Here is a 57,671-nt window from a genome sequence, read left to right on the forward strand (position 1 = left end):
TAGGTCCGTGCTTCATCTCTGCGGCAGGATAGCCTTCGGCATGGATATAGCTGATTTCCTTTAGTTTCAGGGCGCCTTCCAGTGCCGACGGATAATTGTAGCCTCTTCCGAGATAGAGGAAGTTATGAGCATAGGTGAATATCTGTGACAGTCGCTCTATCTCGTCATTAAGCGACAGGGTCTCTTTGATAAGGTCGGGCAGATTCTGGAGCGATTGCGCTACTTCGGCAAGCTCCTGTACTCTTGAATGCTTGTACTAACTCTTGCGAAAATTACCGTCTTTATCATAATTGTTTGATATATCATTTATTACACTACAAATATACATAAGCAGGAATTGTCCTGCAAATCAGGATTGATTAAAATATAAACGATTGATAAAATATTTGATAATTAAAACAAAATCATTAGCTTTGTATCAAAGAATGGATTTATGGAGAAAGTATTAGCCGAAAACGTAAAGAGACTATGTAAGGAGCAAAAGAAGCAACTGAAAGACCTTGCTTCTGAAATGGGTGTTGACCCTGCTTCATTGAACAGAGCAATGTATGGTAATGCCCGACTTGATACCATTGAAAAAATGGCTACCGCTTTAGGGGTATCCATCAAAAGCCTGTTCGACCCGATAGATTATGATACGGTAGAAGGTTACATCAAGATTAAAGGAAAAATCTATCAGTTTAATAGTAAAGAAGAATTAAATAGGATATTAACTGAATAAAAATAAAAAATTTCATTGATATGAAAAAGAAAATTATTTTTACAGTACTATTAGCTTTAACTACAATGTTAGCACAAGCACAACAAATCAAAGTTGAGTATGAAAATAAAATTAGTTCATTACCTGAACTTATGCAACAATACTTTGATATGCAAAATGTAAAACATTCTCGTTTGACCATAAAAGGAGATTTTAATGGAAAACGAGCCAAAATAAAAAAAGTTATCTGCGACAAAGGAACGTTTGTAGAACGTGAATTGCTTGCAGACTTTGTTCATTTTATACTTGTTGATAGTGTTGAAACTTTAGATTTTATGGCAGTCCCTTATGGAAAAGACAGCCTTCGTATTTCTTGTTTCTATCCTGCCAATTTTAACCATATTATATTTAATGACACGGTACGTATAGACAATATGAAAATTTTATTGGAAACATTTACTCCTGGAGATAGTCCTGACATTCCTATTATGGCTTATTCTACTGGTATTCCATTTCAAGGAGGTACTTGGTTTTGCGGTTTGCGAGATTCTGGTGTTGAACCACGAAAATGGTTTGAAAAATATGGGATAGACGGTTATGTCTTTTATACAATAAGACTTGAAGAAGATACGCCCCATGATAATAATATGCCTATTTACATCAAAATAGCAAAACAAGATGCTCATGCGGTACATCAACAATAATAATTTAGTATAATCTTTTAGATTAAACTGAAACAAAATAATGTATCATTATAGTCTTTTTATTTGATTATAATGATACATTTTAATTTTGATACAAACATCATAGTTTCTAACGACTTATGAAGAAAACATCATATCTCATAGAGGTGGTTGTTATAACTCTACGAAACCGAAAATGACTATCGGATGAGGCTGTGTCATTACGACACAGCCTCTTTTTTGTGCCATATTATATAAAGGTATATAAAAATGTAGAGACAACCGCGGGCGGCTGTCTCTACACTATGATTGGATTGTAGTCTTATTCTACAGTTACTGACTTGGCGAGGTTACGCGGCATGTCCACGTTGCATCCTTTCATTACTGCGATATGATAGGCAAGGAGCTGCAGCGGGATTGAGACGATGATGGGTGACAGACATTCCGGCACCGGGGGAATCTCCAGAGTGAAATCAGCGATTTCAGGAATAGTTGTGTCGCCACGGGTCACGATAGCTATTACCGAACCTCCGCGAGCTTTTACTTGCTGGATGTTGGAGATGATTTTTTCGTGCAGCTCATCGGTGGGAGCGATAACCACAGTGGGCATCTCGTGGTCGATGAGTGCAATAGGTCCGTGCTTCATCTCTGCGGCAGGATAGCCTTCGGCATGGATATAGCTGATTTCCTTTAGTTTCAGGGCGCCTTCCAGTGCCGACGGATAATTGTAGCCTCTTCCGAGATAGAGGAAGTTATGGGCATAGGTGAATATCTGTGACAGTCGCTCTATCTCGTCATTAAGTGACAGGGTCTCTTTGATAAGGTCGGGCAGATTCTGGAGCGATTGCGCTACTTCGGCAAGCTCCTTCTGCGAGATGGTGCGGCGTATCTGTCCCACAGCAAGCGCGAGCATCGTAAGCACGGTCACCTGTCCGGTAAAAGCTTTGGTAGAGGCGACGCCTATCTCCGGTCCTACGTGGATGTAGGTGCCTGTGTCGGTCTCGCGGGCTATTGAAGAGCTTACGGCATTGCACACACCATAGACAAACGCTCCTTTTTCTTTGGCGAGCTTTATTGCCGCCAGAGTGTCGGCTGTCTCTCCTGACTGGGAGATAGCTATTACGATATCCTGCGGTGTTATCACCGGATTGCTGTAGCGGAACTCGCTGGCATACTCGACCTGGGTCGGTATGCGTGCTATTGTCTCGAAGAGTCGTGCCCCGATAAGTCCGGCATGCCATGAAGTGCCACATGCCACGATTATTATGCGCGAGGCGTTGACGAAGCGGTCGGTGTGGTCGATGATTCCCGCGAGCTTGATTTCAGTCCCGTTGTTCACGATTCTGCCTCTTATGCAGTCGTGGATAGAGTTGGGCTGTTCAAAAATCTCTTTAAGCATGAAATGGGCGTAGCCGCCTTTTTCAAGCTGTGACACTGACATGTTAAGAGTCTGCACGTCGATTGACGATGACTCATTGTCATTGGTTATTACACGCAGTTCTTCGCCACGCTTTATGATAGCTATTTCATCGTCACGAAGATAGACCACCTTGTTGGTGTATTCGATAATCGGAGTGGCGTCAGATGCAATCAGTGTCTCGTCATCGCCGATACCGATTACAAGCGGCGAGCTTTTCCTTGCCGCAAGTATTGTGTCGGGATTGTCGATGTCGATGACTGCAATCGCATAAGCTCCCACTACCTGGTTGAGCGCTTCTCTCATCGCTTCAAGGGTCGAACATCCGTTGGTCTCCTGGATATACTCTATAAGCTTGACCACGACTTCCGTGTCGGTTTCGCTACGGAAAGTGCAGCCATGCTTCTCAAGAGCCATTTTCAATACATTATAATTCTCGATTGTGCCGTTGTGGACAATCGCGATTTTGCCGTTTGAGCTGTAATGCGGGTGGGCATTTACGTCGTTTGGCTCACCGTGGGTAGCCCAGCGTGTGTGTGCAATACCGATTCTACCTGTCACATCTTTCGACTCGCAGAAGTTTTCAAGGTCATTTACTTTTCCGCGCGACTTGTAGATGTTCAGGTTGTTGGTGTCGGAGATTAGCGCGACTCCGGCACTGTCATAGCCACGGTATTCAAGACGGTGAAGTCCCTTTATCAGAATCGGGTAAGCCTGTTGGTTTCCTATATATCCTACTATTCCACACATAAGAGATTGGTGATAAGGGTTGATTATTGTTTTGTCTCCCAGTTGGGGATATTGACAAGTTTTATATTGAATTTAAGATTGCTGTAAGGAGGTATGCTGCCATATCCGGTAGCACCATAGGCCGACTGGTAAGGAATCAGCACTTCCACAGAGTCGCCTACATGCATCTCCTGCAATACAATGCCCCAACCGCTTATGACACTTGAAAGCCCTGTGCGGAATATCGAGTCGCCGTAAGACTCTTTCAGCAGGTAGCTTGAGTCAAATGCCACATCGGTATAGTAGCGTCCGATGTATTTCACATCGACCGTTGAGGTCCAGTAGGGGCTCAGGTTGCCGGCTGTCTCGCTTCGGTCGTTAAACCAGTGGGCGAGGACATATTGACCTTTGTCATATCCTGGACGCAGGAGTGTGTAGTAAGGCGTGCCGTCGGGATTGGTCTTTTCCTGACAGTCGTCAAGCCAGGAGTTGTTGGCATTACGCCATTCGGCATAGTCATCCCACGTGGTGTCTTTGCTGCATGCCGAGACAACCACTGCGATGATAACGCCAAGAGTAAACAGTAATGGTAATTTTCTCATTAAAATATAGTTTAGAACTCGACCTTCGGAGCTGACTCAGCGCCTGCCGCAGCCTTGAACTGAGGCTTGGGGGTGAAGCCAAACCATCCGGCATAAATCGTGGTCGGGAACTTTTTGATTGAAGTGTTGTAATCTTTCACCGCTTCCGTGTAGCGACCACGCGCCACGGTGATGCGGTTTTCTGTGCCTTCAAGCTGCACCTGCAGGTCACGGAAATTCTCGTTGGCTTTCAGGTCGGGATAAGCCTCGCTCACGGCAAGCAGCGACTTCAGCGCTCCTGTAAGCTGGTTCTGAGCCTCCTGAAACTTCGCGAGAGTCTCTTCGTTGAGATCTTCGGCGGAGATGTTGATTGATGTAGCTTTGCTGCGAGCCTCTGTCACCTTTGTGAAGGTGTTTTCCTCGTGGGCGGCATAGCCTTTGACGGTTGCCACGAGGTTGGGGATGAGGTCGGCGCGGCGCTGATACTGGTTTTCAACTTCCGCCCAGTTCTGGTCGACAGTCTGCTGCTTTTCAACCAGAGAGTTATAGTTGCATGAAGAGAGGCTTGCAAGGCATATGATGCCTGCCAGCAACGAGAAAAGTCGATTAAGTTTCATAATAATCAATGATTAAGATAGTGAGTTTATCCGAGTTTGCGCAGAAGAGAGTTGATGCTTACCGTGTCGTGGATGAGACGGTGCAGCTCGCTTATGTTGACACGCTTCTGCTCCATAGAGTCACGCTCGCGCAGAGTGACGGTGTTGTCCTCCAGTGTCTGGTGGTCGACTGTCACGCAGAAGGGGGTGCCGATTGCATCCTGGCGGCGGTAGCGCTTGCCGATAGAGTCTTTTTCCTCGTAGTGGGTCGGGAAGTCAAACTTGAGGTCGTTGACTATCTCACGAGCCTTTTCGGGCAGACCGTCCTTGCGTACAAGAGGCATGACGGCACACTTCACGGGCGCAAGTGCCGGCGGAAGGTGGAGCACAACGCGGGTGTCGCCTCCTTCAAGCGCTTGCTCTTCGTAGCTTGAGCAGAGCACTGACAGGAACATGCGGTCAACACCGATCGAAGTCTCGATTACGTAAGGGGTATAGCTTTCGTTAAGCTCCGGGTCGAAATATTGAATCTTCTTGCCTGAGAATTTCTCATGCTGGGAGAGGTCAAAATTGGTGCGTGAATGGATACCCTCCACTTCCTTGAAGCCAAACGGCATCTCAAACTCGATGTCGGTAGCGGCATTGGCGTAGTGGGCAAGCTTCTCGTGGTCATGATAGCGGTATTTCTGATCGCCGAGACCAAGAGCCTTGTGCCATTTCAGGCGAGTCTCTTTCCAGCTCTTGAACCATTCGAGTTCCTGTCCGGGGCGTACGAAAAATTGCATTTCCATCTGCTCGAACTCGCGCATGCGGAAGATAAACTGACGAGCCACAATCTCGTTGCGGAATGCTTTTCCTATCTGTGCGATACCGAAGGGTATGCGCATGCGGCCTGTCTTCTGCACGTTGAGGTAGTTGACGAAGATACCCTGTGCGGTCTCGGGACGGAGATATACGGTCATCGCGCCGTCGGCGGTAGAGCCCATCTCGGTGCGGAACATGAGGTTGAACTGACGCACCTCTGTCCAGTTCTTTGTGCCGGAAATAGGGTCTACGATTTCCTGGTCGATGATAATCTGGCGAAGCTCGTTGAGGTCACCGTCATTCATCGCTTTTGCAAAACGCTCGTGGAGCGCGTCACGCTTGGCTTTCTGCTCAAGGATGCGGGGATTGGTCTCGCGGAAAAGGGCTTCGTCAAAAGAGTCGCCGAAACGCTTGCGGGCTTTCTCAACCTCTTTCTCGATTTTGTCGTCAAACTTCGCGATGGCGTCCTCGATAAGCACGTCGGCGCGGTAACGCTTCTTTGAGTCCTTGTTGTCGATCAAGGGGTCGTTGAACGCGTCGACATGACCTGACGCTTTCCAGATTGTGGGGTGCATGAAAATCGCCGAGTCGATGCCGACGATATTTTCGTGCAGGAGTGTCATTGCGTCCCACCAGTAACGCTTTATATTGTTTTTCATCTCAACACCGTTCTGACCGTAGTCGTAAACGGCTGAGAGTCCGTCATATATTTCGCTTGATTGGAATACAAAACCGTATTCCTTGGCATGAGATACTATTTTTTTGAATTGGTCTTCCTGTTGTGCCATAATTCCTAATTAATAATTTTAGAGTCACAAAGATACAGAAAAATGATTAATCAAGCAAAATTTCAGCCTTTTCTCCCTTATTAAGTCGTAGCTCGATGTATTTGCCCGCTGCCGTCTTTCTTCCGTCGACAGTGACTGTGGTGACTCCGGCGGGGGTTTTTATCTTGATGTCAGGGGTGAATCCGCCTGTCACTGTCATGCTTCGGGGCTTTCCGTCATCCCAGGTCATGTCGACTTCCGCACCGCCTCTCACCTTGAATCCGTGGATGCTGCCTGACTGCCATTCGTCGGGGAGTGCCGGCAGCGGGTTGATAAATCCGTCTTGACTTTGCAGCAGCATCTCGCCGATGCCTGCGGCGCCGCCCCAGTTTCCATCCATCTGGAATGGCGGGTGAGAGCAGAACAGGTTGGGGAAGGTGCCTGCGTCATGATGAGGCTTGTCGGCGGTGTAGGCAGGGACCAGAAGTGCCTTGAACAGCTTGTAGGCGCGGTTTCCGTCGCCTAAGCGGGCCCAGAAGTTGACTTTCCAGGCGCGGCTCCAGCCTGTGCCGCCGTCGCCTCTGCGTTCGAGGGTTTTTCGCGCGGCTTCCGCAAGCTCCGGCGTGTATTCGACTGAAATCTGGTTGCCCGGATGCAGTGCATACAGGTGGCTTACATGACGGTGATGAGGGTCGGTCTCCCTGTATTCTTCAAGCCACTCCATGAGCCTGCCGTCGCGCCCGGTCTTATGTGGTGGAAGCAGGGTGAGGTCATGTCGCAGAGAGTCGGCAAACTGCCGGTCGGTGTCAAGGATGGCTGCGGCTTCGATTGTGTTGGAGTAAAGCTCGCGAATGAGCTGGGTGTCCATTGCCGGACCCATGACAACGCTTACCGGCGTCACGCTGTCGGCGGCGAAAAATGTATTTTCGGGCGACGAGCTTGGAGCTGTGACAAGCCAGCCGTTGCGCGGCTCTTTAATCATCGTAGAGCGGAAGAATTGTGCCGCCCCTTTCATTACGGGATATATCTCGGCAAGATATTGCTTGTCGCCTGTGTACAAGTAATGTTCCCAAAGGTGGGCACACAGCCACGCGCCGCCGGTGTTGGTTGCTCCCCATGATGGATGTTCGCCGGGGTCGGTGTATTCCCAGGGGTTGGTCATCATGTGCATTACCCAGCCCTCGGCGTCGGGACCGTAAAACACCTTTGCCGTGTGTGTGCCGTTGGGTACGGCGCGTTTCACCAGGTCTATAAGCGGCTCGTGGAGTTCCGACAGGTTGCCGGGCTCCGCTCCCCAGTGGTTCATCTGCACGTTGATATTGGTGTGGTAGTCGCCGTTCCAGGGTGTCACCACGTCATTTGCCCATAATCCCTGAAGATTAGGGGGCAGACATCCGGGACGTGTGCTTGAAATCAGCAGGTATCTGCCGTAGTTGTAGTATAGGGCGGCGAGCGAAGGGTCGCTTTCGGTCCGGAACGCCTCGATGCGCTCGTTGGTGGGCAGATGTGCGATCTTCCCTTCGGGCAGAGTCACGGTCGCCCGGTCAAACAGCTGCCGGTGACGTTGCGTGCCGAGCCGGTGAAGCTCCTCGATGTCGTCAAGCTTCATTGCCGCGCTTACATCGTTGAGCGCGTCGGTACTGTACATCTCTCCGTTGAGGTAGCTCGTTGCGGCGCCGACGATTACATATGCCTCGTCGGCGTTGCTCACTGTGATTGTGGAGTCGGAAGAATGTACAGAGGCGTTATCCCCCGCCACGCGGCATCCCGCCACTGCGGCATATCTTACTCCGTCTACTCCTGGCTGTCCGCTCTCGAGCATCCCGGAGAGCATGATCATTCCCGCTCCCGCGCTGCTCAGGCTCCCGTGTTTCTTTCTGTATAGCGAGGCGGTAAAGTTGACAGCCGCTTTTTGAGATGCCTTGATATGGTATATCATCACCTCCTCGCCGCGCGGCACGGCACACTCGGCTACGTATCTCACTCCCGCGATTGTATAGGCGGTCGTGGCGGTGGCTTCCTGCAGGTCGAGCCATCTCATGTAGTCGGTGACTGTCGAGTCGGGATAGGACAGGGCGATGTCGAGGTCGGCGAGCATCTGGTAGCTTCCATAAGTGCCGAGGTCGGTGGTCTTTGTCGGGACAAAGGTGGAATACATCAGCTCCTGTGCCTCAAGGTTTTTGCCTTCGACAAGCAGGCGCTGTATTTCGGGGAGGCTTTTTGCGGCTGCGGGATTGTCGTAGCATGCCTTTGAGCCGCTCCACATGCTTATCTCGTTCAACACGATTTTCTCGTCAAAAGGGTTGCCGTAGGGCATCATTCCGAGTCGGCCGTTGCCGAGCGGAAGGGTCTCTTCCCATTGCACTGCGGGCGTCGTGTACCATAAGGTCATGTCGGCGGGAAATGCCATGTCTGTATTCTGTGCCTGTAAGGCGCCTGTCACTGTGACTGCCGCAAGTAGGGCTGCAAGATGTTTCATAAGGGTCAGTTTGATGTCAGGTGTTTAGGTATTTGTTGCAAAAATAGCAATTATGGGCGAAATGTCGCATTATGCGGAAAAAAAATGTTAACTTTGTAGAGATTGCGCATGTTGCGCCTTGTTCCATGAAATCATTATCCAGGCAATGAGCGACGATATAGACGATATGACATTACCCGGTGAAGAAGAGGACACCTCTCTTCCCGCAGAATCATCAGAGAAGGGTGGCAGGGTCACGCTTGACACCACTGACGACGTGGTGAGACACCAGTTGAGAGGCATGTACCAGAGCTGGTTTCTCGACTACGCCTCCTATGTGATACTTGAACGTGCGGTGCCACATATCACCGACGGATTGAAGCCCGTGCAGAGGCGCATACTCCACTCTATGCGCACCCTTGACGACGGGCGTTTCAACAAGGTGGCTAATGTGGTGGGCGACACGATGAAATACCACCCCCACGGTGATGCCTCCATCAAGGACGCGCTTGTGCAGCTTGGACAGAAGGACCTGCTTGTGGAGACCCAGGGTAACTGGGGCAATATACTTACCGGAGCTTCCGCGGCTGCGGGCAGGTATATCGAGGCCCGACTCTCCCACTTCGCCCTAGAGGTGCTTTACAGCCCGAAGGTGACTGACTGGACTGTGTCCTACGACGGCAGAAATCCGGAGCCTGTGACGCTTCCCGCCAAGTTCCCGCTTTTGCTGGTGCAGGGAGTGGAGGGTATCGCTGTCGGTCTGTCGTCAAAGATATTGCCTCATAACTTCAATGAGATAATAGATGCCGCGATTGCCTATCTTAACGGAGAGGAGTTTGTTCTGTACCCCGACTTCCCCACAGGTGGTTTTCTCGATGTCTCCAAATACAACGACGGGGAGCGTGGCGGCTCGGTGAAAATAAGGGCCAAGATAGAGAAGGTCGACAACCGCACTCTCGCCATCACCGAGATTCCGTTTGGCAAGACCACCGGGTCGCTCTCCGATTCCATCCTGAAGGCGGCTGAAAAGGGTAAGATAAAGGTGCGCAAGGTGGAGGATATGACCTCTGAAAGCGCGCTCATCCTTGTGCATCTGCTTCCGGGAACATCTTCCGACAAGGCTATTGACGCGCTTTATGCGTTTACCGACTGTGAGCTGAGCGTGTCGCCCAACTGTTGCGTGATTTCTGAAAACAAGCCTCATTTTCTTGGCGTGAGCGACGTGCTGCGCCATAGCGTCGACACGACTCGCGACCTTCTCCGCCGCGAGCTTGAGATACAGCGCGCCGAGATCGAGGAGTCGCTCCATTTCGCGTCGCTTGAACGCATCTTTATCGAGGAGCGCATCTATAAGGACAAGGAATTTGAACAGGGTGAGTCGATGGACGATGTGCTTGCCCATATCGACCGCCGTCTGGATCCGTTCAAGGCTTCGCTATGGCGCGAGGTTACGCGCGACGACCTGCTCAAGCTGATGGAGATAAGGATGAAGCGAATCCTGAAATTCAACAGTGAGGATGCCGACCGCCAGATTGCCAATTATAAGGAGCGCATAGCCGTAATCGATGACCATCTCGCCCACATGGTGAGATTTACCATCGACTGGTATTCCCGACTGAAAGAAAAGTATGGCGCACCTTATCAGCGCCGCACTGTCATACGCAGTTTCGACAACATTGCCGCAGCCGCCGTTGCCGAGGCAAACGAGAAGCTTTATATCAACCGCGAGGAAGGCTTTATCGGAACTTCGCTAAAGAAAGACGAGTACATATGCAACTGCTCCGACATCGACGATATAATCATCTTTTACAAGGATGGTAAGTACAAGGTCGTGAAAGTGCAGGAAAAGATGTTTGTCGGCAAAAACGTGTTGTATGTAAATGTGTTCAAGCATAAGGATGAACGCACAATCTATAATGTAATCTACCAGAACGGCAAGGGTGGCATATATTACATGAAGCGCTTCTATGTGACGGGAGTCACCCGAGACAAGGAATATGACCTTACCCAGGGATTGCCCGGCTCGAAAATAATGTGGTTTACTGCCAATCCTAACGGTGAGGCGGAAGTGGTGAAAGTGACGCTGAAGCCTAAGCTGCGCCTGAAGACTCTGCAGTTTGATGTCGATTTCGGCGAGCTCGGGGTCAAAGGCAAGGGCGCACAGGGCAATATCGTAACCAAAAACGAGGTTCACCGTTTCTCGCTCAAGGAGAAGGGTGCGTCGACGCTCGGCGGCAGAGAAGTGTGGTTTGACCCCGATATCCTGCGCCTTAACTATGAGAAGCGGGGCACTTATCTCGGGGAGTTCCTTGGCACTGACCAGATACTTGTCATCCTTAAAAGCGGAGAGTATTACATGTCGACCTTCGCGGCAAGCAACCACTATGAGGACAATATACTGCGCATAGAGAAATACCGTCCGGGACATGTGTGGACGGCTGTGCTTTATGACGCTGACCAGCAGGGTTATCCCTATCTGAAACGCTTTACCTTCGAGCCGGTGGCAAAACGCACGAGCTTCATCGGTGAAAACGAGAAGTCGCAGCTTATCATCCTGAGCGACGAGCCGGGATGTCGCGTTGAGGTGACCTACGGGGGTGCCGATTCTTTCCGAGGCTCTGCCGTGGTTGACGCCACGGAGTTTATCGGGGTCAAGAGTTGCAAGGCAAAGGGAAAGCGACTCACTACTTTTGCCGTCGAGTCTATCGTGGAGATAGAGCCAAAGGAGGTTGATGTTGTCGACGAGACAGAGGAGGAGCCTGAACAGGCGCCTGCCGAAGATACTCCTGTTGAGCCTGAACGCTCCGACGATGAGGTGCGCGACGAGATTAACGGGCAGCAACGTATATTCTGATGCAACACGCCATGTCACGCATAATATTGCTCCTTGCCGCCATGCTGCCGTTTGCCGCGGTCGCGCGCGACAGCGTGGAGGTTAAGCCTCTGCGTCCGGTGACCTCGGCTTACATGATTGAGGCGGGCGGTGCCGAGCTTGTAAACACCTATCTCACTCCGCTGAAATACTCGGGCTGGAGCGGGGCGTTCAATTATGAACGCATGCAGGCAATGAAATTTTCTCCCGACAGGTGGGTGATGCAGCTACGTTCCGGACTGACGTTGAACCGCACCCACAATCCGGCACGCAATGCCACTATGTGGCGTCTGACAGGTGAATTTTCATGGGGCATGATGCACCGCTGGCGTCTGCCCGCCGGCATAACCCTTGCCGCCGGAGGCAGCACCGGCATTGACCTGGGGTGTCTTTACAGCACCCGTAACGGCAACAATCCCGTGGCTGTGGAGGCGGCGTGGACGGTTAATGTCACCGGATATGCCGCGTGGAACTGTCACATTGGGCGTCTGCCGCTTACTCTGCGTTATCAGCCTGTATTACCCCTCACCGGAGTGTTTTTCTCTCCGCAGTATGGCGAACTGTTTTATGAGATTTCGCTCGGCGACGACTCCGGGCTTGCCCATGCCGCATGGTGGGGCAACTATTTCCGCATGGAAAATCTTGTCACCGCCGACCTGCACTTTGGCGCGACCACGCTCCGTGTCGGGTTCCGCAGCAATGTGTTATCAACCAAAGTCAATAATATCACCACGCGTGTCATTAATTCATCAGCCGTGATCGGCGTGGCGGGGGAGTGGCTCAGCCTTACCCCCGGCAAGGGCATTAGCCCCGAGGCACGCATAATCTCCGCCCTGTATTGAAATGATAAATCGACTTGCAGCCTTATTTCCGGTCATTCTCCTGATATTGTCACTTTCCTCATGCCACAAGGTCGAGGAGTGGGATGACAGCCCTCGCGGCAACTTCGAGGCTCTGTGGACCATAATGGATGAGCATTACTGCTTTTTCGCTGAGAAAGATGTGGACTGGAACGAGGTACACAACCGTTATTCGGCTAAGGTCAGCGACGACATGACGGCTAAAGAACTGTTTTTTGTGTGTGCCGACATGCTTAACGAGTTGCGCGACGGTCACACTAACCTGTCATCCTCGTTCAACACCTCCTATTATCGTGCATGGTGGAGCGACTATCCTGACAATTACAGCTCGCGGCTCGTCGAGCAGTATTATCTGAATTTCAATTACCTTTCTTCAGGAGGAATCGACTACGGCATCCTGCCGCAAAATGTAGGATACGTGCGCTATGATTCTTTCAGCTCTCCGATAGGAGAGGGCAATCTCGACCAGATACTGATGTATCTTAACACATGTACCGGACTCGTCATAGACATCCGCAACAACGGCGGCGGCAGCATGACTAACGTGGAGACACTCGTGGCGCGGTTCATAACCGGGCGTACGCTTGCCGGATATATCTCCCATAAAACCGGTCCCGGGCATGACGACTTTTCCGCTCCGCGCGCCTACTATTATGACCCCGCCGAAAAAGGGCGCATAATGTGGGGCAAGCCGGTGGTGGTACTCGCCGGGCGCGGCACATTCAGTGCTGCAAATAATTTTGTATCAATCATGCAGTATATCCCCGGGTGTCGTGTCGTAGGAGCCACGACAGGCGGCGGCAGCGGTATGCCTTTTAACTCCGAATTGCCAAACGGGTGGGGCGTGCGTTTTTCGGCATGCCCGGTGCTTGACGCCAAAGGATTGCCCACGGAAGCGGGCATAGACCCCTCGCCCGGATGTGCTGTTGATTTTGACCCCCATGCGGCAGTCGACGGCATCGACACAGTCCTTGACTTCGCCATCACCCTCCTTACCTCCGGCACAGATATACAGTAACGCTGACTATTCAATCTTAGATTTTGCATGTGTGACGCGGGCGAGCTTCCACTCGCCCCTACACTGCCTGTCTGGATAGTTATTGATAATGCCCTGTAGACCACCGCGTAGCTGTAGGGGCGACTGGAAGGTCGCCCGCAACACAAACCATGCGAAAACACAGAATATCCCCGCCCGGGGATGCCGCGACATATACGTCATCAGCGGACGCAACGCGGGCGAGCTTCCACTCGCCCCTACACTGCCTGTATGGACAATCATTAATAATGCATTGCAAATCACCCCAACGCACCGGCGGACGTGACGCGGGCGAGCTTCCACTCGCCCCTACATTGCATGTGAGGTAGCTTGTGTTGCGGCGTGGTGTGTTATCCCCTTTGGGGATAATCCATGTTTAGCTGTGGGTTGAGCGTAGCGATACCCACGGTATGTTTTGTGTATTGACGATGTTTCCGTAGGAATCATCATGCAATAAAAAATGGGCCGCGTCAAAACGCAGCCCATTTGGTCGATAGACGCTGTATGTGTCAGCGGATTATTTTCAATACGCGCGGTGTCATGGAGTCACCGTGCAGATAGATTAGGAGCATGCCTTCCTGACAGTCGAGGAGCGACATTGCAGTCTCATTGACTGTTGCCGTGCTTACGATCTTGCCGTCGGTTGAATATATTGTCACCGTGGCGCCTGTCGCCTCTTCCGGGATAAGGAGGGTTGATGTAGCGGCGTCATACTTCATTTCGCCGATTGAAGTTATCACCTTATCTATTCCGGCGGGAGTCTTGTTGATGTCTTCCCCCATCAGATAGGCGAGATACACCTCGATTGCCGTATATCCGTTTTCGGTAAGCTCGTTGTTGTCGGCAACGTCAGGGTTGTAGCCGTTGGCGATTTCCCATTCGTCGGGCATTCCGTCGCCATCACTGTCGGTCGGCACAGTGTAGTCGGTTGAATAAGCGAAAAATCCTTCAGCGTCATTTTCGGTGTCGATGATACCGGAAGACGCCCCCATTGCTTTGCCGCCGAAGGTGGTGGTGCCGGTGCGAGCGTCGTCGGCTACACGCTTCTCCACTTTGTCGCGGTTGACACATCCCGCCTTTGCCACAACGGTCGCATATGCGTCGTCGGCGGTCTGGATGTTTTCAAGCATGTAATGGGCGGGTACATATTTACCCACTGCTCCTGCTATCGAATACTTGTAGTAGGCGTTTTCCGGCACGATGCGCTCGTCTACGCGGATGTCGGCGAGCTTGTAGCCTTCAGCCTGCATGGCGGTCCAGTTGTCGGCTGTAGCCGATGCGATTCCGTGAGCCACATTGCCGTTGACATACCACTTGGCGGGTCCCCATGACTTGGCCCCGTCGCGGGCGTAGCTTGAGTTGACAAATACTACCTGCGACTGATTGGATGCGTTGCCGGGGCGGTAGTAATTGTTCATGAAGTTACACTCGTGGGCCGAGTTCTTGCCGTTGTACGACGAGATGTCGGCTGTGTTTTCACCGCCGTAGCAGTTGCCCGCCTTGCCGTAGTTGTAGTTGACGTTGTTGGCATATTCCATAAACACCACATAGTCTTCACCGCGCGCACCGTTGAAGCGGCATGAACGCGACTGGTTGTGGGCAAGCAGGTTGTGGTGGTAAGTGGCGGGAGAGCCTCCCCACTGGCATCCGTAGCCGCGCACACCCTTGGAGTGTCCCGCGTTGTAGAGACCCTCGTGTACCATGCAATACTGTACGGTCAGGAAGTGGCAGTCGGCTGTGTTCATATTTTCTTCGACCGACCATCCGAATGAGCAGTGGTCAAAGATGAAGTTGGAGCAGTTTTCAGCACCGCAGGCATTATCGGCAAGTATGGTGCCGGCAAGATTCTTCTGTCCGATGCGGAAACGCACGTTTCTCACGATAAAGTTCTGCGAGCCTCCGAAGTTGACCTTATTGCGGGTTATGACGATTCCTTCGCCCGGGGCGGTCTGTCCGGCAAGGGTCCAGTCGGCACGGTTTACGCGCAATTCGCTTGACAGGGCGATGTCGCCGCTTACCTCAAACACGATGGTGATCGGCTCGTTCTTGTATTGGTTGAACGCCCAGCGCAGAGTGCCTTCCGAGCCGTCGTCGGCAAGCGAGGTCACTTTCACGATTTTTCCGCCGCGACCGCCGGTGGCATATTTGCCAAATCCTTCGGCGGTGGGGAATGCCGGCACTCGTGTCGCCTCGCGGGCTTCCACGGCGCGTGAGGTGACTCCATAGCGTGAAATGGTGCTTACGGTGTAGTTGCCCGAAGCGGTGGTGGTGTAAGACGGGGTCTCGGTCATTGCCACGAGTTCGCCGTCAAGATATATAAGGTATCCGGCTGCAAGCTCGTCGCTTTCCCACGTAAACCCTTTGCGGTTGACGGTGAAATTGGTGGGCGCTGTGGCGCTGTTGAGGATATAGTTGAAGTCAAAAGGCACGTCGGAGAAACGCTCAAACATGAACTTCGCGTTCATGTAGGCCTCGACTTCGGCATCCGATGCCTGACGGGCAAACGACACACGACCGGAGAGGTCGGCGGGTTCGCCGTCGCTGTTGATGCTGTTGTATTCATAAAATGACGCCGAGTTCTCGTTGCCGTTCCAGGCTCTCCATCCTGCGGCGGAAATGTGGTCGCCGAGCACACAGTTGAGGAACATCGAGCCGCAATTCTCATCCCACGGGCGTCCGAGCACATAGCTGCCTGCTGTCACGCCGTCGGCAGCTGTCACGCGGCAGTTGTTGAAGAACAGGCCGGGATAGAAGCTTTCCGCGCTCAGTTCGGGGAAGAGCACGCGGGTCATGGGCATGCCGCTTGACGACGGGGCGGTGATGTAGCCTCCGCCCTTCACGCAGCGTATCTCGCAGTTTTCAAACCACTCAAGACCGCCGTCGTAGATAAAGTCGACAGCTCCCTCGACAACACAGTCGACAAAGTAGCCACGCGACCCGACGTTAGCCTTGTAGGTGTCCTGGTAGCCGCTCAACACACAGTTCTTAAACATGTGGGCGTCGCCTGCAGTGTACAGCGCCTCAGCCTGTCCCACATTGCCGCTCGTGTTGCGGATGGTAAGATTTTCGGCATAGAAGCGGGGCACATATACATTCAGCGCGGCGCAGTCGTTGAAGGTCACGCCTGAGGCGCCGGCACCACGTGACACCGATGAGGTAAGTATGGTTGTCGCCGGGTCGGAGCCGATGAGGCTGATAAACTTGTTGTGGCTCTCTTTTGTGCCGGCATACACGTTTTCATCATAGACGCCGGGGGCTATGTAGATGATTCCGCGGTAGCCGTCGGGAATTGCGTCGATTGCCGCCTGTATGGTGGTGTGGTCGGCGCTACCGTCAGGGTTCACTGACAGGAGCATGAGCGGAGCGTCGGCGTCGGGGGCGTTGTCTTTGCCGCCTGTCTCGAAGTCGTCGAGATTAGATAGCTTGCCGACATCTCCTATCGGGTTGTTACGGGCGTGTTCGGCATCAGAGGCGCTGATTTCGTTGCCGAATATGCGCACTTTGTGTACTCGCGGAGCCTGTCGCTGCGCCATCGGGTCGATAGCCTGGGTGAAGGCTGTGCCGCCGTTGCCGTCGCCTTGCACGGGATTGTCCATGTCTTCGCCGTCCCATACACGCCAGCGGAGCGACACGTCGGAGGCGTCAATCACGTTTTCCATGAAATATCCCTGGTCGCTGTACACCGTCCATCCCTGCTTCTGGCGCTCCGAACCCATCCATACGAGGGGTTCCCAGTCGCCGTCTCCGATCTTGATGTCACATTTTATTCCGCGTCCCCAGGAAGTCGATGACCATGACCACTGCACGCGCTCCACGTAGGGGATATGGTCGATTTCCATCCATCCGTGAAGTGACGTGAGTGTGCCGTCGATTTCTGCAGCGGCGTCACGGCACATCTGCACAAATCCCGCTTCACCGTAGATAGGTTTTCCGGTGGAGCTGTCGTAGCGTATGTTGTCTTCAAGATAGTTCTTGTGACCTGCCTGTTTCCAGTCGTTGTAGTTGGTAGCCTTTTCTCCGAGATAATACTGGCGGGAGAAGGCGGCAGTAGCTCCGCCATATCCGCCGTAGGATGTCTTGTTGGCAAACATGCAGTTGTGAAACAACACGGGATAGGTCACGTCGCCTGCGCCACCGTTTGCCGGCACTTCAAGCACCGCGTTGACATATCCGCCTGACGAGAAGTCGGGGCAGTCTCTGCCTGTCTCAGCAGTCCATGTCGACGGCCAGCGGGTGTCGCTGAAATTGATGTCGATGATTTTGGTCGCTTGGGAGTCGTCGCTCCATTGTTCCACTACCGAGGGCGGGTCAAGTTCGCCCGGGGATGCCGCATTAAGAGAGGCGGCGCCTGCGGTCATGGCGATGATTACGCCGGTGATTCCGGGGGTTAGTCTCATGATAGATGTTTTTTAATGGTATATGTATGATTGTAATAATGAAGTTTCGATGGTATTATATTTCAAATGCAAAGATACGCAAATTTTGTTAAATCCCCTTGCATTTGTATAGTATTGTGGAGATTACCGCGTGATATGGCGCGTGGTATGGCGCGTGATATGGCGCGTGGTATGGCGTTTGGTGTAACTGCGTGGGGATTATCGCGTAGCTGTAGGGGCGACTGGAAGGTCGCCCGCAACACAAACCATGCGAAAATACAGAATATCCCCGCCCTGGGATGCCGCCACATATACGTCATCAGCGGACGCACCGCGGGCGAGCTTCCACTCGCCCCTACATTGCATGTGTGTGTTTGCGTGGCGTTGTGGGAGATTTCGGCGTGGTGTGTTATCCCCAAAGGGGATAGTCTTTGTTTAGCCGTGGGTTGAGCGTAGCGATACCCACGGTATGTTTTGTGAATTTACGATGTTTCCGTAGGAATCATCATCGAGTATCAATCGTTTCGCCAAATCAATGTTGCAATGCCGATGAAATGATGATTCCTGACGGAAACATCATTTGCGTCGGTGCCTGTCCGTGGGTATCGCTGCGCTCAACCCACGGCTACACGTCGGATTATCCCCTGCCGGGGAATTGCATGTATGGCGTTTTGGTGTAACGGCGTGCGGGATCACCGCGTAGCTGTAGGGGCGACTGGAAGGTCGCCCGCAACACAAACCAAGCGAAAACGCGGTCTATCCCCGCCCGGGGATGCCGCGAAATATACGTCATCAGCGCCCGCAACACAAACCATGCGAAAACACAGAATATCCCTGCAAGGGGATGCCGCCACATATACGTCATCGGCGGACGTGACGCGGGCGAGCTTCCACTCGCCCCTACATTGCATGTGTGTGTGTTTGCGTGGCGTTGTGGGGGATTTCGGCGTGGTGTGTTATCCCCAAAGGGGATAGTCTTTGTTTAGCCGTGGGTTGAGCGTAGCGATACCCACGGTATGTTTTGTGAATTTACGATGTTTCCGTAGGAATCATCATCGTGTATCAATCGTTTCGCCAAATCAATGTTGCAATGCCGATAATTTGATGATTCCTGACGGAAACATCATTTGCATCGGTGCTTGTCCGTGGGTATCGCTGCGCTCAACCCACGGCTACACGTCGGATTATCCCCTGTCGGGGAAATGCATGTATGGCGTTTGGTGTAGCGGCGTGTGGGATCACCGCGTAGCTGTAGGGGCGACTGGAAGGTCGCCCGCAACACAAACCATGCGAAAACACAACATATCCTCGCCCGGGGATGCCGCCACATATACGTCATCGGCGGACGTAACGCGGGCGAGCTTCCACTCGCCCCTACACTGCCTGTATGAATAGTTGTTGATAATGCTCTGTAAATCACCCCAACGCATCGGTGGACGCACCGCGGGCGAGCTTCCACTCGCCCCTACATTGCATGTGTGGTGTGTGTGTGCGTGGCGTTGTGGGGGATTTCGGCGTGGTGTGTTATCCCCAAAGGGGATAGTCTTTGTTTAGCCGTGGGTATCGCTGCGCTCAACCCACGGCTACACGTCGGATTATCCCCTGTCGGGGAAATGCATGTATGGCGTTTTTGTGTGATAGGATGGGGATTATTCGCGGATTGGGCGTACGGTGAAGCCGTAGGCGTTGTTTGTACCTCCGTTTAACGAAACGTGAGGTATTGCCGGGTTTCCAGAGAGTCGGTTATCAAGATAGAAAAGCAATGTACTGCTTGTCCATTTGGTACCCCAGATTGGATCTGTTTGTTCTTCGTCTCTAAATCCTGTTACAACTTGTGATGAGCTTCGTGTAAAACCGGAGGTCGCGATGAATGTAAGGTCGGCATGCGCAGGCCATGTGATTGTCGTTTCCTTTGACTTTCCGTCATTATATCCATCTATCACTTCTGTTTCTCTTACACCCATGTCACGCAGACCGGTCGCGGGGAAAAATATTTTTTGTCCCGAACCATTCTCTCCGGTAGCGATATTCCAGCCAATTTTTTGGCTGCCATCTTCGATTTTGTCATATTCATTAAGAGAACCATAAGCATTTGCTTCTGAGAGATTTGTTGTACCTACCTTTTTGCTGAACATTGAAAAAGCGTTTGGAGGCGGCATCTTATATCCGGGAGGACATGGGTCATAAATAGTTTTGGTTACATTCCGTTCGTTATTTGCATTGTCCAAGGTGTTGGCTGCTCCTTGCTCGTCCATCTGCGAGTCCCAGAAGTTCAATATAGCATGGTGCTTGTATCGGGTATTTCTTCCATCATGCCAGTGACGCCTGAGGTAGTCGGCAGTCAGGTCATAGTTGTCTACCTTAGGTCGCTTTGACATATAAAACTGATGAGGATTCTGGATTGAAGTTCCTATGCTGACTCCTGATTGTGCGGGAGCAATGGCATATTGCGGGTCATCGACAAAATATGCCTTATTTTTCATGTTATATTCTGTCTGCAAATGCGGTAGCCCTTTTGCCCAATCGAGAATAGCCCTGTTGTACACACCCGGCAGCATCGGGTCCTTGCGACCCCACTGATAGAAAGGATTGTCACCTGCGATAGAGGCTACGATTTCATCCTGAGATATTTTTATGGGAAGAGCCACGCTCTTTTTGGTCTTTCCGTCGGGCAGCTCAAACTCTACCCTCAGGGTAATATCGCGAGCCGGATTTCCGCCGTGCGGATCACAGTAGCCGAGATTACATGGCGCAAAATAATAATCTTTTGCCAGGGTGCTTCTTGACTTTGTGTGGATGTCGGCTGAACCGTCCCATTTATAGTTGGTCGCCCATATGTGCCAGCTCCATAGAATCACTTTTGCCGAGTTGCGCACGGCGACTACAGCATTGCCCTGCACAAAGCGGTCGGCACGCGCGTGAAATTTAAGCATATTGCCATCAAGCTTTACCTCGGTCACGAGTTCAGGAGCGTCCTGCCAGATGAGTACGGCATCGGTGGCTCCGGTGATATTGGCTCCGGTGATTACCTCATTTTCGTGATTTACAAAATCGCGTAACACACGATGATTTTCCTCATCGTCATTGGGCAGCTCTTTTGTTCCCAAATATTTGTAAGACGACTCGCCCGCAGTTCGCGCGTTGCCGTAGACAAGCGGCAGGCTGTAGTAGCCCGGGGCTGAGATTATGTAGCAGTTGGCGGTCTCTCCGCCTCCCGAGAGGTCGACGCTTGACGAGGGAGTACCTTGTTCAGGGTTGTTTCCCATCTTTTTGAGCATCTCTTCATATACCGACTGAGCCGGAAGAGCGATGCCGTTTTTGCTCACGAGCGCAGCCTGCGGGTCGGACAGATCAGGCTCGGGCTGCCATTGGCTTGCCGTCCATGTCTTGCCTCCGTCGACCGATGTCTGTAAAGTGAACGGGAGCGAGATGATTTTGGTCTCTGCGCCTGTCTGGGCAACTTTGGCAAAAGCCTTCAGTGCGACTTCTCCGGGAAGAAATCCATGGGCGCGTATTGACCGGGCGTCGGTCTTGCCGTCGACGGTAAGTTCGGCTACAGGCTCGACCACGATTCCGGTCGAGTTGAGCGAGTAGACAACCTTCTTGCCTGTACCCCATGTGGTTCCGGCGAGCGAAGCCTTCAGATGACGGTCGGTCCCGGTAAGCTCGTCGGTAAATTCTATATCTATTCCGGCATCGGCGGGAAGAGTCTGCGGAATCATCATCATGGTGATTTCGCCGCCGGTGATCTCGCTGTCTTTGTCGGTGTAATAATTGTTGTTGTCTTTGTCGGCCGACGGAAGTTTCTTGCCGTCGTCGCCAAATGATATTGTGAAATCGCGTGGAGTCCCTGCTGCTGTCCACGTTCCGGAGCCAATGCGGTGGCTCCCTTTGCCGTAAACGTTTTTGATTGTGACGCTCTTGATGGTGCCGCCGAGCATTGCCTCGCCTGTCTTGACGGTCACGGCGGTGAGCGCATGGGTGAATGTAAGACTTACCGCACCTTTCTGACCTCCGTCGCAGACGGTGACAGCAGTCATGATGTCGGTCTGGTCTTTCGCATCGTCGGGCACGGTGTAGGTCAGTACCGGCGCGCCCGTGTCGGTTGCGGGAGAGTGGATGAGGCGGCTGTCGTCAAATGCTGACGAATGGGGAGAGTAGGCGAAAAATTTCAGTGTGCCGGAATTTACCCACTGGAGTTTCAATCCGTCCTCGCGGGTCCATTGGCTGCCTGACTTGTGCATCTTCAGGTCGTGGGCGAAGTTGAGTGGGAAATCATCGCCGGGGGTGCCTGTATAGCACATCGCCGACACTCCAAACGAGTCGTGGAATCCGGCAGTGTCGGTCACCGGCGCGGCGCGTCCGGCTGAAGAGGAAGCCGCTGACACCGACATGGTGTCGGCGTCAGCGGATGAGATTTCCGTGACAAGATATAGAGGATCGGCATCGGAGTCACATGTCATCTCCCTGATGTCCAGTTGGCTGTCGGCGCGGGAGCCGGCAGTCCAGTCGCCTGTTACCTCCACGTCAAAGCTTATGCCTGTGCCGCCTGTCGACGGGCGGTCAAAGGTGTCATCTTCACATGAGGAGAACAGTGACACGGCGACAAGCGCCGCCATGCCGCCGGCAAAGCGTATATAGGATGATTTAAGATGTGACATAGTTGCGTTCATCTATACTTGTTTAGGTAATTGTGATTAATCCATCTTGGTGTCTACTGACTCTTCGGTCCAGTCAGATACTTCGACCTTGAAGGTAATCTCGTTTTCAAGCACGTTGTCGCCCGGCTTTTTGCCATCTTCCGGAGTGGTTATGATGTCGTCGCCCTTGGGAAGCACGTCGGGAATAGCGGGGGGATACTGTCCGGCGCCTGAGCCTCTACCGCAGAACTGAAGGGTGTAGACATATTTCTTACCCGGCTTCCAGTCGATGTCAATGGGGACGCAGGTGTAGCCGTAGGCATTTTCCTGATATACGAATTCTTTCTTATCGTTATAGGTGTAGGGGAAGAGCTGGTGAACATGTCCGTCGCCCTCAACCTTGATTGCCGGGTTTTCAGCAGCCCCTGCTTCAGTTACCGGAGAATTGTGGTAAGTCTCGACGCGACACAATACAAGGATATAGGCGCCGGTTGATGTCTCTGCGGTTGCAATCGCCCCTTCATGGGATGAGGGGTCGGCAGCAGCTTTGGCGAAGGCATATTTATCTCGTTTCTGGGGAATCAGCATAAGGCTTGACTGGTTGCTGCCATCGTTGCCCACGATTGTGGTGGCGCTGGATTGGCTAAGTGAGCTTCCTGCGGAATGAGAACAACCGTAGCTTACGAGATTGGCTGTATTTGCCCAGTTCATGTGATGATAGTCGGCGTCGAGTCCTTCTTTCTGGAATTGAAGGTCGGCGGTCGAATTGATGTTTACGAGCCATGCTCCCTTGACATATACGCGTCTTCCTTCTTCAAGGTCGGCGCCAAGCTTGGCTTTTATCTCGATCTGAGAAAGCGCGTGGTGAAATTCCAATGCTACCTGGTTACCGGGCGTTTTTGCCGCTTCGGCATATGTGACAACAAAATCATTCTGTCCCGCGCCTCCTGTTTCTACTGACTGGGCTACCTTGTAGTTTTGCAGGTGCTGAGAAAGATTTGTTATGCTCGGAGTCAGATAATCTTTTGCCGCCAGCGGACCGTAAGCCCAGAAGTTAATTGTGTTTACTCCTGTAGGCCAGGTTACTTTACTGTCCAGCAAGTAGATTCCTGATGACGAAGAGGGATCTTTTTTCGCTTCCATGCCGTTGATAAACATCTGGGGATAGCCAGCGGCATCGGCATAGACATAAAATCCGTCAAGGCCTTCAAGAGTAAGCGGCGTGGCGCGGCTTACCTGAGTAGTGAAGGAAATGCCTTCTCCTGCATTGATTTCCTGCAGCTCATCGGTAGAGCATGAGACAACCCCCATGGCTGCAATCAGGGCGATGCCTGATAATTTTGCATTCTGTTTCATGATTGTTACTCTGTTAAATATATTTCGATTGTTTATTTTGATTTAGTCGAGTTTTATAAGTATGTCGTCGATATTGTCCCAGTCGTCGACCGATGGCGCCATGCCTGAGTCGGCTGTGGGCAGAGTGAGTCCCGTAAGCCTGATATGTATATCGGTAGGGTCGGGGGCGTCATGCACCTGGTCGGTGACATCGAAGTTGTAATATATCTTTTCCGAGGTGTATATTGTGAAGATGTGGCTTGTCTCGCTCTCCGGGCAGTGTCCGAAAGCGACAAAGCGGGTTGTGAGAGTGTGGTTGTCGGGACGTTCGAGCGCCAGCGGTATAGTGACTCTTTGTCCCGCCGGTGCTCTCTTTGTCGGGGAGTGGCTTTCCGCCATTCCGGAGATGGCGGCGCTTATGTCGAGGTTCTCGCTCAGATTTTTCACGTCGGTTACCTCCACGGTGTAGCTTGCCGTAGCCTTTTCCGGGGTGAGGGTCACGACAGCGGGAGCGGAGCCTTGTTTTACTTCGGCTTGTTCAAGCGCGCCGCCCCATATGGTCTCTGGAGCGTAGCGCACCGGTTCATCGGCTGAGATTGACGGACGCGGCGGCGCGGGCATGTCACGTGACATCGGCTCCAGAAGACCTTCCTCAAGAGTGTACAGCTCGTAGGAGTCCCAGGAGTTGCCTCGCTCGCGCACCCATTCCATTTCACCGTTGTGGAAGAGGAGCATGTATTCACCTGCCTCGACGCGTATCTTTCCACCGTTTTTATCGGTAAATTCGTAGCGTTTGTAATGTCGACCGTCGGGGGAGAAGAAGTGAACCACCATTGTCGACGGAGAGGCGTCGGGATCTTTGGACCAGTCAAATTTTACCTCGACATCCATCATGTGGGTGTGGTCGTAACATAAATCCCTGTCGATGCATGACCATAGTGTGAGAAGCATGACAGCAACGGCGATACGTGATATTGTCATCATAGGTGTATTCATCGTTTGCCTCCTTTCCTTGCGGGGTTGCCTCCAATATACCACACGAGCGAAATCTCGGCTTTTGTGGGTCCGAACCAGTTGCGGGTGTAGGTCGCCTGCCACACGTCGCAGTCATCAACATGACGGTAAGTCTTGTACTTGCCGCCGAGATAGCCGACACCAAGGGTGAAATCGATGTTGAGGTGACGCGCCACGGGCAGCGAATAGCCGTAGGCGATGCCGGCGCCGTAGCTCCAGTCGTCGGCGATATAGCCTTTGCCGCCAAGCTTGAAGTCGTAGGTGAGCATCTGTCCGTATATGCCTACGTGATGACCGCTGAGGCGTGAATGGTCGCCTGGGTGAGCGCGGAACCAGTATCTCGCGCCCGCTTCTCCGCCGCTTACTCTCCACGAGCGGTGGCGGCTGTCGCTTTTCCACGGTGCATACATCCATCCCGCCTCTATGGACCAGTGTTCGCCTATCGCCACTTCGACAGCCAGATTCGGGACTGCCGCCGCGTCATAGAGCATGTTGGTCTTCAGCAGGGCGGTGAAGCGAGGCAGCGCCGTCGGGGTCATGTCGATTATCGGTGAATCGCCGGCACTCACAGGAAGGGTATTCATGGAGGTGTCGGCGGTGACGATTGTTTCGGTTGCCGGTGCTGCCGCGACAGTGTCGGTCGAGGCTGTCGCCTCGGCAAGCGGTTCTCGGGCGACGGAATCGACCTGAGCGGCGACCTGTCGCTGACAGATTATGGTGTAGCCGGCACTTCTCATAGCGGGAAAGAAGTGTTCCGACATGTAAAACCAGGGCTTACCCCCCCCTAAAGAGCTGAGTTGGCGCTTTTTGCCGTCGATGATTTTTCCGTTGTCATCAAATATCCACACCGGGGTGTCGGCGATGATTGCCGCTGCTTCCTCGCTCCAGGGCTGACGGGCGTCAATCACCATGCGTCGCAGCATTTCCCAGTCGATGTCGGAGTCTTCCACCTTTACTGATGACTGCGGCACAGAATTGGACTCGATGATGTGGCGCGCTATGCTTTCCGCACGCTTCCGGGAGAGGCGGCGGTTATTTGGCGCGAATCCTTCGGGAGAGGCGCTTCCTCTTACTGACAGCGACATGATAGCGTCGGGCGTGGCGGCAAGGCTGTCAAGCCATGCGGTGACTTGCTGCAGTGCCGCGCGATTACCGGCATACTGCGGCTCGATAATCGAGTATCCCTGACGGAAGCTGATATTGGTGCGCAATGTGTCACAGCGCATCTCCTGAGAGTAGACCGCCGCAGGTGAGATTATGTAGAAAAACAGTATTAAATGACAAGCAAAAAATACTCTCTTCATGATTGATTTTAACGAATTTAACTAAATTTTCCTTAATGTATAATCGCAAAACATTACACTGTCGCAAAATTAAATAATTAAAATATAACTTGCAAGAATTTAACACTATTGTGAGGAGAAAAGTGGTGATTTGATTATATGAACGTGAAAAAGCGCCTTAAATGTCGGGAGATTCAACTATTCTGCATATCTTTACGTTTGAAATATAATTATAATGTAAGATGAACCGGAAAGGTAAACTATATTTTCGTTACGGCACTATGGGGTCGGCAAAGACCGCTTTGCTGCTTACGACCGCCTACAACTTTGAGGAGCGTAACATGACTTATGCATGCCTGAAGCCTGTGGTCGACACGAGGGAGAAAGAGAATGTGATACGTTCGCGCATAGGCATCGAGCGGAAGTGCATGTGGATTTATCCTGACACCGACCTTTATCATCTTGCCCAGGAGATGTTTGAGCATACGATGACGGTAATCGACTGGTTTCTTATCGATGAGGCGCAGTTTCTGACATCCGACCAGGTCGACCAGCTCGCGCGAGTGGTTGATGACTACGGCAGCAACGTGATATGCTACGGACTGCGCACCGATTTCCGCACGAGGCTTTTTGAGGGTTCGCGCCGTCTTTTCGAGATAGCCGACACGATTGACGAGATAAAGAGCACGTGCAGTTGCGGCCGAAAGACGATAGTCAACGCGCGTATCGACGCCAACGGCGATTTTGTGACCGACGGCGAGCAGGTGGAGATAGGCGGCGACGACCGTTATATAGCCGTGTGCCGGAAGTGCTGGCGCAACAAGAGGATAGAGCAGTCGGTGCGTGACGCGCTGCCGTTTCTTGAACTTTCAAGAAGCGGAGAGGTAAAGGAACATTAATAAATGCAGACCGATGAAGAAGAGAATTAATATCTATGGTATAGTTGCGGCTGTGATGCTGCTTGCTGGGGCGTTGATGCCGGCGCGTGTTGCCGCTCTTGACCTCCCCGACGAGGATCTTAATTATATGATAATGTATAAGTGGGGGCTTGTCAACAAGGATGCGGCGAGCGCGGTGTTGTCGCTGCGTAGTGACGGCAACCATTATTACGCGAAACTGTCAGCGCGCACCCTCCCCTGGGCCGACAAGATATTCATGGTGCGCGACACCCTGAAGTCGACCATGCTGCGTGAGGGCTGCCTGCCGGAACTGTACACCAAAATCTCCCATGAAGGCTCGCGCTACGGGCGCGATGTCGTGCGCTATGAGCGCAATGGCGACGAGGTGACCGGATATGCCGAACGCTGGAAGTCGAAAAACGGCGGCCCTGTCACTACCTCGGAGACGGTGCTTCATGCCACAGGAAGGACAGTCGACATGCTGTCGGTGTTCTATTATCTACGCACACTCGACTTCGAGTCGATGCGCCCCGGTGAAGTTGTGAGCATGAATGTGTTTTCGGGAAAGAGCGTGGAGCAGCTTACCGTGCGCTATGACGGGATAGAGGATATCAAACTCGGGAAATACAGGTGGCGCACATTTCACCTGAGCTTTACGTTCACCCAGAACGGGAAAGTGTCGTCAGACGCGATGGACACATGGATAAGCACCGACGCGACGCGTATCCCCGTCCAGCTTGAGGGACAGTTGCCGCTCGGCAAGGTGAGAGCCTATTTTACGGGCAGTCCCTCCGCGATATGAGCATTTTGTCACGGCATATAGCCTCCAATGTTACCTTTTAAGAGGATTCTGTAACACAATGTCGGTGATCGAGCCGGGATAGATGTCTATCTTTGCGGTGAACAATACCATCATGTCATGTTACGGAAATCCTTATATCTTTTATTGTCGGTAGGCTCGCTGTCGGTGACAGCTGCGGAGAAATTGCCCGAAGTCAGTTTCATCACCCCTTCCATCGCCAGGATAAGATGGACGGTGAACGACAGTCTGCGGGGAAATGACACAGGGGTCACCGTCTACGGCGATTCATGTTTTACGGTCAATTCCGCGAATGAAGGCGGGAAGGTCGTTTACTCTACCTCAGAGCTGCTTGTCGAAATGGATAAGAGGACCGGGGCATTGGTGTTTAAAGACCGGGCGGCAGGAAAACTGCTGCTTGCAGAAAATGCCGATACACCACGCAGTGGAGAGCGGGTTGTCAGTGAGAAAATCGTGTATGACGATGCGTCGGCACGGATGGAAGAGACGGCAAACGGCAAAGTGACAGTCAAGGATGTCGTAAGGCGCGACACCGTAGGAGTGTCGACGCGCTACGTCAACAATTTCGCCTTTTCTCCATCCGAAGCCCTTTACGGACTCGGCTCTCACATGGAAGACTATATGGATCTTAACGGCAAGACGCTTTATCTCACTCAGCATAATCTCAAGGCAACGGTGCCGGTGATTGTCTCGACGGGCGGTTACGGCATCTTGTTTGACGCCGGGTGTGCGATGAAATTTGACGCCGGGTCGGTCACATATGAGGCGGCAGCCGAAGTTGACTATTATTTCATGAAAGGGGAGCGGCTTGAGGATGTCGTGGCGCAATACCGTTATCTTACAGGCGGTGTCTCCATGATGCCACGCTACATATTCGGCTATATACAGTCAAAGGAGCGCTATGTCAGCAGCGACGACCTGCTGTCGACCCTTGCGGAATACCGCCGGCGTCATGTCCCCGTCGACATGATTGTACAGGACTGGAACTACTGGCCCGAGGGATGGGGCTACATGAAGATGGATTCCCGGTATTATCCCGACCCTAAGGCTCTTGCCGATTCAGTCCACTCGATGAATGCCCGGCTTATGGTGAGTATATGGCCCAATCCTCAGTATTGTCCGCAAGAGCGCGATTTCCGCGAGAAGGGATATATGCTTGAACACTCCGTGTATGACGCGTTTAATCCTGCCGCGCGCAGATATTACTGGAGCTATGCCGACAGGGAGTTCTTTTCAAGGGGTTTTGACGCGTGGTGGTGTGACAGCAGCGAGCCGCTTGACGGAGACTGGAACCGCATGCCGGAGCCTGTCGACGGCAAGGATTACGGCTGGGATGACCATGAGCGCCGCTGGCACCTGAACAAGGATATACTTTCCGATGCGCTCGGCATGGAACGCAGCAGCCTTTATTCGCTCTATCACTCCCGGGGCATATATGAAAACCAGCGTCTTGCAACCGACCGCAAGAGGGTGGTCAATCTTACCCGTTCAAGCTACTCGGGGCAGCAGCGCTACGGCACAATCGTGTGGAACGGCGACACTCATGCGTCATGGCGGTCGTTCAGGCAGCAGATACCTTCGGGACTGAACTACATGGCTACGGGTAATCCCTACTGGACGGTAGATGTAGGGTCGTTTTTCACGGCACGTGACGGGCGATGGTTTCGCTGCGGCGATTTTCCTGCCGGGGTGGACGATGACGGATATAAGGAATATTATGTGCGCATGTTCCAGTGGGCTACATTCCTGCCTGTGCTACGCAGTCACGGCAGTGACACTCCGCGCGAGATATGGCGTTTCGGAGAACCCGGGTCAAAGTATTACGACGCGATACTCGGCATGATTGAGCTGCGCTACAGGCTGATACCTTATATATACAGCCTCGCTTTCAGGCAGACACTCGGCGGCTACAGCATTGCGAGGCATCTTGCATTTGACTTTGCCGATGACGTCAATGTGCGCGATATAAAGGATGAATACATGTTTGGCGACATACTCGTGTGTCCGGTGACCTATCCCGGTGCCGTCTCCCGTAAGGTGTATCTGCCCGCGCTTGACGGAGGCCGGAAGTGGATTGACTATTTCACCGGTGAGAGCCATGACGGCGGGCGGTGGATTGACTGTGACGCGCCGCTCGGGCGCATACCTCTTTTTGTGCGCGGTGGCTCGATAATAGCGGGCGGCGACGCGGTGGAGTATGCCGATGCACAGATAGGCGGCGATATAACCGTTAATGTCTATCCGGGCGCTGATGCGGAATTTATGTTTTATGAAGACGAAGGCGATAATTATAATTTTGAAAAAGGGAGCCGCATGACGGTGGCGATGGCATGGAATGACGGGGAGCGCACACTTAAAGTCGGCAGCCGTTGCGGTGAGTATCCCGGTATGCCTTCAGTGAGGACGCTCAGGATTGTAAGTCCTTATGGCGAGAAGACTGTGGACTATGACGGAACGGAATTGACAATAAGATTATGATAAAAAATATATTGACATCGGTTTTTATTATGTCGGGCGCGGCGTTGTCGGCGCAGCAGTCGCCGGGCGACAGGATAAGGGTGTCGGCTGAAGGTGATACGGCTCTTGTCGTCACGGGAAATGCCGGCGGCGAGTGGCGGAAGGTGCTGACACTCGAATGTGGAAAGATAACCGGCGTAGTTGACAGAGGAATACATGACGTGGACTACACGATGATAACCGGAAAGCGGAAGAGGTGTCATAACCGTTACCGCGAGTCGGGGTATCTGCTTGAGTCGGGCGATACGGTAAATGTGAGAGTCTCTGACGACGGAGTGGCGTGGAGCGGGTGTCACGGTTACGGGATTGATGTGGCAGGCTTTTCCCATTCATGGCTAATGAAGTGGACCGACTGTTACGAGGGCTTCTATGAGCGAGACCGAGAAGACCTGTCGGAAGGTATGAGAATCGGCTATCCGGCACTTTTTGAATATGGTGATAAGGAATTGTTCATGCTCCTGTCGGAATCGGGTGTTGACGAGAATTCTGCAGCATCAAGCCTGTATGCGGTGGACGGAGCCGGATTGTTTGACATAAGACCTGACGGGGAAGAGTCGTCGGGGTGGCAGACGGCAATAATCGGCACTCTTCCCGGCGTTGTCGGCTCCACTCTTGTTAATGACAATGCACAGCCGTCGCGTATTCATGACACCTCATGGATAGCTCCCGGAGTTGCGTCATGGGTCTACTGGGCTTATAATCACGGGTCAAATGATTATGATATAATATGCCGCTATGTTGACATGGCATGTGAGATGAATCTGCCTTATGTGTTGATTGATGCGGAGTGGGACGAGATGAAGGATGGTAAAAGTGTGCTTGACGCAGTCGCCTATGCCCATGAAAAGGGAGTGAAGCCGATGATATGGTATAATTCTTCAATAGGCTGGGTCGACGGGGCTCCGGGTCCGAAATTCCGGCTGAATACTCCTGAGGATCGCGAGCGAGAGTTTGCCTGGTGTCAGGTAAACGGCATCGCCGGGGTGAAGATTGACTTTTTTTCCGGCGATGATAACCGCAATCTCCGTTACATGACGGAGCTGCTTGAATGTGCCGCGCGTCATAACCTGCTGGTAAACTTCCACGGCGCTACCATACCTCGCGGGCAGCAGCGCACCTATCCTAATCTTGTAAGCGTGGAGGCTGTATATGGTGCGGAATGGTACAATAATGTACCGACATTCACTGACCGTGCCGCTTCACATAACGCCACATTGCCGTTTACGCGCAATGTCATAGGGTCAATGGACTATACACCGTGTGCGTTTACTGACTCGCAGCATCCTCATGTCACAACCGATGCCCATGAACTTGCGCTGACCGTGATGTATGAATCGGGAATCCAGCATCTTGCCGACCGTCCTGAAAGTTTTCTGTCACAGCCCGCGGTGATAAGGGATTTTTTGACGGCGCTACCCACCGCGTGGGATGACACGGTGTTGCTCGGCGGCTATCCCGGAGAATATGCTGTCATCGCGCGTCGCAAGGCTGACTTGTGGTATGTCGCCGGCATTAACGGCAGCGACAGCAGGCGTGAGGTCAGGATTGACATGTCGCTGCTGCCTGAGGCAAACGAAGAGGCAGCGGTGCTTATTACCGATTCTGACGGCGGATGGAGTGTCTTGTCTGACACCTCTGTGCCGTCGGTTATAAGCCTGCTGCCACGTGGAGGATTTGTGATGACTGTAAGGTCAGGCGTCACTGTGGATGACGCCTGTGGGCGGTAATTTATTTGATGTCGCGACGGAAGTGGAGTTTTGCTTCCGGTGACTGTGTCTCAAAAGAGAGCATGTCGCCGTCCTTGCTTACCTCTATATCTTCAATGACGGTATAGCGTGACAAGTCGTCGGCTATCACCCCGGTAAGGTCGCGTTTCCACGTATCGACATATTTTAGTGCGAGAGAGTCAAGATGAACCTGTGGCACGACTGTCGCCGCCGGCTGGGTGAATGTTATCTTGCCCGGGTCGATGTCGACATTGAGTTTTGAGAGGTCGAGAGCGAGAAGGAGGTCGTCGTCATCGTCGATGTCGTAGTGCCAGGTGCCGTCGACTGAAGCCTTTGCCTCGAGCTTCACCTCGTAGGGCTGACCGGCTGAGAGGGAGTCGGCGTCAATAGAGCGGGTCACGTTTATAACGCTTTGCAGATTTACCGCTCCGCCGTTTTTTTGCAGATTGTCGATGAAGTCGATTGTCACAAGTGATGATGCCGAAGATGCACCCGGTATCTGAGCCGTGATGTTGACCGGGTTTATGGCTGTCCATGTGCCGATGAATTTAGCGTGATTACTACAATAAGTCATAGTTGCCGCAACGCCTATTGCAAGTGAGCCGAGAAGTACAGAAATAGATTTTGACATAATTGTAAATGTTAATTTAATGTTAATAACAATAGCGTGTGCAATTAGTTCAGTCTCAACGGGATTTTCACCGGAGGTGGATTTGTGCCGGGTGTCAGACAGTCGGTCAAGAAAAGTTTTTGCAGGTAAAGTGGCGTAAGTGGGCTGTTATGTCGTATTTTATTAGTAACTTTGCGGCACTTTTTAACAATTAGTCATTAAGATGGATCGTAAAGTCAGAGTAAGGTTTGCCCCGTCACCTACGGGCCCGCTGCATATAGGCGGAGTGCGCACAGCGTTATATAATTATCTATTTGCCCGCAAACATGGCGGCGACATGATACTGCGTATCGAGGATACCGACTCCCATCGTTTTGTGCCGGGAGCTGAGGATTATATCAACGAGGCGCTTGCGTGGCTCGGAATCGGCATCGACGAAGGTGTCAGGGAAGGCGGCGCTTACGGACCTTACAAGCAGAGCGAGCGACGCGACATATATCGCGAGCATGTCAAGATGCTGCTTGACGCAGGAAAAGCCTATATCGCCTTTGACACTCCCGCCGAGCTTGAGGCTAAGCGCGGGGAGATTGCCAACTTTCAGTATGACGCCTCGACGCGTGATTCAATGCGCAACTCGCTGTCACTTCCCGCCGAAGAGGTGAAACGCCTTATCGACGAGGGAGCCCAGTATGTAGTGAGGTTCAAGATTGAGCCGGGCATCGACGTGGTTGTCAACGACCTTCTTCGCGGTGAGGTGAAGATAAACTCTTCCGTTCTTGATGACAAGGTGCTCTATAAGAGTTCCGACGACCTGCCCACCTATCATCTTGCCAATATCGTCGACGACCATCTGATGGAGGTGTCACATGTGATACGCGGCGAGGAGTGGCTTCCGTCGGCTCCGCTCCACGTGCTGCTCTATGAGGCGTTTGGCTGGAGCGACACGGCGCCTTCGTTTGTGCATCTGCCGTTGCTGCTGAAGCCCGACGGAAAGGGCAAGCTCAGCAAGCGTGACGGCGACAGGCTTGGTTTCCCGGTATTCCCGCTTGAGTGGCATCCGGAAGGCGGCGAAGTGTCGTCGGGCTATCGTGAATCGGGTTATCTGCCCGAGGCGGTTGTCAATTTCCTTGCACTTCTCGGCTGGAATCCCGGCGATGACAGCGAGATAATGTCGATGGATGAACTTATTGAAAAATTTGACTTCGGACATTGCTCAAAGTCAGGCGCGAAATTTGACTTTGAAAAGGGACGCTGGTTTAACCACGAGTATCTTCAGAAACTTCCCGATGAGCGTCTTGCCGCTCTGTTCAAGCCGGTGCTTGAAGCTAATGGCGTGAATCCCGCCGACTTTTCCGACGAATATATAGCCGCCGCCACAGGAATGGTAAAAGGTCGTATATATTTTGTCAAGGATCTCTGGGATCAGGCAAAATTCTTCTTCAAGGCTCCCGACGCCTACAATCCCAAGGATGTAAAGAAGCGCTGGAGCGAAGACACTCCGCGCATCATGGGCGAACTTGTCGAAGTGCTTGCCGCAATGGACGATTTCAGCAGCAAGGCGGCTGAGCCGGTGGTGCTTGACTGGATTGCCTCAAAGGGCTATCATCTCGGAAACGTGATGAACGCGTTCCGCCTGACGGTAGTCGGAGAGTGCAAGGGCCCCCATATGTTTGACATAACAGAGCTGCTCGGCAAGGATGAGACTATAAGCCGCATCAAGAAAGGCGTCGAGTCTATCAAACCAGAATAAAGCAAGTATCTCGACGACAGGTCATCATTTTTCCGGCATGAATCCTCTGTATAATTTTGCAATACGTGCATTTGGCACAGGAATAAAAATTGCCGCCTTACGCGACGAAAAAGTAAAAAAACTCCGTGACGGACAGCGTGACTCGCTTGATTATCTGCGAGCCACGCTGAAGCCGGGGAAGCGTTATATATGGTTTCATGCGGCGTCATCGGGTGAGTTTGAACAGGGACGCCCTATGATAGAGATGATCAAGCGCAATCATCCTGACGCTCTGATATTGCTTACCTTTTTCTCTCCGTCGGGCTATGAGGTGAAAAAGAATTTCCCGCTTGCCGATGCCGTGTGCTACCTTCCGCTTGACACTCCGCGTAACGTGAGGCGTTTTCTTGATCTGGTGAATCCGTCGCTCGCCGTGTTTATAAAGTATGAGTTCTGGGGCAACTATCTTCAGGAGCTCCGGCGTCGCGGAATACCTACATTTATCATCTCCGCGATATTTCGTCCGACACAAGTGTTTTTTAAACCGTGGGGCGGCTTGATGAGGTCGATGCTAAAATGCTATACAAAAATATTTGTACAGGATGAGCCGTCAAGGGCGCTGCTTGCCGGAATCGGCATTAATAATGTCTCGGTCGCAGGCGACACCCGCTTTGACCGTGTCACTGACATCATGAAGGGAGTCAGGGAGATTCCGGAGATAAAGGCGATGAAAGACAGCGGTGGCGTGATTATGATTGCCGGAAGCTCCTGGGGACCCGATGAGGAGAGGTTGATTCCATATTTCAACTCTCACCCTGAATTGAAGCTGATAATTGCCCCCCATGAGGTGACGCCTGAACGCGTCGCGGCGATAGAGTCGGCTGTCAGCCGGAAGGTGTGCCGCCTGTCTGCGATGACCGTGGATGACGCTGCTGATGCCGATTGCGTGATAGTGGACTGCTACGGCAAGCTGTCGAGCATCTACACTTACGGTGACATAGGCTATATAGGCGGAGGATTCGGTGTCGGCATACATAATATAAATGAGGCGGCGGTCTACGGAATGCCTGTGATATTCGGTCCGAATTACCATAAATTCAAGGAAGCAAAGGAGATGATTGCAGAGGGAGGCGCTTTTACCTACCGCAGCGAACAGGAGTTTGCCGCGATAATGGACGGACTGTTCTCTGACAGCGGCTCTCTTGCAAAGGCGGGTAAAATCGCCGCCGACTACGTAAAACACAATCTGGGTGCGACGGCTTGTATATATGCCGATATTGACAAAGTCATCACCCGTAACAGCGATTAAAATGAAATACAGTATTTCCGGAATTGCCGGGCTTCTCGACCTGAAGGAGCCGGTATATCCGAATTATTACATATCAGTGCTTCTTACTGATTCAAGGTCACTTACTTATCCTGAAGAATCATTGTTCTTTGCCCTGCGCACTCCTAATAATGACGGTCACCGTTATGTAAAGGGGCTGATAGAAAAGGGAGTAAGAAATTTTGTTGTAGAAGAGATTCCAGAGGGGCTTGCCGGGAGCGAGGACGTAAATTTCCTTGTCGTGGATGATGTCATGGCGGCTTTGCACAAGATAGCCCGCTGTCATCGTCACCGTTATGAAATCCCGGTAGTCGGGATTACGGGCAGCCGGGGAAAGACGACTCTGAAAGAGTGGCTTTACAGGTTGCTTCAGGATGACTTCAGGATTGTAAGAAGCCCGCGCAGCTATAACAGCCAGATTGGTGTGCCTCTCTCAATCTGGGAGATTGATGACGAGAGCGAGCTGTGTATATTTGAGGCGGGTATCTCCCTGCCCGGGGAGATGGCTGAGCTTCAGCCGATGATAGACCCTACGATAGGTATCCTCACCAATGTCGGCGGCGAACATGCCGTTGGTTTCCGCTCGCGCAGGGAGAAATGTGACGAGAAAGTTAAGCTTTTTACCGGATGTGACACATTGGTCTATTGCGTCGACGACCCGGATGTGAACGCGGCGATTGACGATGCCGGAATCAAGGCGCGCCGTGTCGGCTGGTCGTGTAAAAATCCTGATGCTCCCGTGAGCGTCAGTGTGGAGCGTAGCGGCGAGATGTCGCGTATTATATGCCGTTTTGACGGAAAAGAGAGCATGTCGGAAATTCCTTTTGTTGATGCCGCATCGGTCGAAAACGCCATTGTAGCTCAGATAGTACTGATGCTCATGGGAGTGGCTGACGGTGACATCAGGTCGCGCATGGCGGCTCTGACACCTGTAGGCACGCGCCTTAACGTGATTGAGGGTGTCAATGACTGCATGCTGATATTTGACGCCTATACCGGCGACTATCATTCACTTGGCCCGGCTCTTGACTTCATGCAGCGGCGTGTCACCGCCGACCATAGTTCGACACTGATACTGAGCGACGTAATGCACGAGACGATGACTCCGGGAGAACTTTACCGTAATATCTCGCATCTTGTGAAGTGCAAAGGCATAAGCCGTCTTATCGGTATCGGGGAGGAGATTTCAGCCCATGCCGGCTGTTTTGACATTAATGCCGATTTTTACAGGTCGACCGATGAGTTTCTTGCCGCCGTCACCCCCGATGATTTCAGAAATGAGCTTATCCTGATAAAGGGTGCCGACCGATTCGGATTCAACCGCCTTAACGACTTGCTTGAGGCGCGCCAGCATGAGACTGTGCTTGAGGTGAATCTTGACGCGGTGGTAAGCAATTTCAACAATTTCCGGTCACGGCTCAAGCCTACTACCGGTATTGTGGCGATGGTGAAGGCGTCGGGCTATGGCGCAGGCTCCTATGAGCTTGCCAAGACTCTTCAGTCGCAGGGCGCGGCTTACCTTGCAGTCGCTGTGCCTGACGAGGCTATGGACCTCCGCAAGGCGGGTATCACGATGCCTCTCATGGTGATGAATCCCAAGGTGGTCAATTATACTACTCTGTTTACCCATAATCTGGAACCGGAGATATACTCCTTTGATATACTTGATGAGATAATCAAGGAGGGCGAACGCCACGGAGTGAAAAACTTCCCTGTTCATATAAAACTCGATACAGGCATGCACCGTCTCGGTTTTCTTGAAAGCGACATGCCGAGACTTGTAGAGGTGTTGCAGCGACAGGACGTGATTTCGCCTCGTTCAGTGTTCAGTCATCTTGCCGCCGCCGACTCTCCTGAGATGGATGACTATACGCGCGAGCAGTTTGCGATATTTGAGCGCAGCAGCAAGGTGCTACAGGCAGGGTTCAGCCATCACATCCTGCGTCATATACTTAATTCGACCGGGATAACACGCTTCCCGGAGTATCAGTATGACATGGTGCGTCTTGGTATATGCCTGTATGGTATCCCGACTTTGCCCGATAATTCACAGGGCGACCTTCAGCCGGTAAGCTCCCTGCGCACTGTGATTATTGCCATAAAAGAGTGGGAGGCGGGGACTACCATCGGCTATAACCGGCGCGGTGTGTTGTCGCGCCATTCGCGGATAGCCACGATTCCGATCGGTTATGCCGACGGGCTTAACCGTCATCTTGGCAATGGTAATTGCACGGTGCTTGTCAATGGTCACCGCTGTCCTACGGTAGGAAATATCTGCATGGACATCTGCATGATAGATGTTACCGACGTCCCTTGCGAGGTCGGTGACACGGTGGAGATATTCGGCAAGAATATCTCTGTGATGGAGCTTGCCGACCGACTCGGCACAATCCCTTACGAGGTGCTGACATCGGTCGCTTCCAGAGTCAAGCGCGTCTATTATCGCGAGTAGGCTCGGGAAGCACTTCCCTGCCGAGCCATGCCGTGACGACACCTCCGGCCAGCATCACTGCGATGGACACCCAGAGCACGAGCGTCGAGCCGCCCCATTTAAGCAGCATCGGAATAAAGAACGCGCCTGCCACAGCACCGATTTTACCGATTGCCGCTGCCATGCCTACTCCTGTGCCACGGGTTTCCACGGGGTAAATCTGCGTCGGCAATATAAAGGTGATGAGGTGAGGTCCGGCGTTAAGAAACAGCTCAAAAAACATGAATGACGAGATTGCTATCCAGTCGGGAAGGTGAAGGCGGTAGGCGGCGAGCAACATGGCGAGCCCTATCGCGCTGAGGAAGAAGCCCCATGCCTGCATCTTTACGTGATAGACACGTTTCAGCAGCATCAATCCAAGGACAAATCCTATGAGCATTATGGCGCTGAGCCAGATTGTGACCTCTACCGAACTGATAACATGGTCAATCTGCGAGGCGGAGGCCGGCAGGCGGTTGATGCCGAGCGACATTATTAGGGTAGGGAGAAATATGCCTATGCCATATACACCGAGTCCCTCACACGCCCACGGCACCCCGCTGAATATCACTTTCTTGAAGTTGCGAGAAAGAAAGCTGCCCGACTCTTTCTTTGACGCAGCTTTTGTTGTGGTCCGGCTTGTCGGGTTTTGGGGAGGAAGTGTGACATCCTTACCCAGGAAAAACTGTACCGACTTCTCCGCAGCAGCCCTGTCGCCTCTTGACAAAAGCCATCCGGGACTTTGGGCAAAGTGGATTCTGAGCAGCAGCATCAGCCCTGCTATCCCTGTCATTATGAACAAGAGGTCATGCCACGGATGGGCTGACTGCCATCGGTTTATCGCATGATAGCAGATGCCGGCGACAATGACGCTGCCTATCGCCGCCGAGGCTTTTGCCACGCCTACCATGAGCAGCCCCCAGCGTTTCGGCATTATTTCTGATATGTAGTTGGAGTCAAGGCTGTATTCGCCTCCGACACTGAATCCCATAACGAAAAGACACAGGAGAAGCACAGTCATCGAGTCGCTGAAAAAGGCGATGACGGAGGCGACTATAATCAGAGCCGGACATAGCCTGAAAAACAGAAGGTAGCCGTAGCGGTCGCTTAATCGTCCGAACACGATTGCCCCGAAGGTAAGTCCTATTAATGATATGCAGCCCAGCACACCTTGCATCCCGGCTGAAATTTCGGGGTGTACGGCAATCTGTATGAGGGGGATGATTATGCCTACGAGAGTGGCGAGACCCTGACCTATCATCTGCCCGAGCGAGGCGATGAACAGTACCAGGAAATGCCGTGGGCGCAGAGGCATCGTGGCAATGTCGACCTTGCCCTGCGCAACAGTTGAAACATCATTATCGGTCATAAAAAACAAAGCTTTCTACATCTTATATAATGCAGAAAGCTTTGTAAAAGTTTTAACCGGCGGTTATTCCCACTCGATGGTTGCCGGCGGCTTTGAGGAGATGTCGTAGCATACGCGGTTGACTCCTCTTACCTTGCGGATGATGTCGTTGCTCACCTTTGCCATGAAGTCGTAGGGGAGGTGTGCCCAGTCGGCGGTCATGGCGTCGGTCGAGGTGACGGCACGCAGTGCGACGGCACGCTCATAGGTGCGCTCATCGCCCATTACGCCTACACTCTGCACAGGAAGAAGCACGACTCCTGCCTGCCATACCTGGTCATACAGACCCCAGTCGCGAAGACCCTGGATGAAAATGTCGTCGGCATCCTGCAGTATGCGCACCTTTTCGGGGGTGATGTCGCCGAGTATTCGTACGGCAAGTCCGGGTCCGGGGAACGGATGGCGCTTTATTAGATGTTCCGGCATGCCGAGCTCACGTCCTACCGCTCTCACCTCGTCTTTGAAAAGCAGACGGAGGGGTTCGCAGAGACGGAGATTCATCTTTTCGGGCAGACCGCCTACGTTGTGATGGCTCTTGATAGTGGTGCCGGTGATTGAAAGCGACTCGATGCAGTCGGGGTAGATGGTGCCTTGGGCAAGCCATTTTACATCTTTTATCTTGTGGGCTTCTTCATCAAATACATCGATGAAGCCTTTGCCTATAATCTTGCGCTTGCGCTCCGGGTCGGTCACTCCTGCAAGCTCGCTGAAGAACTTTTCCGACGCGTCTACACCGATTACGTTCAGTCCGAGACATTCGTAGTCGTGAAGCACGTTTTTGAACTCGTTTTTGCGGAGCATTCCGTGGTCGACAAATATACAGGTGAGGTTTTTGCCGATAGCTTTATTGAGCAGGACTGCGGCTACCGATGAATCGACACCGCCGCTGAGTCCAAGCACTACCTTGTCATCGCCAAGCTGCTCTTTCAGAGAGGCTACAGTGCTTTCGATAAATGACGCCGCGCTCCAGTCCTGACGGCTTCCACAGATGTCGACAACAAAGTTTTTGAGAAGCTTTGTGCCGTCGGTGGAGTGGAATACTTCGGGGTGAAACTGCACGCCCCACACCTTTTCTCCCTCAATCTGATATGCCGCATTGTCGACTTTTTCAGTCGAAGCGATAATCTTGAAGTTGTCAGGCAGTGAAGTGATGGTGTCGCCGTGGCTCATCCACACCTGCGACCTTTCAGGCAGACCGTGCAAGAGCGGGTTGCTGTTGTCAAACTTTTCGAGGTGTTCCCTTCCGTATTCGCGTGAGCCGGCGGGCTCTACTGTGCCGCCGTTGGTGTAGGCGATATACTGCGCTCCGTAGCATATGCCGAGTATCGGATATTTGCCGCGGATTTCGCTAAGGTCGACCTTGAACGCTTTTTCGTCGTAGACGGAGAAGGGGCTTCCCGACAAAATCACTCCAATCACCGACGGATCGTCGTGGGGGAACTTGTTGTAGGGAAGTATCTCGCAATAAGTGTTCAGCTCGCGTACTCTTCGCCCTATTAGCTGGGTGGTCTGCGAACCGAAGTCGAGGATTATTATTTTCTCTTGCATAGAGTGATAATTGTGGATTTGAATTGTTGCAAAGATACGGAAATAATTGCAATGCAACAAATATGGCAGTAGGCTTATGCTTACTATTGCTTCTCGGCGGTTATGCCGACATGAGTATTAGCAAGTGAATCAATGTTTAGCTGTAGAATGACTCGTTTATTGCTGCCGGAGGGCGGCGAGGGCGTCGGTGAGTGATGTAGAGGGGTTGAGGCGGATTACTGACGGGTCGCGTTTTAGCCAGGTGAGTTGCTTTTTTGCATAGACGCGTGTGTTTTTCTTCATGCGCTCGATAGCGGTGTCAAGCGTCATAGTGCCGTCGAAGGCTGCAAACATCTCTTTGTAGCCTACCGTGTTAAGCGAGTTGAGGTGGCGCAGTGGGTAGACGTGGCGTGCTTCTTCGATGAATCCGGCTTCAATCATCGCGTCGACACGTCGGTTGATGCGGTCAAACAATGTTTCGCGCGGATAGTCAATCATCATTTTTACGGTCTTGAAGGGACGCTCTTTCACTGTGCCTGTGCGCAGTGATGAGTAAGGCTGTCCCGCCTCAAGGCTTATCTCGATGGCATGGATGAGGCGGCGGTGGTTTGCGGGGTCGGCGATGGCGAGATAGTCGGGGTCGAGATTGCGAAGGGTGGCCCTTATGCCCTCGATTCCCTCGCTCTCGTAAAGGTCCATGACATGGCGGCGCACACTGTCGCTTACCGTTGGCAGGTCGTCGATACCGCGCGTAACCGCGTCGACATACATCATGGAGCCGCCACACATGACCGCGTAGGGCGACTTTTCCCACATTGACGGCAGCAAAGCCATTACATCTTCTTCGTAGCGCGCCGCACTATAATATTCGTCAAGCGACAGAGTGCCCACAAAGTGGTGGGTCACGGTTGCGAGCTGCTGCGGTGACGGCGCGGCAGTCCCTATGGGGATGTCGTGGAAAAGCTGGCGCGAGTCGGCTGAGATGATGTCACATCCAAGCCGCTGCGCCAGCTGTATCGACAAGTCGGTCTTGCCGGAGCCTGTAGGCCCGGTAATCACGACCAATATTGGCTTTTCAATCGTTGGCATTGTCCGTTATCGCTCGGCTACTATGCGTGCGATTTCGACAATCACCTGAGTCGCTTTCTCCATCGAGGGGATGGGGATGAACTCGTATCTGCCGTGGAAGTTCAATCCGCCGGCAAAAATGTTAGGGCAGGGAAGTCCCTTGAACGATAGCTGTGCGCCGTCGGTTCCGCCTCTGATCGGCACTACGTGGGGCTCTACTCCGGCTATGCGCATGGCATCTTCCGCGATGTCGATTATATACATGACGGGCTCGATTTTCTCGCGCATGTTGTAATATTGATCCTTGATTTCGATTGAGGTGCTGTTGGGGAACTCGTTGTTGATTTTTCTCACGAGATGCTCCAGCTCTTTCTTTCGGCGCTCAAAGCGGTCGCGGTCATGGTCGCGGATGATGTAGGTCACGACTGTCTTTTCTACATTTCCCTCAATAGAGATAAGATGATAAAATCCCTCGTAGCCTTCGGTATGTTCCGGTGTTTCCCAGCGCGGGAGCATCGAAGTGAACTGGTTGGCTATGCGGATGGAGTTAATCATCTTGTGCTTGGCATATCCGGGATGCACGTTGCGTCCTGTAAAGGTTACCTTTGCCACGGCCGCGTTGAAATTTTCATATTCAAGCTCGCCTATCTCTCCGCCATCCATTGTGTAGGCGAAGTCGGCGCCAAACTGCTCGACGTCAAATTTGTGGGCTCCCTGTCCTATCTCCTCGTCGGGATTGAACGCGATGCGTATCTTTCCGTGCTTTATCTCCGGATGCTTCATCAGGTAGTCGACAGCCGAGATTATTTCGGCGATTCCCGCCTTGTCGTCGGCTCCGAGAAGGGTGTTGCCGTCGGTCACGATAAGGTCTTGCCCGCGATAGGTGTCCAGCTCGGGAAATTCTCTCGGAGAGAGTACAATCCCTTTCTCTGCGTTCAGCGTGATGTCGCCGCCTTCATAGTTCTTGACGATGCGCGGGGTCACGTGACGTCCGGAGAGGTCGGGCGATGTGTCGAGATGGGCAATGAAACCTACGGTAGGCACAGGAGTCTCGATATTTGCCGGGAGGGTAGCCATGAGGTATCCGTTGTCGTCGAGGGTGATATCCTCAAGACCCATTGCCTGAAGCTCCTTTTCAAGATGCTGGGCAAACTCCATCTGACCCGGAGTCGAGGGCCAGAGATTGGTCAGTTCGTCACTCTGAGTGTCAAACTTCACATATTGTAAAAATCGGTCAACTACGTTCATGTGAGTTGTATATAGATGTTAAAATTTATTTCAATGAATGCAAAATTATAAGAATTTCCCGAATAAGCAATCTTTGCTGCCACTTTAACTGCTATTTTTCTCTTTTTTCTCCGATTTTTATCTTATATTTGTTTTCAGTAATTCAAAGTTTCGGGTATGGGTTTCAATTTTTCAGATTTGGCATTTCTTCAGGTCCCTAAAAAGGATATAACGATAGATGGTATCCGCTTAATCTTTGAAGACGGGGCTCCTCGTCGCATTGCGTTTGCCACAACCCACGCCGGAGCTTTAAAAAGAGGTTCCGGGGATCGACCGGGAAAGATTTTGCTGCCATTTAAGGAAACTGTGCTGCCATTTATTAGAGCGGAGCTTGGAAATGATATTGCTCTTTTCCCCTCTAAGTTCGGGGGCTATTGGCGATCATTTGATTCACCGGAAGAATATGATAAATTTGAAGCTTTTATCAGAAAGTATCATGATGTCGTGTTTCTTCGTGATGAACTTGACCTGTCGCTTGCTCTGTCTATGAATTTTGAAGAAGATGAAGAAGGTCATACAGAAATAGGTGATCTTGAATGTAAAGCCAAATACTCGGGTGATAGTGACGCAGAGTCAAAACTGGTTGATAAATGTGCCGAGTGGATAGGTTTATTGCCTTATTATAAATATGTTGATTATATCTGTGCTGTTCCAGGCAAAAGCGGAGCTATGAATCTTCCTCAGCGAATTGTGTCTAAGTTTGACACCTTTAATTTCAAGGATATTTCCAGTCATGTTTATTGGAGAAATAAGACGCGCCATATTAAGGATGCCGAATCAGTAGATGAGAAGTTGGAGATTCTTGATGAGTCAGGATTAAATATTGATGCAGACATAGATTTAAATGGCAAGACTGTGTTGCTTTTTGATGACCTTTACATGTCAGGATTGACAATGCAATATGTGGCAATGAAACTGAAAGAAAGAGGTGTGTCAAGAGTGCTTGGAATTGCTATTGTTAAATCAAGAAAAAATAAATGACAATATGCTGGCAACGACTGAGATAGAACATATAAATACTATATACAGCCTTTTGAAAGTAAAGGGTGTTGGTCCGGTGTTGACTAATAAGATTTTGTTTTCAGTCAGCTCAAATTTTGATGTTGGAGGACTTCGGAATAAAATCAATTCCGTTTTGGATAGTTCGCAAAGAGAATGTTTTAATCGAGTCATGAGTGTTGCAGAGGAATTAACTTCGCAATATGCTGTCGGTTTCATGTCGATTCTTGATGATGTCTATCCGGCGGCGTTAAAGCGTTTTCTTTCAGTAAATACACCTCCGGTATTGTCTTATATTGGAAACCTGGAGCTATTGTATAAGCGAAGAATTGCATTCAGCGGCTCAAGAAAGGTGTCGCAGAAAGGAGTCGGGATAACCCGAGACTGCGTGAATCAACTCTCCGGTGATGATGTGTGTATCGTTTCTGGTTATGCTGCTGGAGTAGACTTAGCGGCTCATGAGATGGCAATTACATCGGGCGCATCTACAATAATTGTCATGCCTGAGGGTATAAATAACTTCAGGATAAAGAAAGAGCTTAGGACTGTTTGGGATTGGAATAAGGTTCTCGTTATAAGTGAGTTTATGCCATCGGATAAATGGACATCTTCCAGGGCGATGGCTCGTAATAACACGATTTTGGGATTAAGTGATATGGTCTTTGTTATAGAGGCGGGGACTACAGGCGGCAGTCTTGATGCCGGAGTAAAGGCTTTATCGGGAGGGAAACCGTTGTTTGTCCCGCAATATGGGGTGGTTCCGGAATCGGCGGCAGGAAACGACATATTAATAGCGCGTGGAGCTTTCCCTATAAGGATGAAAAAAGATACGTCACGAGCAAATCTGGATAAGGTATTTGAATTATTGCGAGAGCCTGTTAAAGACACTCTGTTTTAGCTATTTTTCATAGACTCAGGTCTTTTGTTGCTTATTGTATTGTCGCATAATATTGATAAATCAGGCTTTTGAGATTTCGAGGGTGAGGTGTCGGTTGCGCGGGTCATCGCTCGGCGAGGTAGACGCCGCCGATGATGCAGGCGGTGCCGGCCGCGGTGAGCATGGTGAATGGCTCGCCGAGTATTATTACGGAGGCGATTATGGTTACGAGCGGCACGACGTATATATAGTTGGCAGCATATTCGGCTCCGAGCGATTTAACGGCGCTGTTCCACATCAGGTAGCATAACATGGACGCAAACAATCCAAGAAAGAGCAAGTTGGCTGAGACGACGGGTCTGAGCAGCAGATGCAGGTCGAGCTGCTTTCCCGACAGAATCATGTACAGCGCAGCCGATACAAGACCGTAAAAGAACACTTTTCGGGTTATAAACAGTGTTGAATAGCGTTTTCCGGTGATTTTCAGTATGATGCAGTATATCGCCCACAATATTGCCGCAATAAACGTAAGGAAGTCGCCAAGCGGGTTTATGCCCATGTTGACACTTCCGTTAAACACGACCATAGCCACTCCGGCAAGGGCTGTCAGGGAGCCGATGAGCATCCCCTTTCTCAGCGGTGTCTTGAAGAACAGGCGCGACAGCATCATCGTGAAGAGTGGCGCCGTGCATATGATAAGCGACACATTGGAGGCATAGGTTATGCCGAGCGCACTGTTTTCAGCGATAAAATACAGAGAGCCTCCGGAAAGACCGGCTGCCGCCATCATCAGCTCGTCGCGGATATTGTCGGCAAAGAGCCTGTTGCGTGACAGTAGGAGTATGCAGGCATAGGCAAGCAAAAAGCGGTAGAAAAATATATTTACAGGACCAAGTCCTTCCGCGATAAGCATCTTGGTCGATACAAAAGTGAATCCCCAGATGCTTACCGAGGCGGCTGCAAGAATGTGGGGAAGCAGCCTGCTCCCCGGTTTAGAAATTGTTATCATAAGTTTATTATGCCTGCTCCCTGTCGCAGTATGCGCAGTTCGGAGCTGTCGGTTATGTCCACTACGGTCGATGGGATTTCGTTGCCTTCTCCGCCGTCGATAACCATGTCGACAACTTCCTCATACTGGATTGCGAGCGACTGAGGATAAATGACGCTCCCTTCGCCGTCATCCTCGACTGAGGTGGTAAGCAGCGGGTTGCCGAGCATCTCGGCAAGTGCGAGCGGAATGGGGTTGTCGGGTATTCTCACACCTACGGTCTTCCTCCCTTTGAATACTTTCGGAAGCCTGGTCGAGGCCGGAAGCAGAAAGGTGAACTGCCCAGGCAGATGCTCTTTAAGCATCTTGAACGCGCGGTTGTCGATACGGGTGTATTCAGCCGCCTGCGATATGTCGTGACATATTATCGACAGCTCTGTCTTCATAGGGTTTATGCCTTTTATCTTGCATATGCGCTCGATGGCGTTGTTGTTGAGTGCGTCGCATCCTATCGCATACAGTGTGTCGGTAGGGTAGATTATAATCCCGCCGGAGCGTATGGTTTCTAAGGCAAGCTCAAGATACTTTTCGTTGAGACTTGTCGGATACATTGTCAGTATTGTCATAGTCAATAAGGTTTACGGTATTTGTCCTGGTTCAGGTCATCGAGTATGCTCAGATAGGAATTGTAGCGTGACTGCGCGATGCGGTGGTCGTCAAGCGCCTTCAGCACCGCGCATCCGGGTTCATGGGTGTGGGTGCAGTTGTTGTACCGGCAGTCATGGGATATCTCAAATATGTCGGGGAAGAAATGTGCGATTTCGCCTCGTTCAAAGTCGATTGTCCCGAAGCCTTTTATTCCCGGGGTGTCGATAATCCATCCTCCTCCCGGCACAGGGAACATCTCGGAAAATGTCGTGGTGTGCATGCCGGTGTCGTGGATGTCGGATATGGCGGCAGTGCGCAGTTCCAGTCCCGGAAGCAGGTCGTTGATTATTGTGGATTTCCCTACTCCGGAATTGCCCGAGAATAGTGAGATTTTGCCGGCGATGCGTTCGCGCAGTCTGTCAATCCCTTCTCCTGTAAGTCCGGAAATGTGCATCACGTCATATCCTATTGACCTGTAGAGGTAAGTCACGGCGTCAAGATATTGCTTGTCTTCCTCTTCAAGGAGCAGGTCAATTTTGTTTATAAGCAGCGTCGTCTTTACCCTGTAGGCCTCGGCGGTCGCAAGAAACCTGTCAATGAAAGTGGTCGATGTCACCGGATGGGCAAGCGTCACTACCAGAAACGCCTCGTCCAAGTTAGCGGCTATAATGTGGGACTCTTTTGACAGGTTGATAGCCTTCCTTATGATATAATTGTCGCGCGGCTCTATAGCTGTGATGAAGGCATTGCCGTCGGGGTTGACGGTAATGTCGACGCGGTCACCTACGGCAACGGGATTGGTGGTGCGTATGCCTTTTATCCTGAAGTTGCCTTTGACCTTGCAGTTGATGTCGCCCTCTTCGGTGTGTACGACATACCAGCTTCCTGTATTTTTTATTACGAGTCCTTTCATTGTTTTATAGTCAGTCTCCTATGATTGTTATTACCACGTCGCGCGAGCCGCCGTGGTCTCTGAATTCACATAGAAATATTCCCTGCCACGTTCCGAGATTCAGGTAGCCGTCGGTGACGGGGATGGTAAGTGTCGACCCGAGCATCACTGATTTTGCATGCGCCGGCATGTCGTCGGAGCCTTCGGCTGTGTGCATGTAATATGGCGCGCCTTCCGGTGCGACACGGTTAAGAATCTCTGTCAGGTCCCTGCGCACATCCGGGTCGGCATTTTCAGTAAGAGTGAGTGCCGCCGATGTATGCTTTAAAAAGATATTCATTATACCTTTTTGCGGGAGAGGAGGCAGTAGCCTTACGATTTCACTTGTTATCAGGTGCAATCCCTTCTGACGTGGTGCAAGTCTTATCTCTTTTTGCAGTATCATGGCTTGAATATTGGATTATAACACAAAGATAATTCAATATTGTCAAAAAAGCAATATTCCTTATTGAGCCGCCGTTCAGTCAATGAGCTGGTAGGTTGTGCCTATGGCAAGTGTAATGACCGATGCGAGCCCGCCGAGAAATTCAAGTGCGTCGCGGGTGCCTGACGCCCAGCGCAGGTGGGGGTACTCCTTCATGGCGAGCGCGGTGATTGAGGGAAGCAGCCAGAGCTGGCTGATGTAGCGCGGACGCCATGACTGTTCAAATATGAAGCAGCTTGCTATTGCAATCACAATCGTCACCCATATCACGCCAGGGAGGATGTTGCAGTATTTTATAAGTGCGATGACGCTGATTACTATGATAAGAGGCATCAGCGGTCCGAAACCGTGGCTCCAGCTTCCCTTGAACGGGGAGCCGAGGTCGATCAACGAGATTAACAACGTGGAAAACCGGTTGTGTTCCAGTGATATGCCTGACCGCTCTGTACCCGGATATGTTATGGCGCCTTGTCCCGGCAGGATGTATCCTTCCGCGATAAAGTCGCGTATGGCGGGGTTGTAGCCGTAAATGCTGAATGCAAATACGAGTGCGAGAGTGCCGGCGAGCAGCAGTTTCCAGGCAAATGCCTTGCGGTGGTTTGCCGCACACCATAAGATTGCTCCGAGCAGAGCGGTGCCTTCAAGTATTATGATGTCGTTGCCTGTGCTGAACGCCACGATTACGGTGCCAGTGAGCAGCACCCAGTCGCGCAGCCTGCCGTGATACCATAGCTGATATATCAGAGCCAGAGAAATGAGCATGCAATAATAGAATGTCATGTCGGCGCCCTGGCGGTAGACAGTGGCGAGTGCGGCGGGATTGCAGATAAACAGTATCACAAGCGCTCGCCGGCTCCCTCTTGAAATCTCGCGTCCTATGCCCCCGAATATGTCAAAAAGGATGAATGCCGATGAAATCATCAGTAACACTCCGAGCAGATTGGTGGCTGGGATGGCAAGTTTCCAGGCGACTGCAACGGCAAGCATGAGGACTGCCACGGCAAATCCTTTCAGCGCCGTAAGATAGTAATCGCTCCATATTGCGGTCAATATAATGGCGGCAAGCGCCGAGGTTGACAGCAGCCACGGGAAGTGAATGTAGAACAGGGAGAGTATACTGCGTGAAATGCTTACAAAAATGACTGTGAGCAGTATGATTGTGCCTGTGGCTTGTGATATGTTATGTATTTTATTCATTTTTATACCGGGCTTAGGCGTTGCGATGAATATTATGCAAAATTTTTAGTAACTTTACTTTGTTAAAGTTTATATCAGACCAACAATATGCCCCCCGAAACAGTTCATTTCGCAGAAGTTATACTGCCTCTTCCACTTTACGGCACTTTTACTTACCGGATTCCGCCGTCGCTTTCAGGTGCTGTCGCGCCGGGATGTCGTGTCGTAGTGCCCTTTGGCAGAAAGAAGTTTTATACGGCGATTGTAGTCGCGGTAGGGACATCTTCACCTCAGGGATTTGAGGTGAAGGACATCGTGTCGGCTCCTGATGACGAGCCGGTGTTGCGCTATCCGCAGATGAAGTTCTGGGAATGGATTGCGGAGTATTACCTGTGTTCAGCCGGCGACGTCTATAAGGCGGCGGTGCCGGCAGGGCTGAAGATCGAGAGCGAGACATTTGTCGAACTGAATCCCGACTACGAGGAGTCGGCTGACGACCGTCTTGGAGAGCGTGAGGCTATTATAGCCCAGTCTCTTGACCATAACGGGAAGATGACCGCAGCCGACATCGAGAAAAAGACGGGGCTTCAGCGGGTGGAGACCATCATTATGAGAATGGTGGAAAAGGGGGTGATAATAATCTCTGAAAAGCTTGTCGAGCGTTATAGGTCAAAGAAGGAGACATGTGTAAGGCTGACGGCGGGACGCGATGACAATGACGCCATGCACAGGGCTTTTGATGCGGTGAAGAGTGCCCCGAAACAGGAGAAGATGCTTGTCACGCTGGTTGATATGCTTAACAAGTGTCGCAATAACGGACAGGATGAAGAGGTGACCCGGCAGGCTCTTCTTGAGTCGACGGGATTGTCGCCCGCGATATTGTCGGCTCTTGTGACAAAGGACATTGTCTCCACTCATGTCAGGGAGATAAACAGGTTTCGTTACATCGGTGTCGCCACTGGAGAGCCGCCTGTGTTGAGCGAGGCGCAGAATGTAGCGTTGCGTGACATTCACAAGACATTTTTAGAGAAGGATGTAGTGTTGCTTCACGGGGTCACATCGAGCGGAAAGACAGAGATATATATTCATCTCATAGATTTTGTGTTGAAGAAGGGTGAGCAAGTATTGTATCTCGTGCCTGAAATCGCTCTCACGACCCAGCTGACACGGCGGTTGCAGAAAGTGTTTGGCGATAAGGTGGTGATATATCACTCTAAATTTTCCGACAACGAGCGTGTCGATATATGGAAGCGGGTGCTTCATGACCCCTCGCCATGTGTGATTATCGGTGCGCGCTCATCGCTGTTTTTGCCATTTTCAAAACTCGGTCTTGTGATTGTCGATGAGGAGCACGAGGCGAGCTACAAGCAGTTTGACCCGGCGCCGCGCTATAATGCCCGTGATTGTGCGATTGTGCTTGCATCGATGCACGGGGCACGCACATTGCTTGGGAGTGCCACCCCCTCGGTAGAGACTTATTACAAGGCACTCAACGGGCGTTACGGGCTTGTGTCGCTTACGGAGCGTTTCGAGGGGGTCGAACTCCCGTCGATAAGGGTCGTCGACATGGCGGAAGCACGCAAACGTGACGGGGCGAGCGGACCGTTTTCCCATGAACTTGTCAGGCTTTCGAGGGAGGCGTTGAAACGAGGGGAGCAGGCCATCTTTTTTCATAACAGGAGAGGATATGCCCCTGTCGTGTTATGCCGTCTGTGCGGTTATGTGCCGAAATGTCAGAACTGTGACGTGTCGCTGACCTATCACCGGCGTGCCGGGGAGATGGTGTGTCACTATTGTGGCGCTACCTATAAATTGCCCACGATATGCCCGTCGTGTAAAGAGCCGTCAATAGAGGTGCACGGGTACGGGACGGAGCGTATAGAAGACACCGTGGAGAGTGTATTCCCGCAGGTGAAGATTTCGCGTATGGACCTCGACACGACGAGAAACAAGGATGGATATGAAAATATCATCAATGAGTTCTCCTCCGGAAAGACCGACATACTTGTAGGCACGCAGATGGTCACCAAGGGGCTTGATTTCGACAGGGTGAGCATAGTCGGTGTGCTTAATGCCGACACTCTTATCAATTTTCCCGACTTCAGGGCGTCGGAACGCGCCTTCAATATGCTTGAACAGGTTGCGGGCAGAGCCGGGCGGCGTGAAAAGCGCGGAATTGTGGTAGTGCAGACAACGCAGCCGTCACATCCCGTGATTTCTTTTCTTCAAAGCCATGACTATACCGGTTTTTATCATCATGAACTCGATGAACGCCGGCGGTTCAGCTATCCTCCGTTTACACGCGTCATAAATATCTATCTCAAACACCGCGATGAGTATCGCCTTATTGACGCTTCGGCGCGTTATGCCGACACTTTGCGCACGCTTTTCGGCAACCGGGTCTTTGGCCCCGACGAGCCGCATGTGGCTCGCGTGCAGTCGCTTTACATACGCAAAATCATGCTGAAAGTGGAAACGCAGGCATCCATGCGTAAAGTCAAGGATATCCTGCGTTCGGTCTATGAGTCGTTTATGGCTGACGCCGCCTTGCGTTCGATGCAAGTGTATTACGACGTCGACCCTATGTGATGATTTTTACCAGCGGTTGTAGTGGATTGCTCCGGGATTCCACTTGTCTTTTGGCGTTTGCTCGCCTTCCGGATATCCTACCGGGACAACACATAGTGGAATTATGGCAGACGGCAATCCAAGACGATTTTTTACTGCCTCTACACGCTCGCTGTCGGGATATACTCCGGTCCATACTGCGCCAAGTCCGAGTGCATGGGCGGCAATGAGTAGATTTTCTGTAGCCGCTGACGCATCCTGAATCCAGAAATCCCTTGCTGTGCCTTCAAGCGCTTTGTCCATGTCGCCACACACCACGATGGCGAGCGGTGCGTGGTTGAGCATCTTGGCATACGGGAGCACTTCGGCAAGCGAGTCAAGGGCTTCGCGGTTATCAAGCACCACAAATGCCCATGGCTGTTTGTTGACGGCTGTCGGTGCCGACATCGCCGCACGCAGAAGTGTCTCTACCGTGTCGGGTGACACAGCGCGGTCAGGGTCATAAGAGCGTACACTGGTTCTTGTGAATATCGCTTCCAGCGCGGCGGCAGAGCTGTCGGCAGCCGGAGTGTCCTGTTTTGATTGACTGTTGTTACATCCTGTAAGCATCATGATTAATAGAGTGGCAAATAAAAGATTTTTCATTGATGAGATATTAATAAAAATGATTGAAACGTCACATGGTTCGGGCCTACGGCTATTTTATCGCTAACTTATGGCTTTTCCCGTCGATATTTATTATGTATAGACCTTCGGATGGCAGTTGCATCGACTCCGCTGTAGTGATGCCGCTGTAGATTTCGATGCCGGAGATTGTCGCTACCTGCAAGGCGACAGCTTTATCGGAGCTGACACGAAGAATCCTGCCGTCGACACTCACTGTCGCGCCGGTGTCGCTGACTGATGACAGTGACACGGTATTGTTGCCGGTATGGGCGACGTCAAAGTGTATCATTCCGTCTTCGGTTTCGGTGATTCCCGTTATCGAGATGTTGAGGTCGGCTCCTGACCAGGGACGCAATGCCGGAGAGGTGTCGCCGGTGAATGAGGTGACTCCTGCCGTGCCGGGAAACGCGTCGCCTGCACGTGTAAGCTCGCTCTTTATGTCGTCAGCCTCCTCAAGGTCGACATATTGGTGGCGTGAAGAGTTGTTGACCGTGTTATTGTCCCATACACGTTCATTGTAGTCTATGTGCCATATTAACATTCCATGTCCGGGGATGTAGCTGTCCCAGCCTGTTTTCTGCCTGTTTTCAAGCAGGAAAAACTCGTTTTCGAGCTGAGTGGGGATTATTGCGCCGTCGTTTTCCGATATAGGCGACAGGGTGACTTGGCTTGTCGAGCCTGTGATTTCCTGAGGGTTTATCCAGTCGAGCGCATAGCGTTCAAATATGGAATATCCTGCCGGGGTCTTCTCCCCGTTATTGTAGGAGCCGCTGTCAAGCAGTGACCATGAGCCGGGCGTGAACGCAGAGGAATATGACGTGGCATATAAGTCAGGCAGTCCCAGCACATGGGAAAATTCGTGGCAGAAAGTCCCGATGCCACACGTGTGATTGTCGACACGCTCGTTGGTACAGGCATATGAGTCGAGCAGCACTCCGTCAAAACGATGTTCAGTATCAGGCTCCCAGTCGGTGATGCGTGCCGAGTGAGGCCAGATGGTGTTTGCTCCTCCCGAAGTCGCTTCACCACGCCCGGCGTAAAATACAAATACATTGTCGATAACTCCGTCGCCGTCGCGGTCATACTCTGTGAAATCTACAGTGTCGTCAAGCAGCTCGCATGCCTCAATCACCATTTCATGAGGGGCGGTGTCGTTTCCCCACCTGTCATTTCCGCCATAATATTTCATCGGGCGAGACAGAACGACCGGTCCGTAGACATCGAAGTCGGGGAGGAATATGCCTGATGAATTCTGTATGAAATAGTCGCGTGCGCTTCCCGTCGCACCGTCCAGATTACACCCCTCATCATTGAGAAGTGACGTGAAATAGCTCCCGGCATCGGGGGTGAAAAATTCGCAGTCGGAAAATTCAGCAAGTATGACGAGCGCCTTCTGCTCGCCCTTTGCAGGAAAGGACGCACCTGGAAACAGCCCGTAGCGCCTTGGCATCGCCTCGATTGTCGCTTCGGTGTCCACTTTGTAAAGAAACTCCCTTGCCGCCGTGCTTCGGAGCGACGGCGCTGTCGCAGTCATTGCCGAGCGCAGCAGCTTTCCGTCGGGCGCGGCTTTCACATAATAATATGTGTCATTATCGTTGACAAGCGGGTAGCCGTCGTCAGTGATATAATAGTGGAAATGTTCGTCGCCTATGAGCCTTACATTAAGGGTTGTGCCATCGGGCTGTGTCACTGTCATGACTCCGGGACGGGCTTTGACGGCATGGACACTTTCGCTTGTGGCTGCAAGAAATGCTACAATCAGGCATATGTTGATGACTATTCTTTTCATTATGAAATGTTTTTGTCTTGCAAAGATACAAAAATATAACATATGCAGGTAGACTTGCTCTGTTCAAGAGTCGTCAGGATGTAATTTGACAAATATTAAATGATGAGTGGCGAAAAAAATTGTAACTTTGGCTTTATGAAATATTTATTGGAAAAAATCGGAGATGCCGGAGTGGTGATGGTGTGTGGGGTGTCAGGCTCCGGAAAGACTACGCTGGCTCGCAGGCTGGAGCGCTGTGGCTACAGAATGTTGTCGATTGACCGGATGATGTGGGATAAGCACGGGCTTTCAGGTGTCGATTATCCTGAGGAGCTGTATCCTCTCTATCTCGAAGAGGCGGAAACCGAACTTCAGAAGCGACTTGACGGGATAATCGCCACAGGAGGCAAGGCGGTGGTCGACTTTACTTTCTGTAAACGCTCGAAGCGTGACGTTTACCGTGATTTTGCCGCTTCGCGCGGTGCGGGGGTGGCTTTGGTCTATTGCGACACGCCTCTTGCCGAGATAAAGGAGCGGCTTCATCGCCGCAACCTGACTCCAGGTCCTGACTCGGCGATTGTTACCGACGAGATGGCCGAACGATTTTTTAACGGATTTCAGGCTCCCGGTCAGGATGAGAGTTTCATCAGGTTTTGTGGAGATAAGGAAAACAATTAAATTTGCGTGAATCAAACTTGGAATACTAACCCGATATAACATAATAACCAAAATGAAAAAGGAGATGATTTTAGTGACAGGCGGCACAGGATACATCGGTTCCCATACTGTGGTCGAACTTCAGAATGCAGGATACCAGGTGGTGATTGTCGACAACCTGTCAAACAGTAACGTGGATGTGCTTGACGGAATCGAGCGCATTACCGGGACGCGTCCTGAATTTGTAGAAGCCGACTGCACCGATATAGTTGCGATGAGAGGTCTGTTTGATAAATATCCTGATATAAAGGGTATAATCAACTTCGCGGCAAGCAAGGCTGTCGGCGAGTCAATGCAGAAGCCGCTGCTTTATTACCGGAATAATCTTAACACACTGATGAATCTGCTTGAACTCATGGGCGAGCGCGGAGTGAAGGGCATTGTATTTTCCTCTTCCTGCACGGTGTACGGCGAGCCTGACTGCAATCCGGTCACTGAAGAGGCGCCCATTAAGAAGGCTACCTCGCCTTACGGAAACACAAAGCAGATTTCAGAGGAAATCATTACCGACGTAATTAATGCCGGCGCTCCGTTCAAGAGTGTGATATTGCGCTATTTCAATCCTGTGGGCGCGCATCCGTCAGCCGAGATAGGCGAGCTGCCCAACGGTGTTCCTCAGAACCTGATCCCTTATCTTACCCAGACAGCCATCGGGGTGAGAAAGGAACTTAGCGTGTTTGGCAACGATTATAATACGCGTGACGGGTATTGTATACGCGATTTTATTGACGTGGTTGATCTTGCAAGGGCTCATGTCATCGCTGTAGAGCGCATGCTGGAGGACAAGAGCGACGAGAAGATAGAGATATTCAATCTCGGCACCGGCAACGGATTGTCGGTCATGGAGCTGATAGAGGCATTTGAACGTGCCACAGGCGTCAAGGTTCCGTATAAGATTGCTCCGCGACGTGCAGGTGACATCGAGCAGGTATGGGCTGACCCGAAATATGCCAATGAAGTGCTCGGCTGGACTGCGTCAACTCCGATTGACGATACCATGCGCTCGGCATGGGCATGGCAGCTAAAGCTTCGCGAACGCGGCATAATGTAACCGGTTCTGAAAAATACAAGCGCGGGAGCCATCTTTGCAAAGAGGCTCCCGCGTATTGTTTTAATGTATGTGGAAGAATACTACTTCACGATGAGGAGATAGTAATTTTTCTTACCTTTCTGGATAAGGATATATTTGTCATTCAGAAGCATCTCCTGAGTGGCGGGGAGATTTATGTCGGTGACTTTCTCCTTGTTGACCGATAGCCCGTTGCCCTGGGCGAGTTTGCGGAGCTCGCCTTTGCTTGGGAACACCTTGGCCTTGTCGGTGAGAAGCACTGCAAGGTTTACCGATCCGTCAAGGTCGGCGCGGTCGATTTCAAACTTGTCGACACCTTCAAATATGTCAAGCAGTGTCTGCTCGTCGATATTGCGCAGGAGCTCGCCAGCCTTGTTGCTGAACAGAATCTGTGAAGCTTCTACGGCAGCGTTATAGTCGGCTTCGGAGTGTACCATGACGGTCACTTCCTTGGCGAGACGCTTCTGGAGCGGACGCAGCCCCGGGTCGGCTTTCTGCTCGGCGACAAGAGCGTCTACTTCCTCACGGGTAAGAGACGTGAATATCTTGATGTAACGCTCTGCATCGTCGTCTGATACATTCAGCCAGAACTGGTAGAATTTATAGGGAGATGTATAACGCGGGTCGAGCCATACGTTGCCGCTCTCGGTCTTTCCGAATTTGGTGCCGTCGGCCTTGGTTATAAGCGGGCATGTGAGTGCATATGCCTCTCCACCGTTTGTGCGGCGTATAAGTTCTGTGCCTGTCGTCATGTTGCCCCATTGGTCGGAGCCGCCCATCTGCAGTTTGCATCCTTTAGTCTCAAAGAGGTGAAGGAAATCGTAGCCCTGCAGGAGCTGGTAGGTAAATTCAGTAAATGAAAGACCGTCGCGAGCCTCGCCGTTAAGACGCTTTTTCACTGAGTCTTTTGCCATCATGTAGTTTACGGTGATGTGTTTTCCTACAGTGCGGGCGAAGTCGAGGAATGAAAATTCTTTCATCCAGTCATAGTTGTTGACCAGCTCCGCGCGGTTAGGTGCGTCAGACTCAAAATCAAGGAACTTTGACAGTTGCTTCTTGATAGCCTCCTGGTTATGGCGCAGGGTGGCCTCGTCAAGAAGATTGCGCTCCGCCGATTTTCCGGAGGGGTCGCCTATCATTCCTGTAGCACCGCCTACCAGAGCAATGGGCTTGTGGCCGCAACGCTGGAAATGGCGAAGTATCATCACGCCACACAGGTGACCGATGTGAAGAGAGTCGGCAGTCGGGTCGATGCCGAGATATGCTGTCACCTTTTCTT

41 protein-coding genes and 1 pseudogene (1 of these 42 running past the window's edge) are annotated in these 57,671 nt (G+C 51.7%); 18 read left to right on the plus strand and 24 right to left on the minus strand.

Annotation, left to right across the window (positions count from 1 at the left end; all coding sequences use genetic code 11):
- Positions 1-193, minus strand: a pseudogene (locus tag E4T81_RS14260) (SIS domain-containing protein); the annotation flags it as partial.
- A 240-nt stretch (positions 194-433) separates the two neighbouring features.
- On the opposite strand from E4T81_RS14260, the gene E4T81_RS14265 reads away from it, so the two are divergent.
- Positions 434-721, plus strand: coding sequence for a helix-turn-helix domain-containing protein (locus E4T81_RS14265; protein WP_135045767.1), 288 nt, complete (start codon positions 434-436; stop codon positions 719-721).
- A gap of 20 nt (positions 722-741) precedes the next feature.
- A complete protein-coding gene (locus E4T81_RS14270) occupies positions 742-1,404 on the plus strand; it encodes a hypothetical protein (RefSeq protein ID WP_135045769.1) in 663 nt (220 codons plus the stop codon).
- A 301-nt stretch (positions 1,405-1,705) separates the two neighbouring features.
- Here the strand turns inward: E4T81_RS14270 and glmS are convergent, their stop codons facing one another.
- Genes glmS through E4T81_RS14295 form a run of 5 tightly spaced genes read right to left on the minus strand, consistent with a single transcriptional unit; the run spans position 1,706 to position 8,756 of the window.
- The gene (glmS, locus tag E4T81_RS14275; RefSeq protein WP_135045771.1) at positions 1,706-3,550 is read right to left on the minus strand and encodes a glutamine--fructose-6-phosphate transaminase (isomerizing); all 1,845 of its coding nucleotides are present in this window, start codon (positions 3,548-3,550) and stop codon (positions 1,706-1,708) included.
- 23 nt (positions 3,551-3,573) lie between these two features.
- Positions 3,574-4,131, minus strand: coding sequence for an FKBP-type peptidyl-prolyl cis-trans isomerase (locus tag E4T81_RS14280; protein ID WP_135045773.1), 558 nt, complete (start codon positions 4,129-4,131; stop codon positions 3,574-3,576).
- 11 nt (positions 4,132-4,142) lie between these two features.
- Complete coding sequence (locus E4T81_RS14285; RefSeq protein ID WP_135045775.1) at positions 4,143-4,727, minus strand: LemA family protein; 585 nt, start codon at positions 4,725-4,727, stop codon at positions 4,143-4,145.
- A 26-nt stretch (positions 4,728-4,753) separates the two neighbouring features.
- A complete protein-coding gene (locus tag E4T81_RS14290) occupies positions 4,754-6,298 on the minus strand; it encodes a glycine--tRNA ligase (protein WP_135045777.1) in 1,545 nt (514 codons plus the stop codon).
- Positions 6,299-6,344: 46 nt separating this feature from the next.
- Positions 6,345-8,756 (minus strand): glycoside hydrolase N-terminal domain-containing protein, encoded by a 2,412-nt coding sequence (locus E4T81_RS14295; RefSeq protein WP_135045779.1) that lies wholly within the window; start codon positions 8,754-8,756, stop codon positions 6,345-6,347.
- 145 nt (positions 8,757-8,901) lie between these two features.
- Here E4T81_RS14295 and E4T81_RS14300 point away from each other — a divergent pair, with 145 nt between their 5' ends.
- Genes E4T81_RS14300 through E4T81_RS14310 form a run of 3 tightly spaced genes read left to right on the plus strand, consistent with a single transcriptional unit; the run spans position 8,902 to position 13,485 of the window.
- Complete coding sequence (locus E4T81_RS14300; RefSeq protein WP_135045781.1) at positions 8,902-11,589, plus strand: DNA gyrase/topoisomerase IV subunit A; 2,688 nt, start codon at positions 8,902-8,904, stop codon at positions 11,587-11,589.
- 11 nt (positions 11,590-11,600) lie between these two features.
- A complete protein-coding gene (locus E4T81_RS14305; protein ID WP_167761964.1) occupies positions 11,601-12,449 on the plus strand; it encodes a DUF3316 domain-containing protein in 849 nt (282 codons plus the stop codon).
- A gap of 1 nt (position 12,450) precedes the next feature.
- Positions 12,451-13,485, plus strand: coding sequence for a S41 family peptidase (locus E4T81_RS14310; protein ID WP_135045785.1), 1,035 nt, complete (start codon positions 12,451-12,453; stop codon positions 13,483-13,485).
- A gap of 527 nt (positions 13,486-14,012) precedes the next feature.
- Here the strand turns inward: E4T81_RS14310 and E4T81_RS14315 are convergent.
- Positions 14,013-17,900 (minus strand): pectinesterase family protein, encoded by a 3,888-nt coding sequence (locus E4T81_RS14315; RefSeq protein ID WP_135045787.1) that lies wholly within the window; start codon positions 17,898-17,900, stop codon positions 14,013-14,015.
- A gap of 114 nt (positions 17,901-18,014) precedes the next feature.
- On the opposite strand from E4T81_RS14315, the gene E4T81_RS14320 reads away from it, so the two are divergent.
- Complete coding sequence (locus E4T81_RS14320) at positions 18,015-18,329, plus strand: hypothetical protein (protein WP_209308210.1); 315 nt, start codon at positions 18,015-18,017, stop codon at positions 18,327-18,329.
- 1,199 nt (positions 18,330-19,528) lie between these two features.
- Here E4T81_RS14320 and E4T81_RS14325 read toward each other — a convergent pair.
- The 4 genes from E4T81_RS14325 to E4T81_RS14340 are packed head-to-tail and all read right to left on the minus strand — an operon-like array spanning position 19,529 to position 26,172.
- Positions 19,529-22,540, minus strand: a complete 3,012-nt coding sequence (locus E4T81_RS14325; protein ID WP_167761966.1) for a fimbrillin family protein — start codon at positions 22,538-22,540, stop codon at positions 19,529-19,531.
- A gap of 36 nt (positions 22,541-22,576) precedes the next feature.
- Entirely contained in the window at positions 22,577-23,875 is a 1,299-nt protein-coding gene (locus E4T81_RS14330; protein WP_135045793.1) for a fimbrillin family protein, read from the minus strand.
- Positions 23,876-23,917: 42 nt separating this feature from the next.
- Positions 23,918-24,838, minus strand: a complete 921-nt coding sequence (locus E4T81_RS14335; protein WP_167761968.1) for a DUF5119 domain-containing protein — start codon at positions 24,836-24,838, stop codon at positions 23,918-23,920.
- 8 nt (positions 24,839-24,846) lie between these two features.
- Positions 24,847-26,172, minus strand: coding sequence for a DUF3575 domain-containing protein (locus E4T81_RS14340; RefSeq protein WP_135045797.1), 1,326 nt, complete (start codon positions 26,170-26,172; stop codon positions 24,847-24,849).
- A gap of 221 nt (positions 26,173-26,393) precedes the next feature.
- Between E4T81_RS14340 and E4T81_RS14345 the strand changes: the two genes are divergently transcribed.
- From E4T81_RS14345 to E4T81_RS14360, 4 genes are all read left to right on the plus strand, one after another.
- Positions 26,394-27,050, plus strand: coding sequence for a thymidine kinase (locus E4T81_RS14345; RefSeq protein WP_135045799.1), 657 nt, complete (start codon positions 26,394-26,396; stop codon positions 27,048-27,050).
- A 13-nt stretch (positions 27,051-27,063) separates the two neighbouring features.
- Positions 27,064-27,852 (plus strand): DUF3108 domain-containing protein, encoded by a 789-nt coding sequence (locus E4T81_RS14350; RefSeq protein WP_135045801.1) that lies wholly within the window; start codon positions 27,064-27,066, stop codon positions 27,850-27,852.
- Positions 27,853-27,969: 117 nt separating this feature from the next.
- A complete protein-coding gene (locus tag E4T81_RS14355; protein WP_135045803.1) occupies positions 27,970-30,348 on the plus strand; it encodes a TIM-barrel domain-containing protein in 2,379 nt (792 codons plus the stop codon).
- A complete protein-coding gene (locus E4T81_RS14360) occupies positions 30,345-32,114 on the plus strand; it encodes a glycoside hydrolase family 97 protein (RefSeq protein WP_245207095.1) in 1,770 nt (589 codons plus the stop codon). The genes E4T81_RS14355 and E4T81_RS14360 overlap by 4 nt, the downstream gene beginning before the upstream one ends.
- Position 32,115: 1 nt before the next feature.
- Here E4T81_RS14360 and E4T81_RS14365 read toward each other — a convergent pair whose 3' ends face one another.
- On the minus strand, positions 32,116-32,745 hold the full coding sequence (locus tag E4T81_RS14365; protein WP_135045805.1) for a hypothetical protein: 630 nt from the start codon (positions 32,743-32,745) through the stop codon (positions 32,116-32,118).
- A 202-nt stretch (positions 32,746-32,947) separates the two neighbouring features.
- Between E4T81_RS14365 and gltX the strand changes: the two genes are divergently transcribed.
- The 3 genes from gltX to E4T81_RS14380 are packed head-to-tail and all read left to right on the plus strand — an operon-like array spanning position 32,948 to position 38,232.
- On the plus strand, positions 32,948-34,474 hold the full coding sequence (gene gltX / locus E4T81_RS14370) for a glutamate--tRNA ligase (RefSeq protein WP_135045807.1): 1,527 nt from the start codon (positions 32,948-32,950) through the stop codon (positions 34,472-34,474).
- Between the two features lie 37 nt (positions 34,475-34,511).
- On the plus strand, positions 34,512-35,762 hold the full coding sequence (locus tag E4T81_RS14375) for a 3-deoxy-D-manno-octulosonic acid transferase (protein ID WP_135045809.1): 1,251 nt from the start codon (positions 34,512-34,514) through the stop codon (positions 35,760-35,762).
- 1 nt (position 35,763) lies between these two features.
- Entirely contained in the window at positions 35,764-38,232 is a 2,469-nt protein-coding gene (locus E4T81_RS14380; protein ID WP_135045811.1) for a bifunctional UDP-N-acetylmuramoyl-tripeptide:D-alanyl-D-alanine ligase/alanine racemase, read from the plus strand.
- Here E4T81_RS14380 and E4T81_RS14385 read toward each other — a convergent pair.
- The 4 genes from E4T81_RS14385 to pepT form a co-directional block, all read right to left on the minus strand.
- Positions 38,207-39,619, minus strand: a complete 1,413-nt coding sequence (locus tag E4T81_RS14385; RefSeq protein WP_135045813.1) for an MFS transporter — start codon at positions 39,617-39,619, stop codon at positions 38,207-38,209. The two genes, E4T81_RS14380 and E4T81_RS14385, sit on opposite strands and share 26 nt — an antisense overlap.
- A gap of 63 nt (positions 39,620-39,682) precedes the next feature.
- A complete protein-coding gene (gene guaA / locus E4T81_RS14390; protein WP_135045815.1) occupies positions 39,683-41,206 on the minus strand; it encodes a glutamine-hydrolyzing GMP synthase in 1,524 nt (507 codons plus the stop codon).
- A 156-nt stretch (positions 41,207-41,362) separates the two neighbouring features.
- Complete coding sequence (miaA, locus tag E4T81_RS14395; RefSeq protein WP_245207096.1) at positions 41,363-42,274, minus strand: tRNA (adenosine(37)-N6)-dimethylallyltransferase MiaA; 912 nt, start codon at positions 42,272-42,274, stop codon at positions 41,363-41,365.
- A gap of 6 nt (positions 42,275-42,280) precedes the next feature.
- On the minus strand, positions 42,281-43,501 hold the full coding sequence (gene pepT, locus E4T81_RS14400; RefSeq protein ID WP_135045817.1) for a peptidase T: 1,221 nt from the start codon (positions 43,499-43,501) through the stop codon (positions 42,281-42,283).
- A 156-nt stretch (positions 43,502-43,657) separates the two neighbouring features.
- Between pepT and E4T81_RS14405 the strand changes: the two genes are divergently transcribed.
- Both E4T81_RS14405 and E4T81_RS14410 read left to right on the plus strand, forming a co-directional pair.
- Positions 43,658-44,521 carry a phosphoribosyltransferase gene (locus E4T81_RS14405; protein WP_135045819.1) on the plus strand — a complete coding sequence of 288 codons (864 nt, stop codon included), beginning with the start codon at positions 43,658-43,660 and terminating at the stop codon, positions 44,519-44,521.
- A 4-nt stretch (positions 44,522-44,525) separates the two neighbouring features.
- The gene (locus E4T81_RS14410; protein WP_135045821.1) at positions 44,526-45,437 is read left to right on the plus strand and encodes a DNA-processing protein DprA; all 912 of its coding nucleotides are present in this window, start codon (positions 44,526-44,528) and stop codon (positions 45,435-45,437) included.
- Between the two features lie 103 nt (positions 45,438-45,540).
- Here E4T81_RS14410 and E4T81_RS14415 read toward each other — a convergent pair whose 3' ends face one another.
- The 5 genes from E4T81_RS14415 to E4T81_RS14435 form a co-directional block, all read right to left on the minus strand.
- Complete coding sequence (locus tag E4T81_RS14415) at positions 45,541-46,425, minus strand: DMT family transporter (protein WP_135045823.1); 885 nt, start codon at positions 46,423-46,425, stop codon at positions 45,541-45,543.
- Positions 46,422-47,030 carry an L-threonylcarbamoyladenylate synthase gene (locus E4T81_RS14420; RefSeq protein ID WP_135045825.1) on the minus strand — a complete coding sequence of 203 codons (609 nt, stop codon included), beginning with the start codon at positions 47,028-47,030 and terminating at the stop codon, positions 46,422-46,424. Before E4T81_RS14420 ends, E4T81_RS14415 begins: the two co-directional genes overlap by 4 nt.
- A 2-nt stretch (positions 47,031-47,032) precedes the next feature.
- The gene (gene rsgA, locus E4T81_RS14425) at positions 47,033-47,965 is read right to left on the minus strand and encodes a ribosome small subunit-dependent GTPase A (RefSeq protein ID WP_135045827.1); all 933 of its coding nucleotides are present in this window, start codon (positions 47,963-47,965) and stop codon (positions 47,033-47,035) included.
- A 10-nt stretch (positions 47,966-47,975) separates the two neighbouring features.
- Positions 47,976-48,389, minus strand: a complete 414-nt coding sequence (locus tag E4T81_RS14430; protein WP_135045829.1) for a secondary thiamine-phosphate synthase enzyme YjbQ — start codon at positions 48,387-48,389, stop codon at positions 47,976-47,978.
- Between the two features lie 75 nt (positions 48,390-48,464).
- Positions 48,465-49,625 carry a hypothetical protein gene (locus E4T81_RS14435; protein WP_135045831.1) on the minus strand — a complete coding sequence of 387 codons (1,161 nt, stop codon included), beginning with the start codon at positions 49,623-49,625 and terminating at the stop codon, positions 48,465-48,467.
- 87 nt (positions 49,626-49,712) lie between these two features.
- Here E4T81_RS14435 and priA point away from each other — a divergent pair, with 87 nt between their 5' ends.
- A complete protein-coding gene (priA, locus tag E4T81_RS14440) occupies positions 49,713-52,193 on the plus strand; it encodes a primosomal protein N' (protein WP_135045833.1) in 2,481 nt (826 codons plus the stop codon).
- Positions 52,194-52,199: 6 nt separating this feature from the next.
- Here priA and E4T81_RS14445 read toward each other — a convergent pair whose 3' ends face one another.
- The gene (locus E4T81_RS14445) at positions 52,200-52,817 is read right to left on the minus strand and encodes a nitroreductase family protein (RefSeq protein ID WP_245207097.1); all 618 of its coding nucleotides are present in this window, start codon (positions 52,815-52,817) and stop codon (positions 52,200-52,202) included.
- Positions 52,818-52,869: 52 nt separating this feature from the next.
- On the minus strand, positions 52,870-54,627 hold the full coding sequence (locus tag E4T81_RS14450; protein WP_167761970.1) for a M6 family metalloprotease domain-containing protein: 1,758 nt from the start codon (positions 54,625-54,627) through the stop codon (positions 52,870-52,872).
- 135 nt (positions 54,628-54,762) lie between these two features.
- Here E4T81_RS14450 and E4T81_RS14455 point away from each other — a divergent pair, with 135 nt between their 5' ends.
- Positions 54,763-55,284 carry an ATP-binding protein gene (locus E4T81_RS14455; protein WP_167761972.1) on the plus strand — a complete coding sequence of 174 codons (522 nt, stop codon included), beginning with the start codon at positions 54,763-54,765 and terminating at the stop codon, positions 55,282-55,284.
- A 52-nt stretch (positions 55,285-55,336) separates the two neighbouring features.
- Positions 55,337-56,374: a UDP-glucose 4-epimerase GalE gene (gene galE, locus E4T81_RS14460; protein ID WP_135045841.1), complete on the plus strand. Its 1,038-nt coding sequence runs from the start codon at positions 55,337-55,339 to the stop codon at positions 56,372-56,374.
- 80 nt (positions 56,375-56,454) lie between these two features.
- On the opposite strand, the gene tyrS is transcribed toward galE, so the two are convergent.
- A protein-coding gene (tyrS, locus tag E4T81_RS14465; RefSeq protein WP_135045843.1) for a tyrosine--tRNA ligase crosses the window boundary here: on the minus strand, positions 56,455-57,671 show its 3' portion. The gene runs 76 nt beyond the window's last position; the window shows 1,217 of its 1,293 coding nt (coding positions 77-1,293); its start codon lies beyond the right edge, outside the window; the stop codon is at positions 56,455-56,457.

The sequence above is a fragment of the Barnesiella sp. WM24 genome (genome assembly GCF_004570975.1).
Taxonomy (GTDB): Bacteria; Bacteroidota; Bacteroidia; order Bacteroidales; family Muribaculaceae; genus Muribaculum.

Excerpts from the sequence above, each read along its gene's own strand:
- E4T81_RS14305 (WP_167761964.1), top strand. The coding sequence starts at position 11,601 with ATGTCACGCATAATATTGCTCCTTGCCGCCATGCTGCCGTTTGCCGCG.
- gltX (WP_135045807.1), top strand. The coding sequence starts at position 32,948 with ATGGATCGTAAAGTCAGAGTAAGGTTTGCCCCGTCACCTACGGGCCCG.
- E4T81_RS14355 (WP_135045803.1), top strand. The coding sequence starts at position 27,970 with ATGTTACGGAAATCCTTATATCTTTTATTGTCGGTAGGCTCGCTGTCG.
- E4T81_RS14380 (WP_135045811.1), top strand. The coding sequence starts at position 35,764 with ATGAAATACAGTATTTCCGGAATTGCCGGGCTTCTCGACCTGAAGGAG.
- E4T81_RS14405 (WP_135045819.1), top strand. The coding sequence starts at position 43,658 with ATGGGTTTCAATTTTTCAGATTTGGCATTTCTTCAGGTCCCTAAAAAG.
- pepT (WP_135045817.1), bottom strand. The coding sequence starts at position 43,501 with ATGAACGTAGTTGACCGATTTTTACAATATGTGAAGTTTGACACTCAG.
- E4T81_RS14280 (WP_135045773.1), bottom strand. The coding sequence starts at position 4,131 with ATGAGAAAATTACCATTACTGTTTACTCTTGGCGTTATCATCGCAGTG.
- E4T81_RS14270 (WP_135045769.1), top strand. The coding sequence starts at position 742 with ATGAAAAAGAAAATTATTTTTACAGTACTATTAGCTTTAACTACAATG.
- E4T81_RS14335 (WP_167761968.1), bottom strand. The coding sequence starts at position 24,838 with ATGATGACAATATCACGTATCGCCGTTGCTGTCATGCTTCTCACACTA.
- E4T81_RS14360 (WP_245207095.1), top strand. The coding sequence starts at position 30,345 with ATGATAAAAAATATATTGACATCGGTTTTTATTATGTCGGGCGCGGCG.
- E4T81_RS14375 (WP_135045809.1), top strand. The coding sequence starts at position 34,512 with ATGAATCCTCTGTATAATTTTGCAATACGTGCATTTGGCACAGGAATA.
- E4T81_RS14310 (WP_135045785.1), top strand. The coding sequence starts at position 12,451 with ATGATAAATCGACTTGCAGCCTTATTTCCGGTCATTCTCCTGATATTG.
- E4T81_RS14385 (WP_135045813.1), bottom strand. The coding sequence starts at position 39,619 with ATGACCGATAATGATGTTTCAACTGTTGCGCAGGGCAAGGTCGACATT.
- E4T81_RS14300 (WP_135045781.1), top strand. The coding sequence starts at position 8,902 with ATGAGCGACGATATAGACGATATGACATTACCCGGTGAAGAAGAGGAC.
- E4T81_RS14345 (WP_135045799.1), top strand. The coding sequence starts at position 26,394 with ATGAACCGGAAAGGTAAACTATATTTTCGTTACGGCACTATGGGGTCG.
- E4T81_RS14285 (WP_135045775.1), bottom strand. The coding sequence starts at position 4,727 with ATGAAACTTAATCGACTTTTCTCGTTGCTGGCAGGCATCATATGCCTT.
- E4T81_RS14430 (WP_135045829.1), bottom strand. The coding sequence starts at position 48,389 with ATGATACTGCAAAAAGAGATAAGACTTGCACCACGTCAGAAGGGATTG.
- E4T81_RS14290 (WP_135045777.1), bottom strand. The coding sequence starts at position 6,298 with ATGGCACAACAGGAAGACCAATTCAAAAAAATAGTATCTCATGCCAAG.
- E4T81_RS14455 (WP_167761972.1), top strand. The coding sequence starts at position 54,763 with ATGAAATATTTATTGGAAAAAATCGGAGATGCCGGAGTGGTGATGGTG.
- E4T81_RS14330 (WP_135045793.1), bottom strand. The coding sequence starts at position 23,875 with ATGAAACAGAATGCAAAATTATCAGGCATCGCCCTGATTGCAGCCATG.
- rsgA (WP_135045827.1), bottom strand. The coding sequence starts at position 47,965 with ATGAAAGGACTCGTAATAAAAAATACAGGAAGCTGGTATGTCGTACAC.
- E4T81_RS14265 (WP_135045767.1), top strand. The coding sequence starts at position 434 with ATGGAGAAAGTATTAGCCGAAAACGTAAAGAGACTATGTAAGGAGCAA.
- E4T81_RS14450 (WP_167761970.1), bottom strand. The coding sequence starts at position 54,627 with ATGAAAAGAATAGTCATCAACATATGCCTGATTGTAGCATTTCTTGCA.
- E4T81_RS14295 (WP_135045779.1), bottom strand. The coding sequence starts at position 8,756 with ATGAAACATCTTGCAGCCCTACTTGCGGCAGTCACAGTGACAGGCGCC.
- E4T81_RS14365 (WP_135045805.1), bottom strand. The coding sequence starts at position 32,745 with ATGTCAAAATCTATTTCTGTACTTCTCGGCTCACTTGCAATAGGCGTT.
- E4T81_RS14420 (WP_135045825.1), bottom strand. The coding sequence starts at position 47,030 with ATGACAATACTGACAATGTATCCGACAAGTCTCAACGAAAAGTATCTT.
- E4T81_RS14435 (WP_135045831.1), bottom strand. The coding sequence starts at position 49,625 with ATGAATAAAATACATAACATATCACAAGCCACAGGCACAATCATACTG.
- E4T81_RS14415 (WP_135045823.1), bottom strand. The coding sequence starts at position 46,425 with ATGATAACAATTTCTAAACCGGGGAGCAGGCTGCTTCCCCACATTCTT.
- E4T81_RS14350 (WP_135045801.1), top strand. The coding sequence starts at position 27,064 with ATGAAGAAGAGAATTAATATCTATGGTATAGTTGCGGCTGTGATGCTG.
- guaA (WP_135045815.1), bottom strand. The coding sequence starts at position 41,206 with ATGCAAGAGAAAATAATAATCCTCGACTTCGGTTCGCAGACCACCCAG.
- priA (WP_135045833.1), top strand. The coding sequence starts at position 49,713 with ATGCCCCCCGAAACAGTTCATTTCGCAGAAGTTATACTGCCTCTTCCA.
- E4T81_RS14340 (WP_135045797.1), bottom strand. The coding sequence starts at position 26,172 with ATGAAGAGAGTATTTTTTGCTTGTCATTTAATACTGTTTTTCTACATA.
- E4T81_RS14315 (WP_135045787.1), bottom strand. The coding sequence starts at position 17,900 with ATGAGACTAACCCCCGGAATCACCGGCGTAATCATCGCCATGACCGCA.
- galE (WP_135045841.1), top strand. The coding sequence starts at position 55,337 with ATGAAAAAGGAGATGATTTTAGTGACAGGCGGCACAGGATACATCGGT.
- glmS (WP_135045771.1), bottom strand. The coding sequence starts at position 3,550 with ATGTGTGGAATAGTAGGATATATAGGAAACCAACAGGCTTACCCGATT.
- miaA (WP_245207096.1), bottom strand. The coding sequence starts at position 42,274 with ATGCCAACGATTGAAAAGCCAATATTGGTCGTGATTACCGGGCCTACA.
- E4T81_RS14325 (WP_167761966.1), bottom strand. The coding sequence starts at position 22,540 with ATGTCACATCTTAAATCATCCTATATACGCTTTGCCGGCGGCATGGCG.
- E4T81_RS14445 (WP_245207097.1), bottom strand. The coding sequence starts at position 52,817 with ATGAAAAATCTTTTATTTGCCACTCTATTAATCATGATGCTTACAGGA.
- E4T81_RS14410 (WP_135045821.1), top strand. The coding sequence starts at position 44,526 with ATGCTGGCAACGACTGAGATAGAACATATAAATACTATATACAGCCTT.